Raw genomic sequence first — 57,671 nt, forward strand, 5'->3', positions numbered from 1 at the left:
TCGCAATGACGAAGTGGGTCAATCCAAAGTCATCGGATTCTAGCTTTCGCGGGGATGACGTTTCCCTGTTTTCGCCGGGGATCACCAGCGTCCTTGTCTCAAGGGTATAAACGCCGACCTGATCCGGGGGAAGCAATCCAGGGCGCTTTACGCCTGCTCTGGGTTGCCGCGCGGCTTCGCCGCTCGCAATGACGAGTCCTTCTAAGGCGTGTGGGGATTCATCTTGCGACTGTCCTTTATCGTGTGTCCCCGCGAAGGCGGGGACCCATCTGCGGTGGTTCCGAGATGGAACCGGCCGAAGATGGACCCCCGCCTTCGCGGGGGAACACGGCTTTATACAATATCGCGGCGATAGACTCTGAAGCCCCACAGACCATAGAGCGGCGTGCCATAAACCTGCAACGCCCCTCATCCGTTCGTGTCGAGNAGACACCCATCGGCGTGGCGCAAGGCCGATGATTGTCTCGACTGCGCTCGACACGAACGGGACGATGGGTCAGATTTAAGGCTCGATGCTCTAACGCCTGTCGGCGGTAGCGGAACGGCCGAACAGGCCGAAAGCGCTGAGCAGCATGACCGCCAGAGTGGCGGGAATGTTGACGATACGCAGGACGAGGATCGCCAGAATCATCGGTCCGGCGGGACCATCGAGCAGTTCCGCGACGGCCGCCCAGCCCCATTCCGTGATGCCGAGATTGCCGGGAGTCAGGGCCGCAAGCGCCGACCCCTGAACCACCGCGAAACCCCAGACGGCCGATGTCACCGACAGGCCGGTCCCGATCAACAGCACCGCTGCAACGGAGCGGAGGCCGATGAACAGATATCGCACGATGCTGAGCGACAGGAGGCGCGTCGTCGTTTCGGGCGCATCCAGCCCCTTGTCGCGGGCGAACTGCAAAGTCTGCCGGACCCGGCCCGCCCCCGGCGCACCGGCGGGAATGAATCGGAGCGCGGCCGATAAGGGCGGTATCGACCGGAACATCCAGGGGGAAATCAGCACGGTGAAGGCCAATGCAAGCGCGACGCATGCGATGGCCATGGCCGGCGGCACGCCCAGCAGAAACAGGGCCAGACAGCCAGCGGCGCAAAGGACCAGAACCGCCACATCGAACAGCTGGTCGTAAACGGTGACGCTGGCACCCTGAAGAAAACTTCCTTCGAGATGGAGGCGGGTAACCGCGCCGCGGATCGCTCCGCTCGCCAGGAACGTGGGAACCACCTGTCCGACAAGAGCGGTCAGGGCGGAATAGAAGACGAGCATGGGAAGCGGAAAGGCACCGCTTTCGCCGTTCGCGAAATGCCTTTGCAGCAAACGCCATTTCAGCGCGCCGACGATCGACTGCCCTCCGATCGAGACGACACAGACAAGGAACAATATCGCGCCGTGCTCGCGAACCGGCCTGGCGACGTCATGCCAGCGCAAGTCACCGAAACGCACCGCGAGACCAACGAGAAGAATCGCCAGCAGAACAGTCGCCGCGCTCGCCCCCCAGCGCCGCGCCCGCGATCCTCCCGGTTGCCACGGCGGCGTTATTTGCAAAGCCCGGATGCCTTCACAACAATCGCTTCCCATTTTCGGCAACAGTGCCAATAGAGGGCATATGCCCGAATTGCTGATGATCTCCAGCCATTTCATCGACCATGGCGGCGGTCTCGAGCGGGTTGCGGACGACCTTGCAAGGCGATTGGCAGAGGATGGTCGTTTTGCCGTGACGCTGGCCGCGCACGGCCCCGCTCCATCGGGGCTCGCTTACCGAACGCTGGCATTGCGCGCGAGCAGCATCGTCGAGCGCCTGACCGGCCTGCCCCTCCTGTTCCCTCATCCGGCGGACCTGTTCGCACTGGCGAAGGCGGTGCGGAAGGCCGATGTCGTCGTCCTTCACGACAATCTCTATCTGGCAAATCTGATCGCCCAGTGGGTTGCGCAGCGGCGCGCGATACCGACCATCCTGATCAAGCACAGCGGCTGGGTTCACAGCCCATCGGCCGTCATGCGGACCGCCCAATCCATCGCGAACCGGCTGGTCCTCGGGCCATCGCTGCGCTCGGCGACCCGCTGCGTCGCAGTCACGGCAGCCAAGCGCGACAGCCTGTCGCATCTGGCGAGAGGGCGGAATATCGACGTCATCGAGAATGGCATCGACACCTCTCTCTTTTCCATTCAGGAGGTGGAGCGGGACATCGACGTCCTCTTCGTCGGCCGCTTCGTGGTCAAGAAGGGGATCGGACTGGTCGAACGCCTCGCCGCACAGATGCCCGAATGTCGCTTCCTATGCGCGGGTTTCGGCCCGGCAGCGCCACAACGCACGCGCGCCAATATCCTTGTCGTGGACCGGCCGGACCCGGCCGAGATCGCGCGCCTCTATGCACGCGCACGGGTCGTCGTCGTCCCGGCCCACAGCGAAGGCACGCCCCTCGTCGTTCCCGAAAGCCTGGCCTGCGGCACCCCGGTCATCGCAAGCAGGCAAGCAGCCCATCCAGCGCTGCCCCTCGCAGCCATTTTGCCGATCGACCTCGACTGGCCGGACGCCGTCGTCCGGCAATGGAAGGCGGCGATCGCCGCCGCCCTGGCCGAAAAGGCCGATCCCCATCGCCTTCACAAGGCGGTGACCGACCATTTCAGCCTGATTGCCACGGCCGGACGCTATGCCGCATTGATCGAGGAGGTTGTCGGCGTGCCGTATGCCCTTCCGGAGCGGCGGAGCGCGCGTCCGGAGGATTCAATCGACGATATCGCATCCGGCGCTTCGTAATTTTTGCTCCACAGCCCGATCGGCGCTGTCGTCTCCCGTTGCGCTACGAAGGCCGTAATAGGCAAGAATCGGTTCGAGCGCCTTGCCGTCGATGAACGTGACCGAGGGCCGCTCGGCACAGATCGCCAGCGCCGCCGCGGAGTCGATTTTTTCACGCCACAGGCGCAGCGGGCGCCGGTCCAGATAGGGCGGATTGACGATGAGATCGGTGGCAAAGGGCGCGTCGTTTCCGCCGATGACGACATAGTCGGCGTCCATCCGGTCGATCTGCTTCGAAATGCGCGCCGAAGGGGCATAAAAGGCGTGCGCCATCCACATCTGCACAGGCAGTAGGACCGCGATGCCGGCCAATGTGGTGCGGATCAGCAACGGACGCCAGCGCGGCAGGTGGGCAGGCATCGACTTCCAGCCGAACAGCGCGAGCAGGATGGCATTGCCGATGAGCCCGTGAAGATAACGATAGCCGAAACCATGTCCCTGATAGGGAAGGATGACCGTCATGACGACGACGGTCAGCGCGATGCTGCCGGCCAGTGCCGCCGCCAGCCGGTCCCGGCGCACGGCTCCCAGCCCGGCCATCGCAAGCGGAAGCAGCAGCACAGGCCCCCAGGCGACGAAGCGCAGCAGATTGGACGCCATATCCGCTACCCGGAGGTTATTATCCTTCGCCAGCGCCGCCGTCAGCCGATTCAGATAGTCCGCGGTGCCGCCTCCCCCTGCCGGGGGCGCCATCTGCACGATGGACGCTATCCATGTCGGCCAAAGATACCAGAAATAGCCGATCGCCAGATAGCCGGCGAAATAGAGCGCCGCGCGCCGCCAGCTTCTTTCGAGCAACAGCAACGACAGGACGGGGGCCGCGAAAAGCGGATGCATGATCGGCTGGTGGAGCCCGACGGCGACGAAAGCGACGACGAGCGCCGTTGCGTCCGACCATGTCCGGCGCTGCAGGAACAGCCGCAGCCAGACGAGGTTGAGCGCAAGATGCCCCGGCATGGCGTAGGCCGTCATCCCGTTGGCGAGGATCTGCGCCGAGCCGATGTAGAGCAGCAGGCCGACCACCGCCGGCTCGCGATCCTCCGGCCATATCCGCCGCGCGCAACTCCAGAGCGCCAGCCCGCCGATCAGCGTCATCAGCGGGCCGGTCAGCGCCGGGGTCGCGAATGCCCCGACGATCGCGCGAAGGGCCGCATTCAGGGGCAGATAGTCGGAAACCCAGGCTGCCCGGGGATCCGCCCGGTACATGAAGACGGTATTCAGCACATCGGAATGCGCGCGCCACAATTCAGGCAAAAGAGCTGCCACCCCTCCCCGCCCAAACACCACGGCATCGAACGTCGCCATCTGCTCGTCGCGGCTCATGTCGTAGCCCGACAATATCCAGTAGTGGCCGGCGAAGGCGATCAGCGCCATGCAGCCGGCGGCGGCTATGGCGACACGCAATGATCCTACCATGGGCTCGTGCCGCGCAGGAAGTTGCCAGAAGCAAATTATGAGCAGGAGGCTAGCACCGAACAGGAGCCATCGATCCTGCCGGTGAAGGAAGAACAGGCTGAGGTCGGCATGGGGTTCATATAAGGCGGAGAGTATGAAGGCCAGGAGTGTAACGGCCGCCAGCCACACGAACGCCCGGCGGAAAGGGTCTTTCCCTGCGGCCGTATCGCCACTCGGGTCACCCATGCTGCGCCGCACTGTCCGCATCGCCTGACAGTGCACGATCATGCCTAATTTTATGTTAACCTTGGGCTTCGCACCTGTACCGGGCGGCTTTGCAGCCACCATATGTTTATGATATGTTCCCCGCCAACTTAGGGAGACAGCCATGACCGATTCACCCACTCGCGCCAACGGCGGATGCCATTGCGGCGCAATCCGTTATTCGATGCCGACTGCGGTCGAGCATCATGCCTTGTGTCACTGCAGCGACTGTCGCCGCCACGCGGGGGCGCCGCTGGTCGGCTGGGCGCTCGTCGGACAGGACGCGCTGGAGGTCAGCGGCACGCCTAAAATCTATGCGTCATCGGAGCATGGCCGGCGCCATTTCTGCGGCGACTGCGGCACCGGGCTCTTCTATACCAACGATGCCGTCTTTCCCGGTCAGATCGACGTCCAGACCGCGACGCTCGACGACCCCGACCTGATCCCCGCGCAGGTGCAGATCCAGACCGCCGAGCGCATCGGCTGGATGGCTCGGCTCGACGCGATTCCGGCTTTCGAGCGCTATCCGGGGTAGCGTGGTTTCACGCCGGCCAGCGAGGGACCGACGCGAAAGAAACAATAGGTCGGCTTTGCGCGAAACGCGTTACGATCCATCGGCTGCGACGACCGCACGGACAAGCGCGGCGATGTCGAGCCGCTCGGCGGCATCGTCATAACCCTGGCGGACGATCACCAGTCGGCGCGATGGGATGACGACCATATATTGGCCGCGGTTCCCGAAGGCGCCGAAGGCATCGGCCGGGATGCCCTCCGACGCATCGAGCAGCCAGAAGCCCGCGCCATAGCCGAATGACCCATCGGGCTGCGGTCCTGCGCGCGCCGTCACGAAGCGGCGCCAGTCGGCGGGCAGCAGCCGTTCGCCCCGCCACACGCCGTCGTCTTGATAGAGCAGCCCCAGCCGGGCCAGGTCGCGCGCTGTGGTCGAAACCTGACTCGACAGGATCGCATCGCCGTCCTTGTCGCGCTCGATGAAAGTCCGCGTCATCCCGATCCGATCGAGAAAGGCGGCAGGATCGAAGGGCTCCCCTGCCCTTTCCAGCGCCGCCTTCAGCGACAGGACGGCGAGCAGCGTATCGTTGTTGGCGTAGCGATAGCGCGTCCCCGGCGGGTTCAGCAGCGGCCATTGCGTCGTCCACTGCCGCACCGACGCACCACCCATATAGATGGCGTCGGTGCGGTTGCCCGCGCTGTCGCTGGTCAGCCCGCTCGCCATACGCATGAGCTGTTCGGTGGTGATCGTCGCGCGCGGGTCGCCCGCCGTCCGCCATTCGGCGATGCGCGCCGGCGCCTTCACGTCGAACCGCCCGCGCTCGACGGCGTGGCCGATCAGCGTCGCGGCGATCGACTTGGCGACCGAGAAGGTGCGCTGCGCGGTGTGCACCCCATGCCCCGGCTGATACCATTCGAGGGCAATCCGGCCGTCCTTGACGATCAGCAGCGAACTCGTCCGGCCGCCGAAGCGCGCCCTGTCCGCCGCGACTGCCGAGAAGCGCGCCTCTCCATCGGCGACACGCGCATCACGGTCGCCGAGCGGCCACGGCTGCGCGTCGAGATTCGGTCGCGTGTCGTGCGAAAGCGCTCCCACCGCACCCGGTTCGGCGCCGATCGGCAGCGTCACGCAACCGTCGCGCCCCGTCCATTCGGCGACCCGCGGCGGCATGTCGTCGCGATAGCGCACCGTGACGCGTTTCGCCTTCATATCGATCTCGGCGCGGGTCGCGCGGACATCGGCTTCGATCTCCGGATAGATATGCGTCAATTCATCGCGCTCGATATCGGCGAGCGCCTTGCCCGCTCCGTTCCACAGGGACGAGCAGGTGAAAGCGGCGCGATAGCCCGCCGCCCAGGCGCGATTCAACTCGGCGTTCGTCTCGGCTGCCTGCGTGGGAAGCGGCAGCGCCGCGACAGCCAGCGCGAGCAGCACACGACGCATCGCGTCAGGGCCGCGCACCGAAGCGGACGAACGATTCGGACCGACCTTCCCTATGCGCTGTCCACCGAAAACCATCGTCATTCGCCTTTCCGTTCGCGCCGCCGCTCATCCCACCAGGCGAGCCGTTCGGCGATACGTTTTTCGAAACCGCGGTCGACGGGGCGATAGAAGGTCGCGGCTTCCATGTCGTCGGGCCAATAATTGTCGCCTGAGAAACCCTCGGGCGCGTCATGGTCGTAGCTGTAGCCCGCGCCATAGCCCAAATCCTTCATCAGCTTCGTCGACGCGTTGAGGATGTTCGCGGGCGGCGCCAGACTACCGGTGTCGCGCGCTGCCGTCCACGCGGCCTTCTGCGCGGTATAGGCGGCGTTCGACTTGGGCGCGGTGGCGAGATAGAGGCATGCCTGCACGATCGCGAGTTCGCCCTCGGGCGAACCGAGAAACTGGAAGGCGTCCTTGGCGGCAAGGCATTGCACCAGCGCCTGCGGATCGGCGAGCCCGATGTCCTCGCTCGCCATGCGCGTGAGGCGGCGGAGCAGATAGAGCGGTTCCTCGCCCGCAACGAGCATCCGCGCCAGCCAATAGAGCGCCGCCTGCGGGTCCGACCCGCGCACCGCCTTGTGCAGCGCGGAGATCAGATTGTAGTGGCCGTCGCGATCACGGTCGTAGACCGGCATGCGGCGGTGCAGGAACTGCCCGACCTCGCCCGCGTCGAGCGGCGTCTCGATGGCCGCGGCGAACAGCGTCTCGACCTGGTTGAGCAGAAAGCGGCCGTCGCCATCGGCGCTCGCGATCAGCGCGGCGCGCGCCTCGTCGGTGACGGGAAGGCGGCGCCCCACCTCGGCCTCGGCGCGCGCGACCAGTGTCGCCAGCGCCGCCTCGTCGAGCCGGTGCAGCACCAGCACCTGCGCGCGGCTGAGCAAGGCGGCGTTGAGCGCGAAACTTGGATTTTCGGTCGTCGCGCCGACGAGCACCACCGTGCCGCGCTCGACATAGGGCAGGAAACCGTCCTGCTGGGCGCGGTTGAAGCGATGGATTTCGTCCACGAACAACAGCGTCCGCTTGCCCGCCGTCGCCATCTTCTCGGCATCGGCAAAGGCTTTCTTGAGGTCGGCGACGCCGGAGAACACCGCCGAAAGCGGCGCGAAGCGCATCCCTACCGCCTCGGCGAGCAGCCGCGCGATCGTCGTCTTGCCGGTGCCGGGCGGTCCCCAGAGGATGATCGACGCCAGTTGCCCCGCCGCGACCATCCGCCCGATCGCACCCTCGGGACCCGTCAGATGCTCCTGCCCGACGACATCGGACAGGCTGCGGGGACGCAGCCGCTCGGCGAGCGGAATCGGGCCGGCAGCGCCCGGGTCGCGCTGCTGCTCCGCATCGTCGCCGAACAGGTCCATGGCGCGCTCAGCCCCGTTGCCGCTGCTTTTGCCGGATCAGCCGCAGATAGGTGTCGGCCACCGCCTGGTTGATCGCATCCCATTGATAGGCGGCGCTTTCCGCTAGTCCAGCCGCGCCGTGTCGCGCGCGCAGCGCGGGGTCGCGGCAATAGCGCTCGAGATCGTCGGCAAAGCCGGTGATCGCGCCCGGCGAGACGAGATAGCCGGTCTGGCCGTGCTTGACGATGCTCGCGCTGCCGGTCGCGCGCGCCGCGACGACCGGCAACCCGCACGCCATCGCTTCCAGCGTCACATTGCCAAAGGTCTCGGTGACCGAAGGATTGAACAGCATGTCGCACGATGCGACGGCGCGCGCGAGATTCTCGCCGCCCTGAAAGCCGACGAAGCTGGCGTGCGGCAGGCGCGATTCGAACCAGTCGCCCGCCGGTCCCTCGCCGATCACCACCACATGGTGCGGAACGCCGCGGCGCTGGAGCAGGTCGATCGTGTCAGCGAAGACATCGAGCCCCTTTTCCATCACCAGCCGGCCGAGGAAGGCGACGACCGGCACATCGTCGGCGATGCCCCACGAACGGCGCCACGCTGCGTCGCGGCGGTCGGGCCGGAAGATGTTGCGCTCGACCCCGCGCGTCCAGATGCCGATGTCGTAGTTCATCCGCTGCTCGCGCAGCACCTGCGCAAAGCTTTCCGACGGCGCGATCAGCGCGTCGCAGCGGCGATAGAGCCGCCGCAGCCATGCGACGACCAGCGGTTCGAGGAAGGACAGGTTGTAATAGCGGAAATAGGTCTCGAACCGCGTGTGGACCGAACAGGCGACCGGAATATTGCGCCTCCGCGCCCACGCCGCCGCCTGCCGCGAGACGCGATCTGGGCTGGAGATGTGCAGGATATTGGGCGCGAATTTGGCGATATCCTCGCGAACGCGCGCGGAGAAGGACAGCGGAATGCGATATTCGCTGCGGCCGGGGATCGCCATCGACGGCACGCTGACGAGGTCGCCGGTCGGCGCAAAGTCGGGGTCGTCGACGGTCGGCGAATAGACACGGACCGCCGCGCCCTGCCCCAGCAGATAGCCGACGAGGCGGTTGAGCGCCTTGTTGGCGCCATCGACCGTCATATTGTAGTTGCCGCTGAACAGCGCGATGCGAAGGTCGGAAACGTCCATCGCCCCTGCGCTAATAGCATCGCCGCGCAAAGGCAATCGGACGCGCGGCGTCAGAACTCGTCGCCGCGGTCTCCCGGCGCTTCTAGGTCGACCTCGACCGGCGGATGCAGGCGCAGGTGGTGGACGCGCTTCTCGTCGGCCTCGGTCACCTCAATCCGCCAGCCGCTAGGATGCAGCAGCACCTCGCCGACACCGGGCACATGCCCCGCGAGCACTGCGGACAGGCCGCCGAGCGTGTCGACATCCTCCTCGACATCGGCCAGCCGTGGGTCGATCGCCTCGCCGATGTCGTCGAGTTCGGCGCGCGCGTCGGCTTCCCAACAGCCGTCCTCGCCCGGCGCGAAGAGCGCCATTGGCTCGTCGTCATATTCGTCCTCGATCTCGCCGACGATCTCCTCGACCAGATCCTCGATGGTGACGAGACCCTCGGTTCCCGAATATTCGTCGATGACGATCGCGAGGTGGGTGCGCTGCGCGCGCATGTCGGCGAGCAGGTCGAGCACCCCCATCGACTGCGGGACATAGAGCGGCTGGCGGATCAGGTCGAGCAGCGGCGGCGGGTCGCGTCCCTCGGCGAGCACCGCGAACACGTCCTTGACGTGGATCATCCCGACCACCTCGTCGAGGTTGCCGCGATAGACCGGCAGACGACTGTGCCCCGCATCGACGAACAGCGCGACGACCTCGTCGAAGCCCGCGCTCTCGTCGATCGCGATGATGTCGGCGCGCGGCACCGCGACGTCGTCGACGGTCTGCTCGCCGAAATGCAGCAGGTTGCGCAGCATCTTGCGCTCGATCGGCGACAGATCGCCGACGATGCTGCTGCCGCGGCGTTCGGCGCTTTCCTCCTCGGCCTCGTCGATCGCCTCTTCGATCTGTTCGCGCAGCGAAGGTTCGCTGTTGCCGCCGAACAGCAATGTGCGGATTCCGGCCCACAGGCCGGATCTACTGTCCTCGTCCGATCGGTTGGAAGCCCCAGGCTCGTCGGGCATGTCGCTCGCTTTTTCCGTTAATCCTGCACCGCATATGGATTGGCGATGCCCAGCGATGCAAGGGCTTTCACCTCCAGCGCCTCCATCGCGTCGGCAGCGGGGTCATCGAGATGGTCGTATCCGACGAGATGGAGCGTGCCGTGGACAATCAGGTGCGTCGCATGATCGGCGATCGGCACCGCCTTTTCCACCGCCTCGCGCACGCAGGTCTCGCGCGCCAGCACGATGTCGCCGAGCAGTATCTCGCCGTCGTCGCTGTTGCTGAGCGTGTCGAGCAGGTCGGCCTGTACCTGCGGAAAGGACAGCACGTTGGTCGGCCGATCCTTGCCGCGAAAATCGCGGTTGAGCGCCTGCACCTCGGCATCGTCGGTCAGCCGCACCGCGACCTCGACGAGCGGCGCGGCGTCGGCAAGCCCCGCCCAGGGCGTCAGCGCCAGCGCCGCCGCGACCGCTTCCGCCGCGCGGGCGTCCCAGTCGAGCGGATCGGGCCAGGGCGTGGCCTGGTGAGTCTCAACGCTCAGCATGACAGGCGCCGGAACGCGGCGGAAGGAAAGAAGGCGATCATGCCCGCCACGCTATCGCCGCGGCGCCTCGCGGGACAGCGAAAAAATCCCTCGCCGCCCCTCATTGCGGCCCCTGCGGCGGCGGCTGGGCCGGCTGGGCCTGCACCTCGGCGGGCCGGTCGCCGCCGATGGGCAGCTTGAGGTCGATGCGCGTGCCGTTGATCTCCGTGCTGATCACGGCATTTCCCTTTTCGAGCCCGACGCTGGTCCGGTCGGACACCGGAATCGCGGGAATCTCCGGCACGTCGAGCGGCTGGACGGGGCCGCCGGGATCGGTCGCACGGGCGGGAGGCGCGGACCGCGGCGCATTGTGTCCGCGCGCCCGCACCATGAAGTCGTGCCAGATGCGCGCGGGCAGCCCCCCGCCAGTCACCCCGCTAAGCGGCGAATTGTCGTCGTTGCCGATCCACACGCCGACCACCAGCCCGTTCGCATAGCCGACGAACAGCGCATCGCGGCTGTCCTGCGTCGTGCCGGTCTTGCCGTAATTGGCCTGCGGCAGTCGCGCCGCGCGCCCGGTGCCGCGGTTGACCGCGGCGCGCAGCATCCGTTCGATATCGCCGTGGACGCGCCGGCCGAAATGATGCGGCCCCAAGAAAAGCGATTCGAACCAGCCGGGCTCCGCTTCCTTAAAGGCGTGCGGAACGACCGGATAGCTGTCCGCCGCGACCGCGGCATAGGCGGCGGTGAGTTCGAGCAGCGTCATGCTCGACGTGCCGAGCGCCAGACTGGGATCGCCCTTCGCGAGCGGCGCGGTGACGCCTAGGTCGCGCGCCATGCGGATCACCTTGTCGTCGCCGACCTGTTGCAGCAGTCGCACCGCGGCGACGTTGCTCGACCGCGCGAATGCCTCTTCGAGCGTGATCTTGTCCGAATAGGCGCCGCCGGCATTCTTCGGCTGATAGGCGCCGGTGGCGATCGGCGAATTGGCGATGGTGTCGTCGGGCCGCCAGCCATCCTTCAGCGCGGCCAGATAGACGAACAGCTTGAAGGTTGATCCCGGCTGGCGCCGCGCCTGCGTCACGCGGTTGAAGGGCGACGCAGCATAGTCGCGCCCGCCGACCATCGCGACGACTTCGCCGTTCGGCCGCATCGCGACCAGCGCGACCTGCGCCTTGCCGGGTACCGCACGGCCGGCGACGCGGCGCGCCACCGCCTGGAGCCGCGCGTCGAGCGTGGTGCGGATCGTGCGCCGCGCATAGCCGACGTCGGACAGCTTGCGCGCCTCGGGCAAGGCCCAGTCGGCGAAATAGGTGCCGGTCGGCAGGTCGTCGCGTGTCCGCACGTCGATGCGCGGGGGCGGATCGCCCGCGCCTCGACGGTGGACAGCGCGCCGGTATGGACCATCGCACCGACGACCAACCGCATCCGTTTTTCGGCGAGATCGGGGTTCTTCGTCGGCGCGAGCCGCGACGGCGCCTGCACCAGCCCCGCCAGCATCGCCGCCTGCGCCGGGGTCAGCTTCTCGGGCTGACGGGAGAAATAGTGGAGCGAGGCAGCACGCAGTCCATAGCGATTGTCGCCGAAATAGGCGTTCGACAGATAGCGTTCGAGAATTTCGTCCTTGGTCAGCCACGCTTCGAGCCAGAAGGCGATCAGCGCCTCGCGCGCTTTGCGTCCCAGCGTGCGCTTCGGGGTCAGGAAGGTGAATTTGGCGAGCTGCTGTGTGATGGTGCTGCCGCCCTGCCGCCGCCCGCCCGAAACATTGGCCCAGACGGCGCGCGCGATGCTGCGCGGATCGACGCCCCAATGGCTGTAAAAGCGCCGATCCTCGATCGCCAGGAAGGCGGCGGGAACATGCGCCGGCAGTTTCGCGACCTCGACCGGCGTGTCGACCACCGCCCCCATGCGCGCGATCGGCGTGCCATCGGCGGCGAGCAGCGTGATTTCGGGCGGCGCAATCGGCTCGAGCGATTTCGACAGCGGCGCGGTCAATGCGAGCCACCCGATCAGCAGGATGAAAGCGGCGCACAGCACCGCAAAGGCCCGTCCTGACCGCCGCAGCCATTTGCGCGCCCGCGTCTCGGCGGGCGGCGGAAAGGCGGCATTCGGATCGGGAAACGACGCGCCCGCCGCGGGCACGGCGGCGGCTTCGATGGCGACGGGTTTACGGGACCAGAGCATGCTTTCGCCTGCGTATTACACTGACAACACAGGAGAGGCAAACGCGTTCCGCCGCGATTCCGGCCCGTGATCGGGAAGGATCGGGATGGCTTCAGGCCGATCCCACGTCTTTTCCCTTCGTCATTCCCGCGAAGGCGGGAACCCAGTGAAAGGTCAGCTGACACACGCCCTGGATCCCCGCTTTCGCGGGGATGACAAGATAGGAATATCTGGAATCCATCCCGAAGCCGCCGCGCATTCCTACAATATCCGGCTATGATAGCCCGTTTGCGATGCGCCGCGTCGATCGCCTCCTCTCCTCCCTTCCGCAACGCGACCTTTCCCGCCCAGACGGTCAAAAAGAGGGGGGCGTAGTGTGACTTTCATACACTTTGAAATAAAATGTCGCGGGTAATCTGACCATTTCGACGAGCGCGGAATCCGTCGACTCTCCCCTAATTCACCATCCGCTCATAACCTTCCCAATAGGGCGCGCGCAGGTCCTTGCGCAGGATCTTGCCGCTGGCGTTGCGCGGCAGCGCCTCGATCACGTCGATGCTGCGCGGGGCCTTGAACGCGGCGATGCGCTCGCGCGCCCAGGCGATGACGTCGGCCTCGTCGATCGTCATTCCCGGCTTCGGCACGCAGACGGCCTTGACCGTCTCTCCCCATTTGGCGTCGGGCACGCCGATCACCGCGACCTCCTGCACCGCGGGATGGCCGTAGATCGCGCTTTCCACTTCGGCCGGATAGACGTTTTCGCCGCCCGAGATGATCATATCCTTCACCCGGTCGTGGATATAGAGATAGCCGTCCGCGTCCATATATCCGGCGTCGCCAGTGTGGATCCAGCCATCGTCGGTCATCGTCTTCGCGGTCGCCTCGGGCAGGTTCCAGTAGCCGAGCATGTTGTTCGAAGATCGGGTGACGACCTCTCCCACCTCGCCGGTCGACACGTCGCGGCCGTCGGCGCCGACGATGCGGATTTCGACCCCGGGCAGCGGCTTGCCCGCCGATCGCATCCGTTCATTGCCTTCGGGATCGTGATCCTCCGGTGGCAGCATGCAGATCGTCCCGGTCGTCTCGGTCATACCATAGGCCTGGATGAACTCGGCGCCGAACATCCGGATGCATTGGCGCAGCAGTTCGAGCGGGATCGGCGCGGCGCCGTACAGGATATATTTGAGCCGACTGTAATCGACGCTAGCGCACCGCGGATGCATCAGCAGCATCTGCAACGCGGCGGGCACGATGAAGAAGCGCGTCACGCCGTGCTGCTCGACCGCGTCGAACACGCCTTCGGGATTGAATTCGGCAAGGATCACGCCGGGCAGCCCTGCGGCGAGCGCCATGATGCCGAGCCCGGTGCCGCCGATATGCGCGCACGGCATGGCGACAAGCACCGCCTCGTCATCCTCCCACTTGGTGTAGGGAAGGTCGAGATCGGCCGAATTCTTGCGCAGCGCAAAGAGGTTGCGGTTCGACAGCACCGCGCCCTTGGGATGGCCGGTGGTACCCGAGGTATAGAGTTGCAGCACCGCATCGTCGGGACCCGACGGCATGAAGGCCCCACGCGGCGTCGCGTCGATCAGCGCGCGAGTCGCGTCGGCGCCGCCGATCCGCGGGCCATGGTCAAGCTTGCCGGCGAGTTGGTCGGCCACCGCATCGAACCCCGGACCGGTGAAAACGATCTTCGCCTTCGTATCATTGACGATGAACGCCCATTCGGTGGGCGACAGGCGCCAGCCGATCGGCGCCATCACGATGCCGGCGCGCGCCGCGCCGAAAAAGAGGGTAAAATACAGATCGCTGTTCTTGCCGATCCACGCGATGCGATCGCCCTTTTGCAGCCCCGCCTCGGCGAGCGCCGTCGCGACCCGCGCGGTACGCTCTTCCAGTTCGGCATAGGAGAAGACGCGATCTTCCTCGCGCATCGCGATCCGGTCGGGCCGGTCGGCGGCCCAATGCGTGATGAATTCGTCGAACGTCACCAGGTCCGTAATATCGACCATCGGTTCTCTCTCCTCGAATCGCGTTGCTTTTTGCAATCGAGGGCAAGGCTAGCGGCTCTGCGCGCAAGGGAAAAGCGCGCAGATGTGACAGGGTGAGTCAGCGGCGGCAGAACAGCAGCATCAGGTTGTTCGCCGGCATCGCGCGGCGCGCAGCCAGGCTGAAGCCCGCCTGCTCCGCCGCCGCCGCGACCGACGCCGTGTCGCGCAGACCCCAGGCAGGGTTGCGGGCGCGAAGGCTGGCATCGAACGCGCGGTTGCTCTCGGCCGTCGGCACGTCGGCCTCGACATAGGGGCCATAGAGGATCAGCGGCGCGCCCGGCGACAGCAGCCGCGCCGCGCCCGCGAACAGGCCCAGCGTCGCCTCCCACGGGCTGATATGCACCATGTTGATGCATAGAATCGCGGCGGCGCGAGCGACTGGCCAATCGGGCGTGGCGGCATCGAGCTGCAGCGGCAGCAGGATGTTCGCGGCCGCCGCCTCCCCGCTCCACGCGACTATCGAGGTCAACGCGTCGGGATCGGGGTCGCTTGGCTGCCATGTCAGCGCCGGAAAGGCGACGGCGAAATGGACGGCATGCTCGCCCGATCCGCTCGCGATTTCGAGCACCGTGCCAGTTGCGGGAAGCCAGTCGGCAAGCACCGCGGCAATCGCTTCGCGGTTGCGCAGCGTCGCGGGGGCGTGGCGTTTCTCGCCGCCGCCTCTATCGGCCGACAGCCAGGGCTTCGGCGTCACTGCGACCGAATCCGCGCTCCGGCCCGCGCGCGGCGTTCGCGCCAGACCAGCCACAGGAACAGGCCGACCGGTCCCGCGAGCAGCGTCAGCAGCAGGAAAGGAAACTGGACGATGCGGCCGAAACCCTTGCCGTCGGCGTCGCGGGCGATCCACAGCCCGGCGAACAGGTCGAACGCCAGATAATGCACCCACCCCAGCGTCGCCCCACCCGGCGTCTCGAACAGCTTCATCACCCCGGCCAGCGAGGTGAAGTCGCCGCCGCCCGTCCCGCCCGAATCGATCCCGCCGCTCAGGAACCCGCCGATCAGCACGACATAGAGCAGGCAGAGCAGCGCCACCCCCGCATAGAGGATCAGCGACAGGATCCACGGGCTGCGCGGCGCGAAGGCCAGCACCAGCCACCCGGCTATCGCCCAGTAATTGGCCAGCAGAAACAGGCTGTCCCAGCTCATCGCGATCCTCCTCCCGCTTCGGTCATCACCCCTCCCAGCGCAGCACCGGCTTGCGCGCCGCGAGCGTCTCGTCGAGCCGGGCGCGCGGAGCGAAATGCGGGGCCGACTTGAGCGCCGGATCGCCGTTCTTCGCACGCAGCGCAATGCTGCGCAGCGCGCCGATGAACTGGTCGAGCACCGTCTTGCTCTCGGTCTCGGTCGGCTCGATCAGCATCGCGCCGTGAACGACGAGCGGGAAATAGACCGTCATCGGATGATAGCCCTCGTCGATCAGCCCCTTGGCGATATCGAGCGTCGAGAAGCCTTCGGCCAGTCCCTTGTCGCTGAACAGCGCCTCGTGCATGCACGGGCCCGACGCCGCAAAAGGCGCTTCGAGGACATCTTCGAGGCTGCGCAGGACGTAATTTGCGTTGATCACCGCATCTTCGGACACCTGCTTGAGCCCATCGGCGCCGTGGCTGAGGATATAGGCGAGGGCGCGGGTGAACATGCCCATCTGGCCGTGGAAGGCGGTCATGCGGCCGAAGCTGTCGGGATGCGCCTCGCCCGCATTTTCCTCCTCGATCAGGCGAAAGCGGTCGCCGTCCTTCGTCACGAAGGGCAGCGGGGCGAAGGGCGCCAGCGCCGCCGACAGCACCACCGGCCCCGACCCCGGCCCGCCGCCGCCGTGCGGGGTCGAGAAGGTCTTGTGGAGGTTGATGTGCATTGCATCGACCCCCAGGTCGCCGGGCCGCACGCGACCGACGATCGCGTTGAAATTCGCGCCGTCGCAATAGACATAGCCCCCGGCGGCGTGAACCGCGTCGGAAATGGCCTTCAGGTCGCGCTCGAACAGCCCGCAGGTGTTCGGATTGGTGATCATCACCCCGGCGACGTCGGGACCCAGCCGCGCCTCGAGCGCCGCCAGATCGACGCGACCCTCCGCGTTCGCCGGAATATCCTCGACCGTGAAGCCCGCAAAGGCGGCGGTCGCGGGATTGGTGCCGTGCGCGCTTTCGGGGACGAGCAGAACGCGCCGGTCCTCGCCGCGCGCCGCGAGCGCCGCCTTGATGCACAGGACACCGCACAGTTCGCCGTGCGCGCCCGCCTTGGGCGACATGGCGACCGCGTGCATACCCGTCAGCGTCACCAGCCATTCGGCGAGTTCGTGGATCACCGCATAGGCGCCCTGCACCGTTTCTTGCGGCTGGAGCGGGTGGACGTCGGCGAAGCCGGGCATCCGCGCGACCTTTTCATTGAGGCGCGGATTGTGCTTCATCGTGCAGCTTCCGAGCGGGAAGAGGCCGAGGTCGATCGCATAATTCTGGCGCGACAGGCGCGTATAATGGCGCACCGTCTCGGATTCGCTGAGCCCCGGCAGGCCGATCGGCGCCGAACGCGCGAGCGGGCCGAGGTCGGCCGCGCCGGTATTTTCGTCGAAGTCGACGCCGGTGGTTTCGGTCGAACCGATTTCGAACAGCAGCGGTTCTTCGAGCATCAGCGCGCGGTTGCCGGTGAAGGTCGTGCTGTCGTCGGCGCCGCCCGCGTTCATTTCGGGGCGCCAGCCGCTCTGATTCAAAGCCATGATCTTAAATCCCGTTCAGGCTGAGCTTGTCGAAGCCCTGCTCTTTTCTTGCGGCGGTCAGGAAAAAGGACGGCCCTTCGACAAGCTCAGGGCAAACGGAGAGCGGGAAAGTCATGCCAGCACCTCCTTCAGCGCCGCGGCAAAGGCGGCAATATCGTCCTCGGTCACGGTTTCGGTCACGGCGACCGCCAGCCCGTTCGCCAGCGCATCATTGTCGGGATAGAGGCGGCCGAGCGACACGCCGCCGAGGATGCCCTTTTCGGCAAGCCGATGGATCACGGGCCGCGCCTCGGTCGGCAGGACGAGGGTGAATTCGTTGAAGAAGGCCGCGTTGAGCAGCGACACCCCCGGCACCTTCGCCAGTTCGGTCGCAGCCGCCTTCGCGCGCTGGTGGTTGATCGCTGCGAGCCTGCGCAACCCCGCCTCGCCGAGCAAGGTCATGTGAATGCTGAACGCCAGCGCGCAAAGACCGGAATTGGTGCAGATGTTGCTCGTCGCCTTTTCGCGGCGGATATGCTGCTCGCGCGTCGAGAGCGTCAGCACGAAACCGCGCTTGCCGTTCGCATCGACCGTCTCGCCGCACAGGCGTCCCGGCATCTGGCGGACATATTTGCTCTTGCAGGCGAACAGGCCGACATAGGGCCCGCCGAACTGGAGCCCGACGCCGATCGCCTGCCCCTCGCCGACGACGATGTCGGCGCCCATCTCGCCCGGCGCCTTGATCAGCCCCAGCGCGACGGGTTCGGTCACGACGGCGATCAGCAGCGCGCCCGCGGCCTGACACGCCTCCGCCAGCGCGCTCATGTCGTCGATGCGGCCGAGGATATCGGGATATTGGACGACGACGCAGCTCGTATCCCCGTCGACAGCACCGGCGAGCGCCGCCCAGTCGGTTCCGGGTTCGAGGGTCGGGTCACCGTCGACGAGCGTATCGCCCGTATAGGTCGCCATGGTGCGCGCGACGCTGCGGTAATGGGGGTGCAGGCCGGTCGAGAGCAACGCCTTGCCCCGCCGCGTGATCCGCCGCGCCATCACGATCGCTTCCCAGCAGGCGGTCGAGCCGTCGTACATCGATGCATTGGCTACGTCGGTGCCGAACAGCCGCGCGACCTGGCTCTGGAATTCGAACAGCATCTGCAGCGTGCCCTGCGCAATCTCGGGCTGATAGGGCGTATAGGCGGTCAGGAACTCGCCGCGCTGGATCAGATGGTCGACGCTTGCCGGGACGTGGTGGCGATAGGCGCCGGCGCCGAGGAAGAAGGGTCCATCGCCCGCGACGCGGCTCTGGCGCGACAGCGCGGCCATTTGGCGCTCGACCGCCAGTTCGCTCGCATGCATCGGCAGGCCGGGGATCGGACCGGAAAGCCGCGCCTCGGCGGGTACGTCGGCGAACAGATCATCGATCGACGCGGCGCCGACTGCGGCAAGCATTTCCTTGCGGTCGTCGGGAGTGAGCGGAAGGTAGCGCATTTCACTGTCTCCCCCCTCCTGCAAGCGGGAGGGGCTGGGGGTGGGCATAGCCGCAGAGGTGATCCCATCGTTCGGGCCCACCCCGCTGCGACTAGCGAGCAAGCTCGCAAGTCTCGCTGCCCCTCCCGCAAGCGGGAGGGGGCGATTCCGATCTAAAGACTATCGCAGAAGGTCTTGTATTCCTTGGCGTCCATCAACCCGTCGAGCTGGCTCTTGTCGCCGAGCGTCATGCGGAAGAACCAGCCTTCGCCCTCGGGGTCGGTATTGACCAGTGCCGGGTCCTCCTCGAGTTGGCCATTGCCTTCGGTGACGGTGCCGTCGACGGGGGCATAGACGTCGCTTGCCGCCTTCACCGATTCGACGACCGCGGCGTCGCCGCCCTTGGTCAGTTCGGCGCCCGCATCGGGCACCTCGACGAAGACGATATCGCCGAGTTGGCCCTGCGCGAAATCGGTGATGCCGACCGTCGCGACATCGCCGTCGACGTCGATCCATTCATGTTCCTCGGTGAAATAACGCGGCATCGATCAGGCTCCCTGCTTGCGGACATAGTTATGCGGAACGAAGGGGGTCGCGGCGACGACGACGGGCACGCGCTTTCCGCGCACCTCCGCCGCGAGCGCGGTACCGGGTTCGGCGAGGCCTGTCGGGACATAGGCCATCGCGATCGGCGCGCCGACGCTGGGGGCAAAGCCGCCCGAGGTCACGATGCCGACCTCGACATTGCCGTCGAACAGCTTCGCGCCTTCGCGCACCGGCAGCTTTCCATCGACCGTCAGGCCGACGCGCTTGCGCGGCGCGCCATCGGCCAGATGGCCGAGGATGCGCGCGGCACCGGGGAAATTGGCCTCCTCGCGGCGGCGTTTGCTGATCGCGAAGGCCAGATCGCCCTCGATCGGATCGGTCGCCGGGTCGAGATCGTGGCCATAGAGCGGCAGCCCCGCCTCCAGCCGCAGCGAATCGCGCGCGCCGAGGCCGATCGGCTTCACTTCCTCCATCGCGCACAGCGCGTCGGCGAAGGGCGTGAGCGCCTCGTTCGGCAGCGCGATTTCGAAGCCGTCTTCGCCGGTATAGCCCGAACGGCTGAGCGCAATCGCGTGCCCCTGCCACGTCGCCCGCGCCGTCTGCATGAAGACGAGCTCCGTCACTTCCGGCACCAGCCGCGCGAGCGCCGTCGCGGCCTTTGGTCCCTGCAAGGCGAGCAGGCCATAATCCTCGTTGTGGTTGAGCGTCACGGCGTCGGGGAGATTCTCGCGCAGATAGGCAATGTCATCCCATTTGACCGCGCCGTTGACGACGATGCCCAGCCGGTCGCCCTCGTTGGTGATCATCAGGTCGTCGAGGATGCCGCCATCCTCCGCCAGCAGCAGCGAATAGCGCATGCGGCCGGGCTTGAGCCCCGCGATGTCGCCGGGGACGAGCGCTTCGAGCGCGACGACGACGCCCTCGCCCTCCAGACTGATCTGGCCCATGTGGCTGACGTCGAACAGGCCGGCGTGCTCGCGCGTCCACAGATGTTCGGCCATGATGCCTTCATACTGGATCGGCATCCAGTAGCCGGCGAATTCGACCATTCGCGCACCCTTCGCGCGGTGCCAGGCGTCGAGCGGCAGCGTCGCGGTTTCCACCGCTTCCTCGGCCGGCAATTCGGTGTCGGTCATAACAGTCTCCCGCGTTGACATGGCGAACGCACGGCCCGGTGCCGCGGTTTCCGCCATGCCCCCTCTGTCACGGGAACCTGAGAGTTTTCCTCCATGCGATCATGGAGTTACCCCTTCGGTGGTCGGGCGCGAGCCGCGACGCTTTCCAGAGTGTCCAGTCCGGCTGCGCGGTCCCTTGACCTGAGAGTTTCCGGGGCGGTTGCTCCTTCGGTGGCGGTGCAGTCGCCTGCCCCGCGCTCTCCCGCGCGGCCGGTCGAATCCCCTGCGGGGAGCCGACAGACGCGCGAGCCTTGGCTGCGCGCCCGCGCGGAGTCAATCGAAGAACGACGCATGATTCCGCACCCTCGTCACCCCGGATCAAATCGGCCCATATGCCCTTCCCGGCAAGCAAGGTTCGTGCCCCTGTCGAAGCCGGGGTCAGATGAGGTTGCGCGGCCCCGCGTGGACCCCGGCTTTCGCCGGGGAACGGCTCGTTCGAAAAGGGGTGACGAGGAAGAGAGGCGCGTCAGATCAAAGCCCGGATCGCGTCGTTTTCATGGACATGCACGCCGGACTCCCCCTGCCCCGAAAGCCGCACGATCGCACGCGCGACAGTCGCCGCGGGGATCGAGCGATAGCGGCGCAGCATGCCATGGAGCAGCGCGTTGGTGAAAGGCGCGGCCATCATAGCGATCCCCTCGCCGAGCCGTGGCGCCCCTTCGCGTGTGCCCGTCAGCAGGCCGGGGCGAAGAATATCGAGACGCACGAAATCGAGCGCGCGCAAGTCCGCCTCCATCTCACCCTTGGTGCGCAGGTAGAAATTGCGACTCTTCGCCGAGGCGCCGACCGAGCTGACGACGATCATCTGGCGGGCGCCGCCCAGCCGCGCACCGCGCGCCGCGGCGAGCACCAGGTCGTGATCGACCGCGCGAAACGCCGCCTGCGATCCTGCCTGCCGGATCGTCGTGCCGAGGCAGCAGATCAGGGTCGCCGGCCGTTCGGCGGCGATGATATCGGCCCAGCGTTCCAGCGGCGCGACGAGCGCGTGCCCATCCGGCGCCCCATCGACCGCGCGCCGCGCGAGGATGGTCAGCGGGCGGTCGTCCATCGCCGCGACCACCCCACGTCCGACGAGACCGGTCGCACCGATCAGCAAGATGTCAGGGGATGCCATGGCCGAAGCTTAGCGGCGCGGGCGCGGTTGGCAATGCGGCGGGTGTATGTTTCGCGCAGAGACGCAGAGGCCGCGGAGATGAGGTGGAAGAGGATTCACGCGGAGGCGCGGAGGCGTGGAGAGATTTTGCGCCCTCCCCCTCCCCATGTCGTTCCCGCGAAAGCGGGGATCCAGTTGCGACGCTGGCGATCCAACGCTGCCGCGCCGTTTATTCTTTTCGCTGGATTCCCGCTTTCGCGGGAATGACAAAGGGGAGTGGCGCCGAGCGAGGATGAGGAAGCGGAAGATGCGTTTACGCACCCTCTCTTCTTTCTCCGCGCCCTCGCGTGAGCCAGAACTCTGCGTGCTCCGCGCCTCTACGCGAATCTCATCCCAACGCCGCGCCGGTCAGGCGTGCGCCAGCGCCTCGGGCACCGCGTCCCGGCCGAAAATCTCCGCAAAGCGGTCGATGGCGAAGCGGTCGGTCATCCCGGCGATATAGTCACCGATATGACGCACCGTCGCACCGTCGCCTTCGGGCAGGCGCGATCCCCAATCCTCCCCCATCAGGCGCGGATCGGCCGCATAGGCTTCGAATAGCCGCGACACGACCTCCTTCGCTCCCGCTGCCGCCGCGATCTGCGAGGGGTGATGGTAGAGGTTCGCATACATGAAGCGCTTGAGGTCGCGTTCCTGCCGCGCCAGATCGTCCGAGAAATCGCCGAGGGTCCGGCCCGCGGCGCGGACCTCGGCGACGCTCGCGACACCGGAGGCAGTGACATTGGCCCCGGTCGCGGCGATCACGTCGTTGACCATCACCCCGATCTGGTCGCGCACCAGCTCACGCAGCAGCCGGTCGCGCGGCGCGCCGGGAAAGCGCTTCTCGACCGCACGATAATTGGCGGCCACGAAGGGCTGCGCCATCAACTGGTCGAGCGTCAGCAGACCGGCGCGCAGCCCGTCGTCGATGTCGTGATTGTCATAGGCGATGTCGTCGGCCACCGCGGCGACCTGCGCCTCCAGGCTGGCATGGCTGGACAGGTCGAGCGGGAATTCGGCATCGATCTCGGCCAGCGCCCATCCCGGATGGCGCACCGGGCCGTTGTGCTTGGCCAGTCCCTCGAGCGTTTCCCACGTCAGGTTGAGCCCGTCGAAGCGCGGATAGGGGCATTCGATCCGCGCCAGCGTGCGCAGCGTGTGGCCGTTGTGGTCGAACCCGCCGTGCGCCCGCATCGCATCCTTCAGCGCGGCCTCCCCCGCATGGCCGAAAGGCGGATGCCCGATATCGTGCGCGAGGCACAGCGCCTCGGTCAGATCCTCGTTGAGGCCGAGCGCGCGCGCGATGCCGCGACCGATCTGCGCCACCTCTATGCTGTGGGTCAGGCGGACGCGGTAATGATCGCCGTCGGGGGCGACGAACACCTGCGTCTTGTGGCGCAGGCGGCGGAAGGCGATCGAGTGGATGACGCGGTCGCGGTCGCGCTGAAAGGCGTCGCGCGGGCCGCGCACGCCGTGCCCCGGCTCCGCATGTAGGCGGCCGCGCGTGCGCGCAGGGTCGCTCGCGCACATCGCCAGCGTCATTTCACGGGATCGACGGTCTCGCCCGCCTCGCTGTTGAACAGGAAGCCGTCGCCGCCCGCCTTCTTGTAGTCGGCGAGCCAGTCCTGCGCCGCCTTCTTGCTAGCGAAGGGACCGACGAGCAGGCGGCGCGTCCGGCCCCATTCGGCGGTGGCGCCCGCCTTGCCCTTGAAGAGATCGGCGTTCTTCTTCGCGAAACGGTTGTAGTCGAAGGCCAGCGCCTTTTCGTTGGCGCCGGTGGCGATCTGGACCCACAGGCGTGCGGGGTTCGCCTTTTTCTTCGCCGCTTCCTCCTTCGCCTTGGCGTCGGCTTCGGCCTTTGCCTTGGCAGCCGCCTCTTCCTTCTCGCGCTTCGCGGCCTCGGCGGCCTCGGCCTTGCGTTTCTCCGCCTGGAGCATCGCGAGCGTGTCGGCACCGATCGCATTGTCGGGCCGCGCCAGTTCCTCGGGCGGAATCTCGATCGAACCGATGATGGCGGCGAGCGATGCGAGCGGCGCCGCGGCGGTCGGCTTCGCCACGGCCGCGGCGGGATCGGGCGGCGGCGCGGCGGCGATGGCGGGCGCGGCCGATGGCGAAGACGGAACGGCGGCGCCCGGCGACGGCGCACCGCTGCCACCGACCGAGAAGCCGGGGCCGACCGGCCCCGACGCATGGTTGACCGCGACGCCGATCGGCGCTGTGCTGTTCGTGGGCGGCGGAACGGACTGCGCGGGAGCGGGCGACGGAGCCTGCTGTGTGGACGGGAGCGCGGGCTTGCGTTCCGCTGGGGTCGGGGTCGATGCCGCGGAGGTAGCCGGCGGCGTGGCTCGCGGCTGCGGCCGGGTGTCGGGAGACGTCGTGGCGAGCGCCGGAACCCGCCGCGCGGGCGAAGGGGCGGCAGCACTGGCACGCCCGCGTTCGGACCGCTGGCCGCTGGCCGGGCGCCGCGCATCGACAGGCGCCGAAACGGGCGCAGGCGTCGGCGCGGGGGTCGCCGCCGCCATCTGCACCGGCTTGCGGCGCGGACCGAGTTCGCCCGAAGGGAAGCGGCCGAAATGCGCCGCCGCCGCCTGCTGCGCAGGGTTGAGCCGGTCGAGTTGGGTTAGGTAGGGGAGGATGTTTTGCGCGAGTTGTGGCGGCATCGTCGCGTTGACGATGTCGGTCGCTTCCTTGTCGCGGCCGTTCATTGCGAGGATCATCGCGCGGACCCGCCAGGCGCCGCGGTCCTGCGCGCGCAGTTGCGGCGTCAGCATCTCCACCGCCCGGTCGGGATCGCCGCTGATCCCCAGCGACAGCGCATAGCGGCGCGTGACCTCTTCATTCGGGCCGAGCGACAGCGCGAGTTGATAGTCGCGCTGCGCCGCATCCTGCTGGCCGAGCAGGTCGCGCGCGAGCCCGCGATCAGCGAGGAACAGGCGTTCGGGCGCGCCCAGCAACTGCGCCTCCCCGAAATAGTCGAGCGCGCGGGTCGGATTCTCCATGCGGACCATCGTCGATCCGAGCGCCGCCTTCACCGCCCCGTCGCGCGGATTCGCCTTTTCCGCGCGGACGAGAAAGCCGAGCGCGGCGCGATAATCCTCGAGATCGATCGAGGCGCGGCCGGCATCGAGCAGCGCACCGGGATCGGACCCGTTCGCCGCAATGCGGGGGATCGCCGACGACAGCAGGGTGCGCGCCGCGGTCCGCTTCTCCATCGCCGCTTTGGTCGCCGCGTCGGGCTGGCTCGCCTGCAACGCCATGGCCGGCCCCGCCGCCGCCGTTCCCAACAGCAGCAGCGTGGCGAAAGCCGTGGCGCGGCGGCGTGCACGTCCCGACCCGGAAGGTGCTCCAGCCGTCAATTTCGATCGCCACATGGGCAAAGTCATCCCGATCTACGGTCCGCCCCTGCCCGTCGCAGCGGCCGCTCGATAAACCCCGTTACTGGTTGTTCTGCCGCCCCAGGAAGCGCGGGATATCGACCCCGTCCTCCTTCTTCGCGGCATCGGCATCGGATGATGCCACGCCGCGCGACAGGCGCGACATGCGCTCGAACAGCGTTCCGCCGCCGATCGGACGCGCCGGGCTTTCGCCCGCCGGTGCGGCGTCGGGTGCGGGCGCCGCCGGGGCGGGCCGATAATCCGCCTCAGGCGTCGCGGCGGGTTCGCCGAGCACCAGTTCGCCGGTGGTGTCGTCATAGGTCGCGGCAACCTGCGAAAGCTCCATCGGCTCTTCCTCGGCCGGCGCGGGCGCAGAGGCCGGCGCGGTTTCGGCCGCCGGTGCATCGCTGATCGAAAAGCCGGGCTGCGGATCGCTGTCGGCATCGACCGCCGGTTCCGCGGCGGGCGCTTCCTCGACGGGGCGTTCCTCGACCAGCGGCTCGATCGCTTCCTCCGCCACCGGCGCGGGCGCCGCGGCGCGGCCCGGCTGGAAGGAGAAGCTGCGTGCCGCGAGCGCGGGCGCCGCCGCACTGTCGCCGGTCCCGTCGATGCCGGTCGCGACGACCGACACGCGGATCTTGCCTTCGAGCGCTTCGTTGAAGGCGCTGCCCCAGATGATGTTGGCGTCGGGATCGACCAGCTCGCGGATATGGTTCGCGGCCTCGTCGACTTCCATCAGGCGCATGTCCTCGCCGCCGACGATCGACACGATCACGCCCTTCGCGCCCGCCATCGACACGCCGTCGAGCAGCGGGTTGGCGATCGCCTTCTGCGCCGCCTCCAGCGCGCGGCCGTCGCCTTCGGCCTCGCCGGTGCCCATCATCGCCTTGCCCATCTCGCGCATCACGCTGCGCACGTCGGCGAAGTCGAGGTTGATCAGGCCGGGCATGACCATCAGGTCGGTGATGCCGCGCACGCCCTGCTGGAGCACCTCGTCCGCCATCGAGAAGGCTTCCTTGAAGGTCGTGTTGGGGTTCGCGACCAGGAAGAGATTCTGGTTGGGGATGACGATCAGCGTGTCGACATGTTCCTGCAGCTCGGCGATGCCCGCCTCTGCCGACCGCATGCGGCGCTGACCTTCGAAGGTGAAGGGCTTGGTGACGACGCCGACGGTCAGGATGCCGCGGTCGCGCGCCGCCTTCGCGATCACCGGCGCGGCGCCGGTGCCGGTGCCGCCGCCCATGCCCGCCGCGACGAAGCACATGTGCGCGCCGTTCAGCGCCTCTTCGACCTGGCTGATGCTTTCCTCTGCCGCCGCGCGGCCGACCTCGGGCCGCGAGCCCGCGCCCAGTCCCTGCGTGATCTGGGTGCCGAGCTGGATGCGCCGTTCGGCCGGCGAGGCGTTGAGCGCCTGCGCGTCGGTGTTGGCGACGATGAAATCGACCCCCTCGACCCGCGCCGCGATCATGTTGGCGATGGCATTGCCCCCTGCGCCGCCGACGCCGATCACGGCGATCCGCGGCTTCAGCTCGTCGACCTGCGGCGGGCCAATATCGATGCTCATCAAACAATCTCCCTGCAGCGGCGAACCCCTGCCGCCAGCCTCACCATGCGACCCAACGGGCGGTGGTCCCGCCGCCCGGATTCAAGGATGCGGACCCGTCTATGCCATGTTCGAGGTTTACCACAGACAGGGCCGCACTTAAGTCCCCGCATTGCACTATTGTGACGCCGGAATCACCCAAAAAATTAACCTTTCACGTTCGCTGCGATCAAAAGCTGCTTTTGAGCGCAGCCATCAACCGCTGGAGGATGCCGGCGCCCTTCGGGCGATAGATATCCTGCGCCATCATCGGCAGGTCGCGCAGGTCGACGGGGTCCGACGCGGCATAGAGAACCAGACCCGCCAGCGTCGCGAAAGCCGGTCCCGAGTGGGCATCGGGCAGGCCGTGCAAGCCGCGCGGCCGTCCGATGCGCGCGGCGCGGCCGAGCGCGCTCTGGGTATAGTCGGCGATGCCCTTGAGGTCGGCGCCGCCGCCGACCAGCACGACCTGCCGGCCCACCGGGCCGACGAAATGCAGGTCCTTGAGCGTCCGGCCGATCTCCCCCATCATCGTGTCAAGCCGCTGGCGGATCACCGCGACGAGCTGCGCGCGGGTGATGCGCGGCGATTCGCCGCCCGCGGGGGCGCCGGGATCGAGTTCGATCACCTCGTTATTGTCGCGCGGGCTGGCGGACGCGGAGCCGTAGAAGCTCTGGAGCCGCTGCGCCTGGCTGCGGCGGATGCCGAAGGCGGAGGCGATGTCGTCGGTGATGTCGCTGGCGCCGAAGGGCAGCGACGCCATCTCGACGAGCATCCCCCCGGCATAGAGCGACACGGTCGTCACCGACGCGCCGAGTTCGACGAGCGCGACGCCGAGGTCGCGTTCCTCGTCCGACAGGCAGGCGAGCCCGGCCGCGATCGGCGCGGCGACCACGGCGTTGACGTCGAGATGCGCCTGCCGCACCGCGACCTCCAGATTCCGCACCGGCGCGCCGTCGGCCATGATGATGTGGATGTCGACCCCCAGCCGGTCGGCGTGGAGCCCGATCGGGTTCTTGACCCCGGCGAGCCCGTCGAGCGTGTAGAGCGCGGGCTGCGCGTGCAGGATCATCCGCCCTTCCGGGTCGATGCCGGCGCGGCCCGCGGCGAGCAGGTCGTCGACATCCTCCTGTTCGATGCGGTGGCCGCCGAGTTCGCTCTCGATCGGCGCGACGTCGCTGATCAGGCAGCCGGCGGAGAAGGATACCCACACATCGTCGATGTTGAGTCCCGCGATGCGCTCGGCCTGCTCGATCGCCTCGCGCACGACATGCTCGGTCTGCTCCATGTCGGCGACATAGCCGCGCTGGACGCCGCGGCTCTCGCGCTGTCCGGTGCCGAGGACGTGCAGCTGGCCGTCGGCGGTCTGTCCCGCGATCAGCGCGCAGACCTTCCACGACCCGACATCGAGCGCGGTGATGATCTTTTCGATGCGCGGCGGCGCCATCGTCCTACCCCTCGTTCGCGGTGCTCGCCGCGACGGCATCGGCGGCCGCGCGCGCGGCGTCGAGCTTCGCGGGCGCCACCTGCCCCTCGTGCGGCAGGCGTAGCACGAAACGGCTGGGATCGCGCATGTCGAAGCGCAGGATGCCGCGGCCGAGCAGCCGGTTGGCGCCGTCCATATGCGCGAATTTGGCGAGCGCGCGCTTCGCCTCCGTCTCGCCTTCGGGCAGCGACAGCGTCTCGCCGCTGCGGAACCGCAGGTCCCAGCGGCGGTTGCCGACCCAGGTCGCGCCCGCCAGCAGTTCCTTGAGGCTGCTCGCCTCTGCCAGCAGCCGGTCGAGGTCCTGCGCGCGGCGGTTGGCGCTGGGGCCGATGACCAGCGGCAGGTCGGGCATGGTCGCGACCGAAACGGGTTCGAGGACGACGCCCTTTTCGTCGATCAGCGACAGGCGGCCCGCATTCTGCCAGATCGCGGCGGGGGAGCGCTCGACGATATCGACGACCAGCGTATCGGGCAGCCGCCGCGACACGCGCGCATCCTTGATCCAGCCATATTGCATCAGGTCGTGGCGCACCCCCTCCAGATCGACCGCCGCCATCGAGCGATCCTTCTGTGCGAGCGCGATGTCATAGACTTTCAGCCGGTCGATGCGGTCGGCGCCGACGACCTCGACCTTGCGCACCTGGAACCCCGCGCGGCCGACCGCCTGCGCCCATTCCTCCTGCACCTTTGCCGTGACCCCCGTCGCATGGGCGGCAAGTCCGGCGACCGCGAACAGGCTGAGGCCGATCGTCCAGTTGGCGATCCGCTGAAGCGTCGCGGGCCGCACCGGCAGCGCGTTGATGATCGCGTCGAGGCGCGAGGTCTGGACCCGCCTGCGCTTGCGCGGCGCCCGGACCGGGCGGCGCGGCGGGGCCTTGGCGCGCTTGATCCGCGTGCTGCTCACAGGGCGTCCTCCACGATGCGTTCGACCAGCTCGGCATAGTCGATGCCGATCGCCCGCGCCTGTTCGGGCACGAGGCTGAGCGGCGTCATGCCGGGCTGGGTGTTGACCTCGAGCAGATAGATGCCCGCCAGGCCATGTTCGTCGTCCCAGCGGAAATCCGAGCGCGACGCCCCCTTGCAGCCGAGGATGCGATGCGCCTGGAGTGCCAGGTCCTTCATCCGCTGCGCCACCTCTTCGGGCACGTCGGCGGGGCAGACATGCTGGGTCAGGCCGTCGGTATATTTGGCGTCATAATCGTAGAAGCCCGATTTCACGCGCAGTTCGGTGACGCCGAGCGCTTCGTCGCGCAGCACCGCGACGGTCAGTTCGCGCCCCTTGATGAAAGGTTCGGCCAGCAGCCGGTCGAACGCCTGCCACGGCCCCACGGCGTCGCGCGCGATCGGGTTGCCGTAATTGCTGTCGTCCCTGACGATGGCGACCCCGACCGACGAGCCTTCGTTGACGGGCTTCAGCACATAGGGACGCGGCAGCGGGTCGATGGAAAAGAGGCTTTCGCTGTCGACCATGGTCCCCGCCGGCATCGGAACGCCATGCGGCACCAGCGCCTGTTTCGTCAATTCCTTGTCGATCGCGATCACCGAGGTGACGAGGCCGCTGTGGGTGTATTTCAGGCCCATCAGGTCGAGCATGCCCTGCACCGTCCCGTCCTCGCCCGGCACGCCGTGGAGCGCGTTGAACACGACGTCGGGATTCGCCTCTGCCAGCCGCTGCGCGACGTCGCGGCCCATGTCGATGCGCGTCACCCGGTGCCCGCGCGATTCGAGCGCGTCGGCGATGCCCTTGCCGCTCATCAGCGACACCTCGCGCTCGGCGGACCAGCCGCCCATCAGCACGGCGACATGCCAGGGGCCACGAGTCATCGGAAAGTCCTCCCCGCTTGCGGGGAGGTGGCAGGCGCGAAGCGGCTGACGGAGGGAGCTATCGCGGCCCGCCGACGCTGTTTGAGGACGCCAGCCCCCTCCACCGCTTTGCGGTCCCCCTCCCCGCAAGCGGGGAGGATTTTGATTGCCACGCTCACGTCTCCACTCCCACGCGCTGAATCTCCCATTGCAGGTCTATGCCGCTGTTCGCCTTCACCCGGCGGCGCACCTCTTCGCCCAGCGCCTCGATGTCGGCGCTGGTCGCGGTGCCGGTGTTGATGAGGAAATTGGTGTGCTTTTCGCTGACCTGCGCGCCGCCGACCGTGAGCCCGCGGCAGCCGGCCGCGTCGACGAGCTGCCACGCCTTGTGCCCCTCGGGATTCTTGAAGGTCGAGCCGCCGGTGCGCGAACGCAGCGGCTGCGACGCCTCGCGGCTCGCCGATATGCGGTCCATCTCGGCCTGGATCGCCCGCGGGTCGCCGGGGCGGCCGCGAAAGGTCGCGCCGATCACCACCGCGCCCGCGGGCAAGGCGCTGTGGCGATAGCTGTAGCCGAGGTCGGCGAGCGGCAGGGTGCGGCGCTCGCCGGAGCGCAGCACGACCTCGGCCTCGACCAATATGTCCTTGACCTCGCTGCCGTATGCGCCGCCGTTCATGCGCACGAAGCCGCCGACGGTGCCGGGGATCGAGCGCAGGAATTCGAGCCCCGCGATGCCGGCGTCGCGCGCGGTCGAGGAGACGAGGATGCCCGAGGCGCCGCCGCCGCAGCGCAGCGTCGTCGCATCGACCGCCGCGACCGTCGCGAACGCCTTGCCCAGCCGCACGACGACGCCGGGGAAGCCGCCGTCGCGGACGATCAGGTTCGAGCCGAGTCCGAGCGCCATGACGGGGATCGCGGGGTCGAGATCCCGCAGGAAGGCGGACAGGTCGTCGGCATCCTTCGGCTCGAACAGCCAGCCGGCGGGACCGCCCGCCTTGAACCAGACGAGCGGCGCCAGCGGGGCATCGGGGGTGAGCTTGCCGCGGACATTCCCAAATGCCGTTTGCCCTGAGCCTGTCGAAGGGCCGATCTTCCCTTTTTCCTCCGCACGAGAAAAGGACTGTCCTTCGACAGGCTCAGGACGAACGGCTTTGGGATCGGACGTCATGCCTGCCCCTCCACCGCCGCCGCCAGTCCTGCCGCGATCTTCGTGATGTCGCCCGCGCCGAGGCAGATGATCCGGTCGCCGGCGCCGATCTGCCCCGCCGCGATCGCCCCGGCGACCGTCGCGGCGAGCGCCGCGGCGTCGGGGACGAAGGCGACGTCGCGGTGGCCGCGGTCGCGCAGCCCCTCGACGAGCGCCGCCGACGTCACCCCCTCGATCGGCGCTTCGCCCGCCGCGTAGACCGGCAGCGCATAGACGATGTCGGCGTCGTTGAACGCCTGCTGGAACTCGTCCATATGGTCGCGAAGACGTGTAAATCGGTGCGGCTGGACCACCGCGACGACGCGCCCCATCCCCGCGCCCTCGCGCGCGGCGGCGAGCACGGCGCGGATCTCGACCGGGTGGTGGCCGTAATCGTCGATCACCGTCACGGCGCCGCCGTCAGCGGCGATCTCACCGACGCGGGTGAAGCGGCGCTTGACCCCCGCGAACCCCTCGAAGCCCGACACGATGCGCGCATCGGGCACGCCCATGTGCAGCGCCACCGCGACCGCCGCGAGCGCGTTCTGGACATTGTGGCGGCCCGCCATCGGCAGGTGGATGCCCTCGATCGTCCGGCTGCCCCCGTCGCGGTCCCGCACCACGACGTCGAAGCGGTTGCCGTCGGGTCCCGGCGTCACATTGGTGCCGCGCACGTCGGCCTGCGCGGAGAAGCCGTAGGTGACGATGCGGCGGTCGCGGATGCGCGGGATGATCGCCTGCACCTCCGGATGGTCGAGGCAGAGCATCGCGGCGCCGTAGAAGGGCACATTCTCGATGAACTCGACGAAAGCCGCCTTGATCGCGTCGAAGCTGCCGTAGTGGTCGAGATGTTCGGGGTCGATGTTGGTGACGACCGCGATCGTCCCGTCGAGGCGCAGGAAGCTGCCGTCGCTCTCGTCGGCCTCGACCACCATCCAGTCGGACGCGCCGAGCCGTGCGTTCGAGCCATAGCTGTTGATGATGCCGCCGTTGATGACCGTCGGGTCGATCCCGCCCGCATCGAGCAGCGCGGCGACGAGACTGGTGGTCGTCGTCTTGCCGTGCGTCCCGGCGATGGCGACGGTCGATTTGAGCCGCATCAGTTCGGCAAGCATCTCGGCGCGGCGGACGATCGGCACGCGCTGCGCGAGCGCCGCCTCGACCTCCGGATTGCCGCGCTGGACCGCGGTCGAGGTGACGACGACCGCGACCCCCTCGACATTTTCGGGGGCGTGGCCGATCGCCACCTTGATCCCGCGCTTGCGCAGCCCCTCGACGACATAGGATTCGGCGATGTCGCTGCCCTGCACCTGATAGCCGAGGTTGTGCATCACCTCGGCGATCCCCGACATGCCGATGCCGCCGATGCCGATGAAGTGGATGATGCCGATATCGGTCGCGACGCCGCGCATCAGTTCGCCTCCCGCGCCGCGGCGACGCCGCTTGCCGGTGCGCGCTGGGCGCTGGCGCCGACGCGGATCACGTCCATCAGCGGCGGCGGCGCGAAGGATTCGACGAGGTCGGCGAGGTCACGCGTCGCGTCAGGCAGGCCGCAGCCCACCGCATGTTCGGCCGCCGCTTCGAGCGCGCCGGGTTCGAGCGCCATGCGCTGGATATGCTTGGCGACCGCGGCGGGGGTGAAATCCTGCTGCGCGAAGGCGATAGCGCCCCCCGCCTCGACCAGGTCGACGACGTTCCAGCGCTGGTGATCGTCCATCGCGTGCGGATAGGGGACGAAGATCGCCGGGCGGCCCGCGCAGGCCAGTTCGGCGACGGTCGAGGCGCCGGCGCGGCCGATGAACAGATGCGCCCAGCGCAGCCGTTCGGGCAGGTCGGCGATATAGGGCGCGCATTCGGCCGCGACGCCGAGTTCGGCATAGCGGGCGCGCACGCCCTCGATATCCGCCTCGCGCGCCTGCTGCACGACCTGGAGCCGTTCGAGCAACGCGGGGGGCAGCATCGCGATCGCGGCGGGCACGACCTCGCTCAGCACCGTGGCGCCGAGGCTGCCGCCGACGACGAGCAGGCGGACGATGCCGTCCTCGGGCAGCGGCGGGAAGCCTTCCTCGCGGATCGCGACGATCTCCTCGCGTACCGGATTGCCGGTGAGGTGGCGCTTCATCGCCTGCTTTTCGGGGAAGCGGTGGATGTTGCGGTAGGCGACGGCCACCGCGTCGACGCGCGGCGCCATCAGCCGGTTGACGCGGCCGAGCACCGCATTCTGTTCGTGGATCACGCGCGGCCGCCGCGTCGCCCCCGCGGCGAGCAGGCTGGGCAGCGAGGGATAGCCGCCGAAGCCGACGACGACGGCCGGGTCGAATTCGCCGATCAGTTCGATCGCCTGCCGGCGCCCCTTGCGGATCGCCAGCGCCGCCTTGACCCAGCCGACGGGGCCGCCGTGGACGCGGCCGGCGGGCAGCACATGCGTTTCGAGTTTGGCGGGCGCGCCCGGAATCCTGAGGCCGCGGTCGTCGCTGACCAGCGCCACGCGGTGCCCGCGCGCGATCAGTTCGCCCGCGCCGGCGGCGAGGAGGAAGTGGCGGGTCGCGGTCATCGGCGGGCGATCATTTCTTGTTCCAGTTGCGGGTCAGGGACACCCGCGCGGCATAGGGGTTCCGCCGGGTCAGCGACAAGAGCAAACCCATGCCGATCGACAGCGCGATGAAGGAGGAACCGCCATAGCTGATGAAGGGCAGCGTCATCCCCTTCGACGGGAAAAGCTGGGTGTTCACCGCCATGTTGATCGTCGCCTGCCCCCCGAACTGCGCGATCAGGCCGGCGACGGCGAGGATCAGGAAGCTGTCCTCTTCGTCGAGCAGGCGGACGAGGACGCGGACGATGATCGCGAGATAGAGGACGACGATGGCAAGGCACGCGATCAACCCGAATTCCTCGCCGATCACCGAGAAGATATAGTCGGTGTGCGCCTCTGGCAGCTTGAACTTGGCGAGCCCGGCGCCGGGGCCGGTGCCGATCAGCCCGCCGGCGGTGATCGTCGCATGCGCCTTGTCCTCCTGAAAGCTGTCGCCTTCGCCGAACAGCCAGCTGTTGATGCGCTGGGTCGCGACCGAATAGGTGAAATAGGCGACGACCAGCCCTGCGAGCCCGCCGGTGGCGAGCAGCACGATGATCCGCATCGAAAGCCCCGCGACCATCACCAGCACCAGCCAGGTACCGATGAAGATGATCGTCTGCCCCAGGTCGGGCTGTCCCATCAGCAGCACCCCGATGATGCCGGTCAGGACGAAGGAGAGCGGCACGACCGGCAGGCTTTGGTCGTGGAGCCGCAGCGACAGGATCCACGCGAGCGACACCGCGAAGAAGGGCTTGAGGAATTCCGATGGTTGCAGCCGGAACATGCCGCTGCCGAGCCAGCGCTGCGCCCCGTTCACCGAGGCGCCGATCAGAGGCACCAGGAACAGCAGGATCAGGAAGGTCAGCGTGCCGTAGATGGCGAAGCGCCGCGCCTGCGGCTTGGGCAGCATCGACACCGCGAGCATCACCGGCACGCCGACGATCACCCACATCAGCTGGCGGTAGAAATAATAGAGCGGATCGAGGCTGGCGGTCGTCGTCGACAGTTTCTGCGCCGCGACCGGCGAAGCGGCGGCGACGGCGACCAGCCCGACCGCGACCAGCATCGAGACGAGGAGCAGCAGCACCCGGTCGATTTCCCAGAACCACAGGCCGAGCGGCGTGCGGTCGGCGCGGCTGAGCCGCGGCCCGCGGCGCTTCGCCGTCCGGGTCGTCGCCGCGATGACGGGTCGTTCGGTGGCGTTCATGCTGTCCGGCTCCCCACTCATGCCCTGGCCAACACCGGGCGGGCACCTGCCCCGTCCGTTCGCGTCGAGCGAAGTCGAGACGTCCATCGGCCGTGCACGACTTCGCGGCGTCTCGACTTCGCTCGACACGAACGGAGATGAAAGGCCGTCATTCGCCAAGCGCCAAAACGGCCGCGCGGAACGCGTCGCCGCGCTGCTCATAATCCCCGAACTGGTCGAAGGAGGCGCAGGCGGGCGACAGCAGCACGACGTCGCCCGGCCGGACGGCGGCGGCGGCCTGCGCGACGGCGGTCGCGAGGTCGCCCGACCGTTCGACCGCGATGGCGTCGCCGATCTCGACCGCGAACGGGTCCATCGCCTCGCCGATCAGATAGGCGCGCCTGACGTTGCCGAACCACGGGCGGCAGGCGGCGAGCCCGTCGCCCTTCGCCCGCCCCCCGGCAATCCAGTGCAGACGCTGGTCCGGCGCCGGCGGAAAGGCCGCCAGCGCCGGTGCAGCGGAAGCCGCGTTGGTCGCCTTGCTGTCGTTGTACCAGCGGGCGCCACGGGCTTCGCCGACCCATTCCATGCGATGCGGGAGCGCGGTGTAGGTCGCGAGCCCACGCTCGATCTGTTCGTCGTTCAGCCCCAGCACGCGGCACACCGCGATCGCGCAGACGGCGTTCTGTGCGTTGTGCGGTCCCTGCAGCGCGGGCCAGCGCGCCTGGTCGGCGGGGTCGATATCCTTTGCCGACACGCGGTGGAGCCGATGCGCGACGCGCCCCGCGATCATCCGCGACGGATCGTCGTCGACCGCGATCACCGCGACCTGATCGGGGGTCTGGAGCGCGAAGAGGCGCGCCTTCGAGGCGGCATAGCTTTCGAAACCGTCGTAGCGGTCGAGATGGTCGGGCGTGATGTTGGACAGCACGGCCACGTCGCAGGCGAGGCTGCTCGTCAGGTCGATCTGATAGCTCGACAGTTCCAGCACATAGACGCCGACGCCGTTTTCATTTGGCGACAACGGATCGCGCGTCAGGATCGGCAGGCCGATGTTGCCGCCCATCAGCGCCGGGATCGCCGCCGTCTGGAGCATATGGGTAATCAGCGCGGTGACGGTCGACTTGCCGTTGGTGCCGGTGATGCCGACGACCTTGTGCGGGGGCAGATCGGCGCGCGCCTCCGCGAACAGTTCGACGTCGCCGATGACCGGCACGTGCGCCGCGCGCGCATGGTCGGCGATCGGATGGCGGTTGAGCGGCACCCCCGGCGAGACCACGACGCCCGCGAAACCGGCGAGGTCGATCGCCAGCGGATCGCCGATGTCGGCGCCGAGCGCCATCGCCGCGTCGCGCGCGTCGGCGCGGTCGTCCCACGCGGTGACGCCCGCGCCGCCGGCGATCAGCGCCTCGACCGTGGCGAGGCCCGAGCGCGCCAGCCCGAGCACCGCATAACGGCGGCCGGCGAAGGCGCGCGCGGCGATCATCGCAGCTTGAGCGTCGCGAGCCCCGCGAGCGCGAGGACGATCGAGACGATCCAGAAGCGGATGACCACGGTCGATTCGGGCCATCCCAATTGCTCGAAATGATGGTGAATCGGCGCCATGCGGAAGACGCGCCGCCCGGTGCGTTTGTACCAGAAGACCTGGATGATCACCGACAGCGCCTCGGCCACGAACAGCCCGCCGACGAGGACCAGCACCAGTTCGTGCTGCGCGGTGACGGCCATCGTCGCGAGCGCCCCGCCCAGCGCGAGGCTGCCGGTGTCACCCATAAACACCGCCGCCGGCGGCGCATTGAACCACAGGAAAGCCAGGCAAGCGCCGATGATGGCCGCGGCGAAGATCGCGAGCTCGCCCGCCCCCGGCACGTGCGGTATGCCGAGGTAGCCCGCGAACTTCGCATTGCCCGACAGATAGACGATGACGAGGAAGGTCAGGCTGGCGATCATCACCGGAAAGGTCGCGAGCCCATCGAGCCCGTCGGTCAGGTTCACCGCATTGCCGAAGCCGACGATCAGCACCATCGCGAAGACATAGAAGAAGGGCCCGAGCGGGATGGTGACGTCGCTGAAGAAGGGCAGATAGAGGTCGGTGCCGGTGCGCGACACGATCAGCAGCACCGCGACCGCCGCGATGCCGAATTCGATCGCCAGCCGCACGCGCCCCGGAATGCCGCGATGGCTCGACTTGGTCACCTTGTCGAGGTCGTCGAGGAAGCCGACGAGCGCGAAGCCGCCGGTGACGAACAGGCAGGCCCAGACGAAGCGGTTCGACAGGTCCATCCACAATAGCGCCGAAACCATCAGCGAAATCAGGATCATCAGCCCGCCCATCGTCGGCGTGCCGCGTTTCGCCAGATGGCTTTGCGGGCCGTCGTCGCGGATCGGCTGTCCCTTCCCCTGCCGCATGCGCAGCATCAGGATGAAGCGCGGCCCGATCCACAGCCCGATGATCAGCGCGGTCGCGACGGCGGCGCCCGAGCGGAAGCTCAGGTAGCGGATGAGGTTGAGAGCCCCGGGAAAGCCAAGCCATTCCGCCAGCCAGTATAACATCAATAGTCCCCGTTGGTCAGCGCCGTGACGACATGCGACAGGCCGACGCTGTTCGATCCCTTGACCAGCACGACGTCGCCGGCGCGGATCACGTCCTTCAGCCGCGCGGTCGCGTCCGCGTGGGCGGGCACATGCTCGAAATCGACGCGCCTCTCAAGCGCTTTGGCGAGCGGCGCCATCTCTTCGCCGACGAGCAGGGCGAACTGCACTCCCGCCGCGACGAGCGGAGCGGCCAGCCCTTCGTGATAGGCGGCGCCATCGGGGCCGAGTTCCTTCATGCTCCCCAATATCGCCACCTTGCGCCCGGCGGATTCGTCGCCGAGCAGGCCGATGGTCGCCGCCATCGAAGCGGGGTTGGCGTTATAGCTTTCGTCGATGACCCGAATCTCGCCGCCGGGCACCGCGACGCGGTGGCGTGCGCCGCGTCCCGCGAGCCCGCCCATCTCGGCAAAGGCGAGCCCCGCCGCGGGCAGATCGCCGCCGACCGCCTTGACCGCCGCGAGCACCGCCAGCGCGTTCGACACCCAATGCGCCCCCGCCTGCGCGATGGTGAAGCAGAGCAGCGCATCCTGCACCTGCGCCGTGACCAGCGAGCCGCCCTGTCCGTCGGGCAGCCAGTCGACCGCGCGCACGTCCGCGCCCTCGCCGAAACCGAAGCTGACGATGTGCGCGGCATGCTGCTCCGCCTTCGCGCGCAGCCGCGCATGATGCGGGCTGTCGAAGGGGATGATCGCGGTGCCGCCGGGTTCGAGCCCCTCGAAAATCTCGCCCTTGGCGTCGGCGATCGCCGCTTCGCTGCCGAAATATTCCATATGCGCCGGGGCGATGGTGGTGACGATCGCGACGTGCGGGCGGACCATGCGGGTCAGCGCCGCAAGTTCGCCTTCATGGTTCATGCCCATCTCGAAGATGCCGAAGTCGGCGGCCCCCGGCATGCGCGCGAGGCTGAGCGGCACGCCGACATGGTTGTTGTAGCTCTTGACCGAGCGATGCGCCTTGCCGGGGCGGAAGCGGTCGAGCGCCGCGAACAGCGCCTCCTTCGTCCCCGTCTTGCCCGCCGATCCGGTGACGCCGACGATCCGGGCATGGCTGCGCGCACGCGCCGCGATGCCCAGCGCATTCAGTGCCGCCGCGCTGTCGGCGACGCGGACGTGCGGATGGTCGATGGCGGTTTCGCAGACGATGCCCGCGGCGCCGGCGACGATCGCCTTGTCGATGAACTTGTGGCCGTCGGTCGCCTCGCCCTTCATCGCGATGAACAGGTCGCCCTTTGTCACCTCGCGCGAATCGAAGGCGACGCCGTGCACGGTGAAGTCGGCGCTGGCGGTGCCGCCGGTGGCTGCGGCGATGGCGCGCGCGGTCCACAGCGGGGTCATGCCGCCGCCTCCCGCGCGACGGCGACGTCGTCGAAGGGGATGACGCGCGCCGCGGCGCCGCTGCCGACGATCTGCCCCTGCTCGTGCCCCTTGCCCGCGATGCAGACGATGTCGTCGGCGCGCGCCTCGGCGATCGCGGCGGCGATCGCGGCGCGGCGGTCGCCGATCACGCGCGCATCGGGCGCGCCTGCCGCAATCGCGGCGCGGATGGCGGCGGGGTCCTCGCCGCGCGGATTGTCGTCGGTGACGATCAGCACGTCGGCCCCGGCGGCCGCCACCCGGCCCATCTCGGGCCGCTTGTCGCGGTCGCGGTCGCCGCCGGCGCCGAAAACGAGGATCAGCCGCCCGCTCGCATGCGGGCGCAGCGCGTCGAGCGCCGCCGCGATCGCGTCGGGCGTGTGGGCATAATCGACATAGACCGGTGCGCCCGCGCGAGTGATCGCCGCGCGTTCGAGGCGGCCGCGCACCGGCTGGAGACGGGCGAGATTGGCCAGCGTCTGCTGGACGTCGCCGCCGGTCGCGATGACGAGCCCCGCCGCGACCAGCGCATTGGCGGCCTGATAGGCGCCGATCAGCGGCAGCGTGACCTTCTGCGCGAGCGGCCCCGCGGCGATCGTCAGCGACTGGCCGAGCTGGGTCGGCTCGCGCGCGACGAGCCGCAGCGTCTCGCCCTCGCGCCCGACCGTCAGAATCCGCAGGCCGCGCTGCTTCGCCTCATACTCCGCGGCCGCCGACCACAGATCGTCGGCCCAGATCACCGCGACGCCGTCCGGATCGACCACCTCGCGGAACAGCCGCATCTTCGCGGCCAGATAGGCATCCATGTCGCCATGATAATCGAGATGGTCGTGGCTGAGGTTGGTGAAGGCGGCCGCCTTCACCGGCACCCCTTCGGTGCGATACTGGTCGAGGCCGTGGCTCGACGCCTCGAACGCGGCGTGCGTCACGCCTTCCGCGGCGAGCCCCGCCATGTTCGACAGGAAGGTCACGATGTCGGGCGTCGTCAGCCCGGTCGAGGCGCTGTCGTTCGAGGTGGTGATGCCCAGCGTGCCGATCGAGGCGGCGTGGAAGCCCGCCATGCGCCAGAGCTGGCGCGTCATCTCGACCGTCGAGGTCTTGCCGTTGGTGCCGGTGACCGCGACGCAGGTCGCCGGAAAGCGGTGGAAGAAGCGCGCCGCGATGTGCGCGAAGGCGCGCCTTGGGTTGGGGTCGGCGATGTGCACCGCGCCCGCCACCGTCGCCCCCGGCCGCGCGACCACGGCGATCGCGCCGGCCGCGATGGCGGCGGGGATGAAATCCTCACCGTTGAACCGTTCGCCGGCGAAGGCGCCGAAGATCGTGCCCGGCGCGACCTTGCGGTGGTCGATGGCGAGCCCGGTGACGACCGGGTCGGCACCCGAGGGGCCCGGCGGGTCGAGGAGCGCCGAGAGACGCATCAGTCCGCCTTCCCGCCCTTCCAGAGCAGCGGCGTCAGTTCGGACACGTCGACGTCGCGGCTTTCGTCGGGGAAGACGCCGAGCATCGGCCCCGCGCGCATCACCACTTTCCGGACCACCGGCGCGGCGGTCCAGCCGGCGGTGCGCTGCCCCGAGCTGAAGGCGTTGCCCTTCGGCTCGTCGATCATCGCGAGGACGACGTAGCGCGGATTGTCCATCGGGAAGGCGGCGGCGAAGGTCGAGACGAGCGAATGGCGGCGATACCCGCCCGCGCCCGGCTTTTCGGCGCTGCCCGTCTTGCCGCCGACGCGGAAGCCGGGCGCGTCGGCCTGGCGCCCGGTGCCGTCGGACACGATCAGGCGGAGAAGCTGGCGCATCCGTGCGCTGGTCGACGCCTTGAACACGCGGCGCCCCTGCGGCGGCGCCTTGTCGCCCAGCTTGAGGATTGTCGCCGGGCGCCAGATGCCACCGTTGACGAGCGCCGCATAGGCGCTGGCGAGGTGCAGCGGAGTCACCGCGATGCCGTGGCCGTAGCTGGTCGTCATCGTCGTCAGCCGGCCCCAGTCGCGCGGCCACAGCGGAAACGCCCGTTCCTTGATGTCGATCCCCGGCCGCTTGTCGAACTCGAGATTGCGGAACAGTTCCTCCATCTTCTCGCGGCCGAGCTGGTCGGCGATCTGCGCGGTGACGACGTTCGAGCTGTGGATCAGCGTTTCGGGCACGTTGAGCCAGCGGCCCATGCTGTGCGAATCGCGGATGCGGAATCCGGCGATCGCGAGCGGCCGGGTCGCGTCGTAGCGCTTCGCCATGCTGGTCACCACGCCATTGTCGATCGCCGCCCCGATCGACAGCGGCTTGAAGGTGGAACCGAGCTCGTAGAGGTTATAGGTCACCGCGTTGCGCCGCGCGCCGCCGTTGTCGGGCGCCAGCTTGTTCGGATTATAGGTGGGCAGCGAGGTCATGGCCAGCACTTCGCCCGTGTGGACGTCGAGGATCAGCCCGGCGCCGCCGATCGCCTCCAGATTGGCGACGGCGTTCGACAGCTCGCTTTCGAGTACGCCCTGCACGCGCGCGTCGATCGACAGCGCGAGCGGATCGCCGCGCGTCGCCTTGTCGGTCAGCCGTTCCTCGAACGCGCCCTCGACCCCGGTGACGCCCTGCCCGTCGGCGTTGGTGAAGCCCAGCACGTGCGCGGCGAGCGAAAGCTGCGGATAGAGCCGCTCCTTCTCGCGCGGGAAGTCGAACCCGACATCGCCGATCGCGTTGACCGCGGCGACCTGATCGGGCAGCGCGCGGCGGCGGATATAGGTGGGACGCGGCCCGTTCAGCTTTGCGAGCAGGTCCTCGCGCGGCATGTCTGGAAAGATCCGGTGCAGCTCGTCGGCCAGATAGGGCCGGCTGTTGAGCAGCTTCGACGGCACGACACGGATCGAATAGCCGTCGATCGTCCGCGCCAGCGGCACGCCGTTGCGGTCGACGATGTCGGCGCGCGCGGGCACGAAGGTCGCCGATCCGTTGCGGTGCCCGGCGGAAGTGTCGAACAGCGCGAAATAGACGAGCCGCACCGACACAAGGAAAAAGGCCGCCATGAACAGCAGCATCAGCATCATCAGACGCTGCTGCGCGGTCAGCAATATCTGCTGCCGCACCCCCGCGGTCCGTACCCGGGTCGGTCGGACGACCAGCGTGTTCATTGCGGCGTCTTGCCTCCCGCCGCTTCGCGGGCCGCCTGACGCTTGAGGTCGGCGAGCGTCGATTCGGTGAGGAGCTGGTCCTCGATCATCTTGAGCTGTTCACGCCGCCGCGTCGGCGCCATGTGTGGCAGCGCGTCGCTGCGCACCGCGCTGTCCGCCTGCGCGAGCACGACGGGCTTTTCGGCGGCGGGCCGCGCGGCGGCCGGCGGGGCGGGCGCGGCTTCGGGCGTGCCGACCGGGCTGACCATCGCCATCAGCACCGGCGCGACCTCGTTCGCGCCGCGCGCGCGCGGCAGGCGGTCGATCGAGGCGAGCTGCGTCTCGCTCGACAGATATTGCGACGCCGAGGGCGCCGAATAGCCGAAGGTGTCGGCGTTCCACTGTTCGAGCTGGCGCATCGACGCGCGCACCGCCAGTTCGGATTCGAGATAGCGGATATTGTCGCGCGTCCGGTCGATCTGCTTTTCGATGCGCGACAGTTCGCTGCGCGTCGCCGCGACCTTGAGCGACACGGGGTAGAGCATCATCGCGAAGACCAGCACCAGCAGGACCAGGCCGATCCCCTGAAGCTTGCGGGCCGCCATCAGCATGACATCGCCTCCTTCGTCATCGTCGCGGGCCAGGCGGGCGCCGCCGTCCGCACCGCGCTGCGCAGCGTCGCCGAACGCGCGCGCGGATTGCGCGCCTCTTCGGCCTTGCCCGGGCGCAGCTTGCGCGCGGGCGGGTGGAAAGTGGCGGCCCGCGCCGAAGGAAGAAGCGCGGGCCGGTGGCGCGAACCGCCGGCGTCGCCGCCGCTGCGTTCGCGCAGGAAATTCTTCACGATGCGATCCTCGGTGCTGTGAAAGCTGACCACCGCAAGACGGCCGCCGGGACGCAGCACGCGTTCCGCCGCCTCCAGCCCCGCGACCAGTTCGTCGAGTTCGCCGTTGATGTGGATGCGGATCGCCTGAAAGCTTTTCGTCGCCGGGTCCTTCGGCGCGCCCGGCGGATGCCGCAGCGCCTTGCGGATCACCGCCGCGAGTTCGCCGGTGCGCGACAGCGGCCGCGCGGCGACGATCGCGCGCGCGACGCGGCGCGACTGGCGCTCGTCGCCATAATGATAGAGGACGTCGGCGATCTCGCTCTCGTCGGCGCGGTTCAGCCACTCGGCGGCGCTTTCGCCCTCCTGCGCCATGCGCATGTCGAGCGGGCCGTCGGCCTGAAAGGAAAAGCCGCGCGTTTCGCGGTCGAGCTGCATCGACGACACGCCGATGTCGAAGGCGATGCCGTCGATCGCATCGATCCCGCGCGCCGCGAGCAGGCGGTCGATCTCGCCGAAACGGCCGTGAATCAGCGTCAGCCGGCCGCCGGCCTCGTCGACCAGCGCCTGCCCCTCCGCGATCGCATCGGGGTCGCGGTCGCAGGCGATCACCTCCGCCCCCGCCGCGAGCATCGCGCGGGTATAGCCGCCGGCGCCGAAGGTCGCATCGACGTGCCGCTCGCCCGGACCGATGGCGAGCGCGGCGACGACCTCGTCGCGCAGCACCGGATCGTGGCGAGGATCGCGGGGAAGCCCGGTCACTTGCGCGCCCTCCCCTTCGTTTCGGCCCAGGCGGCCGCGAGCCGCTTGAGCACCGGATCGGCCTCGGCGCATTCGGCAAGCGTCGGCAGCCACCAGATTTCGAAGCGGCGACCCGATCCGACGAAGGCGGTCGCCCCCGCCTCTCCGACGCGGTCGCGCGCGGTGAAGTTGGGGAGGAAGCGCCCGCTGTCGTCGAGCGTATAGGCCTCGGTATAGCTGAAGCGCTTCTTGAACGCCTCGTCCTCGTCGAAGTCGAGATTGCGGGCGAGCGCGGTGTCGCGATCGCGCTCGATCTCGTCGGAGAGGCGGTCGTACTGGTCCTGCCCATAGGCGACCAGGCAGGGCAGCTTTTCATGGAAGCCGACCCAGAGCACGCGCTGACCGTCCGCATTGAGGGGCACATTGTTGCGGAACTGCGAAGGGACGGCGATCCGCCCCTTGCCATCGATCGCGGCGAAGTTGGTGCCCGAGTATCGTCCGGGCGTTACAACCGCCATCGCTGCAGCCCCTGTTTCTCGCGCCTCCGGGCAAAACTTCCCTGATCCCGAAATCGCAAGGATTCCGGGTCGAATGACTCAGGCGGAGATTGCCCCTCTCCGATTCCTGCCTATCAAGAGTCGTTCGGGGTGGAAAGGGGTATTTTAGGGTGAAACCGGGTATTCACGCCCCAAATTGGCGATTCCGAGGTAAATCGAGCGCCAGAACGGGCGCGCGGACGCCCGAAAGCGCTTCCGGCGACAGATCATGGATCGAAACGGATTGGCCATTATCCCTGTTCGGCAGCCAATTGATCCCCGGCGAAAGCCCGGTCCACGCGTGGCAGCGCTTCGCAATCTGGACCCCGGCTTTCGCCGGGGAGCCGTATCGGGATTCAACGCGCCCTAACCGGCCGCCGGCCGTATCCACAGCGGGCGGAGCCAGCCTTGCGCGTCGTCCCGTCCGGCAAGCCGCGCCGCGATCCATTCGATCGTGTCGGCTTTGCGCAGATGCGCGGCCCAGGGCGGGACCGGCTGCCACAGCGGCGCGAACAGCAGGTCGGCGTCGCCGACCAGCCATGCCTGCCCCCGTCCGATCGGACAGGCGGCGACGCGCGCGTCCGCAAAGCTGCGGCATCCGGGCGGCAGGCGCGCGAAGCGCCCGGCGCTGAACAGGCGCAGCCGCGCGCCGTCGACATCGACCGGCCGCGCCGCGCGGTCGCCCGGCGGCGCGGCGTCCAGCGTCACGCCCCAATGATCGAGCAGCGGCGTGAGCAGGCTCGTGACCGGCGGATTGCGCGGGTCGCCGAGCGGATGCGCGGGCGGCCATCCCGACAGCGCGTCGGCGAGCACGACCGCCCGGCCTCCCCCGCGCACGAAGGCGTCGATCGCCACCAGTTCGCGCGGCGCGAGCGCGCGCGGGTGCGCGAGCAGCAGCGCGCCGCCCGGCGGCGGCGGATGGTCGACAAGACTGTCGACGAGGCGGACCGGCAGCGCCGCCTCGATCGCACGGAGCGCCGGATCGTCCTGCGACCCGTCGGCGATCATCGCCGCGATGCTGCCGCCACCGGTCCAGCGCAAGGGCAGCCCGGTCAGCATCGTCGCAGGCGCCGCCGTGTGGAAGGCCGGGCGATAGAGCGGTGCAAGCGCGGCGTGGCCGGCGGCAAACCAGCCGACAGCGAGCAGGAGCAGCGCGGCGACCCGAAGGCCGGCATGCCGGCGCCAGCGGATGATTGCGCCGCACAGCCACGCGGCGGCGGCGCCCCCGACGGCGACCAGCGCGACCCCTCCCCCATCGACCGCGCGCGCCAGCAGAAGGGTGAGCAGACACTGGATCGCCGCGAGCGACAGCAGCGCAATCAGGACGCCGCGCCGTCGCGCGGGGGCCGCATAGTTACGGCGCCACCAAGCTAGCAGCGCCAGCGGCGGCACGAGCAGCGGCAGCGCGAGCGCGGGGTCGATCCGGCCGAGCATGGCCTGCCCGCCGGCGAACCAGGCGAGCGCCGCGGCAAGCGCCGCGACCGCGAGCGCCGGCCACAGCGACCCGCGGGCCGATGCCGTCACCGCTTCGACTGGCGAGCGCGGGCGAGTTCGGGATCGGGTTCGAGGTCGGGCACGGTCGCCACCGACGGCGGTGCCTGCGGCACCTTGATCGCGGCCCCCGCATTATCCTCCTTCGACACCGGCTGGACCCCCAGGTCCTCGAGCGGCGCACTGCCGCTGCCAGCCTCTGCGCCGGGCAGGCGGACCGCGGTGGCGGTCGCGACGTCCTTGGCCGCATTCTCACGCGCCCGGTCGCCGATCACGCCCGCCAGCCCGACGAGCAGCAGCACGGTGACGACCCCCGCGATCCCGATCTGCAGCCGGCGCATCGTGTCATGGACCGGCACCGCGTCGGCGGGCGCCGACGCCGGTCCGCTCGCGACCGGGGACCGGATCTCCGGCCGGGTCACGCCGCCGCCTCCGCGAGCCCTTTGCTCGCGAGCCATTCGGGGTTGTAGAGCGTCGAGAGATAGCGAAAGCCGCTGTCGCACAGGATCGTCGCGATCCGCTTGCCGGGGCCCAGTTCGCGCGCCAGCGCCATCGCGCCCGCGACGTTGATCCCCGACGAAAGGCCGAGGCACAGCCCCTCTTCGGCGAGCAGGCGGCGCACCACCGCCAGCCCCTCCGCATCGGAAATGCGGAACTGCGTGTCGATCGGCGCGCCGTCGAGGTTGCCGGTGATGCGGTTCTGGCCGATCCCTTCGGCGACGCTCGACCCCTCGGGCTTCAGTTCGCCGCACTTGTAGTAATTATAGAGTCCGGCGCCGTGCGGATCGGTCAGCGCGATGGTGATCGCCGCGTCCTTGGCCTTCAGTCCCAGCCCCGTTCCGGCGATCGTCCCGCCGGTCCCCGCGGCGCAGGTGAAACCGTCGACGCGGCCGTCCATCTGCCGCCAGATCTCCTCCGCCGTGCCGAAGATATGCGCCTTGCGGTTGGCGATATTGTCGAACTGGTTGGCCCAGATCGCATTGTCGGTCTCTTCAGCGATGCGGCGCGAGGTGTGGACGAAATGGCCGGGATTGGCGAAGGGCGCGGGCGGCACGAGCACCAGTTCGGCGCCGAGCGCGCGGATCGTCGCCATCTTCTCGGCGCTCTGGTTGTCGGGCATGACGATGATCGTCTTGTAGCCGAGCGCGTTGCCGACGAGCGCGAGGCCGATGCCGGTGTTGCCCGCGGTCCCCTCGACGATCGTGCCGCCGGGTTTCAGGCTGCCGTTCGCCTCGGCGTCGCGGATGATATAGAGCGCCGCGCGGTCCTTCACCGATCCGCCGGGGTTCGCATATTCGCACTTGCCCCAGATTTCGCAGCCCGTTTCCTCGCTGGGCCCCTTCAGCAGCACCAGCGGGGTGTTGCCGATCAGGTCCAGGCTATTTTCAGCGATGGTCATGCCCCCGATCTAGGACGACGACCCATGCGCCGCAAGACAGCTTCGCTTGGCCGGCCCATCGGCTGGCTTTGTCGACCAACGGGGCATCGGGTCCGACCAACGACAGTGCGCAGCCGTCCGAAGACTTGCCTTGGTGATATTATATCATTACTGCGACGACGCTATCGCTTCGAAACAGCAACGGGAATCCTCCATGCGTCTGTCATCCTCCGCCGCCGGCCTCACCCTCGCGCTCGTCCTTTCGGCTCCGGCCTTCGCGCAGGACCGCACCGCGAGAGGCGTTGGCGACGACCTGCACACCGACCAGCCGATCGTCGTGACCGCCCCCTATGTCCGCAGCCTCGACATCCTCGGCAACGTCTCGGTGCTCGAAGGCGACGAGCTGGCCCGCGACATCCGCGGACAGATCGGCGACAGCCTGACCCGCCAGCCCGGGGTGTCGGCCACCAGCTTCTCCCCCGGCGCCTCGCGGCCGGTGCTGCGCGGCTTTTCGGGCGAGCGCGTGCGCGTGCTGACCGACGGCATCGGCTCGATCGACGTGTCGAACACCTCGGCCGACCATGCGGTGACGATCGACCCGCTGACCGTCGAGCGCATCGAGATATTGCGCGGCCCCGCGGTGCTGCTGTTCGGCAGCCAGGCGATCGGCGGCGCGGTCAACCTGTTCGACCGCCGCATCCCGCGCAAGGTTCCGGCGGACCATGTCCATATCGACGCGATCGGCGGCTATGCGACCGCGGCCGACGACCGCAACCTCGGCGGCTCGATCGACGTCGCGCTGAGCCCGCAGGTCGTCGCGCACCTCGACGGAAGCTGGCGCAAGACCGACGACATGCGCGTCGGCGGCTATGTCAACGCACCGGGGCTGCGCGGCCAGCTGCTCCACCTCGCCGAGCATGCGATCGAGGACGGCCACGTCGACGAGGCGGCGGAGCTGACCGCACAGGCGAACCGGCGCGGACGGATCGCCAACACCGCGAGCGAGACGTGGACGGCGGCGGGCGGCCTGTCGCTGATCAACGACGGCGGGCAGCTCGGCATCTCGGTCAGCTATTTCGACACCGGCTATGGCGTCCCCGAACGGCCCGACACCGCGCACGACCACGGGGACCACGACGACCACGATCATGACGACGACGATCACGGGCACGAACATGGCGAAGGCCCGGTGACGATCGGCATGAAGCAATGGCGCGCCGACCTGCGCGGCGAGGTCGAGCTGGGCGACGGCTTCTTCGACAAGCTGCGCCTGCGCGGCGGCTATGCCGATTACCAGCATACCGAATATGAAGGCGACGAGGTCGGCACGGTCTTTTACAACAAGGGGGTCGAGGGACGGCTCGAACTGGCGCAGAACGATCGCGGCGGCTGGCGCGGAGCGAGCGGGGTGCAGTTCAGCCACCGCGATTTCGACGCGGTGGGCGCCGAAGCCTTCGTCCCGCGCAACCTGACCGACCAATATGCGCTGTTCACGCTTCAGGAATGGACGGCGGGGCCGCTCGGCCTCGAGGCGGCGGCGCGCTTCGAAAGCACCAGCGTCCGCGCGCCGGCGCTGGGCATCACGCGCGCCTTCGACACCTTCTCGGGCGCGCTCGGCGCCAATTACGACCTGACCGAGGCGGTAAAGCTGGGCGTGTCGGTGGCCCGCGCGGTGCGCGCGCCGTCGGCGGAAGAGCTGTTCTCGAACGGTCCGCACATCGCCACCCAGTCGTTCGAGCTTGGCGACGTCAACCTCAAGCGCGAGGCGAGCTGGGGCGCCGAAGCCTCGCTCAAGCTGCGCAGCGATCCGGTGAATTTCAGCCTTTCGGTCTATTCGAACTGGTTCGACGATTTCATCTATTCGGATGCGACCGGCGCCGAGGAGGATGGCCTTCCCGTTTTCCGCTATTTCCAGCGCGACGCGCGCGTCTGGGGTTTCGAGGCGGAGGCGAGCGCGCGACTGGCGCAGATCAGCGGCTTCGCCATCGTCGGCGACGTCACCGCCGACATGACGCGCGCGAAGATCAAGGGCGGCCCATATGTGCCGCGCATCCCGCCGCTGCGCATCCTGGGCGGGATCGAGGCGCAGGGCGACCGCGTCGATGCGCGCGCCGAGGTCGAATGGACCGACGACCAGACCCGCATCGCGGCCTTCGAGACGCCGACCAAGGGCTTCACGCTGGTCAACGCGTCGATCAGCTGGCGCCCGCTCCCCGAGGCGCGGCATCTGATGCTGTCGCTGGCGGCGAACAATATCTTCGACGTCGACGCGCGGCGCCACGCGAGCTTCACCAAGGATTTCGTGCCCCTCGCCGGCCGCGACATCCGCCTCACCGCACGGGCGAGTTTCTAGGGCCCGCTTCGATCCGGTCGAAACGGAGCCCGGGAACGGAGCCTAGGAGGAAATATCCTCGATCGACCGGTCCTGCGTTTCCGGCCCGAACCACCAGACGAGCAGGGCCGCGGCGGAGAAGCACAGGGCGCAAGCGATGAACGCGCCGGTATAGTCCCATTTCAGGATCAGGGCCGAGATGAGCAAGGGGCCCGAAACGGCCGCGATGCGCCCCACGGTCGAGGCGGTTCCCAGCCCGGTGGAGCGCGCGCGGGTCGGAAACAGTTCGGGCGTATAGGCGTAGATCGCCGTGGCGACCGAAACGAGGAAGAAGTGCATCGCCGCTCCGGCCGCGACGACGAGGACATATGTGGACGCCTGTCCATAGAGGAACGCGGCCACCGCGACGCACAACAGCGCGATGATGATGACGATCTTGCGCCCGAACCGCTCCATCGCCTGTCCCGTTATCCAGCCCGCCGGTATGCCCGCCATCGTGATGAGAACTCCTGTCCCGATGGATGCGGTAATGCTCATCCCACGGTCGACGAGGAATTTTCCGACCCAGACGCTGATCCCGTAATAGGCCAGCAGGAACAGGAACCAGAGCGACCAGGCAAACAAGGTTCGTTGCGCATAGCCGGGCGCGAACAGGGTGCGGAATCCGCCGTGTCCGGTTATGGCACTCGCGACTTTTCCGTCCGATTTCGGCGATGGAAGCGGCTTTCCATATGCATCCGCAACGGCAGCTTCGAAGCGCCGCATGGCGCGCTCCGCCTCGTCGTGGCGGCCCGAAGCCTCGTACCAGCGCGGGGATTCCGGCAAGTTCCGGCGGATATACAGCGCGGCCAGCGCGACGACGAACATGACGACGAACATCGCCCGCCACCCCAGCGAAGTGCCGATGAGCGAAATCACGCCAAATGATGCCAGCGTGAAGAGGACGACCGAACTTTGCGACGCGACGTGCATCCATCCGCTGATGCTAGCGCGGCGATTGGCGGGCATGATCTCGGCGACCAGCGCGAACACCGCGGGCAGTTCGGCGCCGAGCCCCAGACCCGTGACGAACCGGAAAAAGCTGAAGGACCAGATATCCCAGGAAAAGGCTGTCAGCAGGCTCGCCGTCCCCCAGATCAACATGCTGTGGATCAGGATTTTCCTGCGCCCGAAACGGTCGGACAGATATCCGGCGGCCGTGGCGCCGACGCCGACGCCTGCGAAAACCGACCCGCCGGCAATACCCGCCTGCTGGACCGTCAGACCAAGATCGAGCGTGATAGCCGAGAGCAGGTAGGACAGCATGACGAGATCGACGGCGTCGGCGGCAAAGCATGTCGCGAGAATGACCGCGAGCCACCGTTGATAGCCGGTAAATGGCAGGCGCTCGAAACGCTCCGACAGCGAATATGCAGTCGGCCGGTCGGGCCGGGCAAGATGGCCGACGCCATGATGATCGGGGTTCTCATGCTTGTTTTTCATATGGCTGCCACTCCCATGTGGGCCGCGATCCTGAGGGCGTACCCGTTTGATTTGCTTGTTCGAGGCGTCGAATTGACGAAAATCCCGGGTTCATCCGGACACGGCGAGCCGCTTCGCTGCGCCGCAAGGCCGCGCGGGCCGGGTTTGCAGCCGTTCGGTATCAGTGCGGGATTCGACCGGCTTCGCTCCCCTTTGGTTGAAGCATGAAAATTTTATAGATACGGTTTTATTTCTGTCAAGTTCGGTTTATCCGGACAGTATCGACAATCTGGACGGGGACGGCGCATGCCACGAATCGCCATCGGAGGCTTTGGTCACGAAACGAACAGCTTCGTTTCGCATCGCGCGGATTATGCGTATTTCGCGGACCATCGCGACCGTCCCCCGCTGGTCCGGGGCAGCGCCATCTTCGACTGGCTGCGCGACGGCGTGTTCCCCATCACCACCTTCATCGAGGCCATGCGCGACGAGCATGCGCTGATACCGCTCGCATGGGCGCATGGCGGCGCGGGGGGACCGGTCACCGATGACGCGTTCGAACGCATCACCGGCGAACTGGTCGGACGCCTCTCCGAAGCCATGCCGGTCGATGCCGTCTATCTCGACCTCCATGGCGCGATGGCATCCATTCCCTTCGAGGATGCCGAAGGGGAATTGTTACGGCGCGTTCGGGCCGTCGTCGGCGACAGACCGATCGTCGTCAGCCTCGACTATCATGCCAATATCACGCCGGAGATGGTCGAGCATTGCGACGGCATGGTCGTGTTCCTGACCTATCCGCACGTCGATCGCCGGGAAACGGGGGAGCGCGCGGCAAAACTGCTTTCGAGCCTGCTGGGCAAGCCGCGTCCGGCGGGGCGCGCCATCCGGCATATGCCGTTTCTCATTCCAACGACCTCGCAATGCACGCTGGTCGAACCCTCGCGCAGTATTGTCGCGGAATCGCGATTGCTCGACGGCGATGTGCTGAGCCTTTGCTATGCCGCCGGATTTCCGCCTTCGGACCTGTTCTGGTGCGGCCCGACCGTGGTGGCCTATGCTGACAGCCAGACCGAAGCCGATCGCGTTGCCGACGCCCTGACGGAACTGATCGTGTCGCGCGAGGCGGATTTCGATGCGACATTGCTGACGCCCGCCGAAGGCGTGGCGCGTGCGATCGCGATATCCCGGACGGCCTCCCGACCCGTTGTACTGGCCGACGTGCAGGACAATCCGGGAGGCGGAGGCAGCGCCGACACGACGGGAATTCTTCGTGCGCTGCTAGAGGCCGGGGCGAGCAACGCGGTGGTCGGAATCCTCTGTGACGCCGACGCCGCAGCGGCGGCGCATGCGGCCGGAGAGGGATGCGAGATCGAAATAAGCTTGGGCGGGCATGTCAGGGTGGACGGCGTGGAGCCGGTCCGCGCCTGCTATAAGGTGAAGGCGTTGGGCACCGGCCGGTTTCGCACCAGCGGCGCCGTGGCTGGCGGGCTCGATGTCGATCTGGGACCGATGGCCCTGCTGACGGTCGGTGGTACGGAGATCGTGGTCTCGTCGAAGCGGATGCAGGCGATGGACCTCGAACCGTTTCGCCATCTGGGGGTCGAGCCGGCCGAACGGGATATCGTCGTGGTGAAGAGCGCGGTCCATTTCCGGGCGGAGTTCGGCCCGATCGCCGAACAGGTGCTCCTCATCAAGGCGCCGGGCGCCTTCGCCGACGATCCTGAAGATTATCCCTACGAACGCCTGCGCAAGACGGTGCGCCTGCGTCCGTGCGGGTGACGTCGAACGCTATCAGTGCCTGCGGCCAAGCTGATGAAAGGCGATGCGGCTGGGCTGGTCAGTACCCCGCCGCGCGATAGGGACCGTGGCCCTTGCGATAGACCAGAAACTTGCGCTCGAAACGGCAGACCTCGTCGCCGTGCTGGTTGTGGGCGCGGGTCCGGACATGCAGGATCCCCTGGTCCGGACGCGATGCCGATTCGCGCTTGCCCAGAATTTCGGATTCCAGAAGGATCGTATCCTCGGCATAGACCGGCTGGAGAACGACATCGGTCAGGCTCAGATTGGCGACGACCTTGCCGAAGGTCTTGGTCGTCATCGCCATCATGCTCAGCAGGTAGGTTTCGGCGACCTGCATTTTTTCCCCGCGCACCGCGCGGGCATAGTTGCGATCGACGAGGTGCGGGGTAAGGTCCAGCGATTGCAGCGCATGCTTGTGGCAATCGCCCTCTTCGAACGTCCGGCCCGGCCGATGTTCGAAAACCTGGCCGACCTCGAAATCCTCGAAGTCGACGCCGTAGCATTCAATATATGTATCCTCGGCCTGTCGGCGCAGGAAATTGAATGATTCCTTCATCCTGTCCAGCTTTCTAATAGTTATTTTCCGAAAACGGGAGAGATTCCTTCCTGTATATCAGGCTATCATATTGCATTTCGCAGAAGACAATGTCCTTCTGATTGATCCCATATGTCATGACAGTCACTTTTCCGCATCGGGCATCATCATATTGCGAAGTGTCCATGATCCGGCTTTCACTGTACAAGGTATCGCCGGCGAAGATCGGTGCTTTCATCGTGATATGATCCCAGCGGATGATCGCCTTGCGCCTGTTGAAAGTTTTCCACGTCATCCCGATCAACCGCTGGATCATGGCAGTCGTGACCATCAGCGGCGAAGAAAACTCGGTTTGCGCGGCATATCGCGCGTCGTAATGCAACATGGCCTGGTTCAACGTGTCCATGCAGTCGTCGATATTGTCCTGCTGGGTAATCGTATAACCCGGACGATGCCGGAAATGCTGGCCTGCCCGGAAGTCTTCGAAATCGAGGCCGAAGCGTTCCCGGTACCGGTCTTTTCCGACAGGAACATAGGCCGGGAACATCATGTCCCCCGTCTCGCTTTCTCTCGTCATCAGATCACCCCCGACAGTTCGAGGTCGCGTATGGCGTTCTCGTCAAAGCCGATGTCGCGAAGAAGGCTGCTGGTATGCTCTCCCAGCGCCGGCGACATTTTCAGGTCGAGGCGGTCGGCCCCGAAATTCATCGGGCTGCCCAGGATCTTGAAATCCCTCCCCCCGTCTCGAGCTATGGTCCGTATCCGGCCGGATTCAGTGACGAAGGGATTCTCCATCGCCTGCCTTACGTCGTAAACGGGCGCGACCGGGACTTTTCCATCAAAAACAGATATCCATTCGAACGTCGTTTTCCGGCTGAAGACATCATCCAGAACGGCGGTCAGCTCGTCCCGAACATCATATCGTTTCGAGAATGTCTCGTAACGCGGATCGTCCGCAAGATCGCCTCGCCCAATCTTCTCGCACAATATCCTCCAGAATTTCTCCTTGTTGCACATGACATAAATCCATCCGTCCTTCGTCCTGTACAATTGGCAGGGCGTCAGCGAGGCATGGGCCGACCGCGGCAATCGCTGTTGATTGTGGCCGGAATTCAATTGCCAATGCGCGATGTAGTTGAGGTTGTAGAGCGCCACGTCGAACAGGTTAATGTCGACGTCGCGGCCCCGTCCCGTCTGCCTGGCTTCCAGCAGGGCGGCCACCGTGGCGCAGGCGAGCGCCAGTCCCGACATGAAATCGACGATCGAGAGCCCGAACCGCGTCGGCGGCGTATCTGGCTCTCCCGTCAGCGAGAAGAAGCCGGCCTCGGCCTGCATCATATAGTCGTATCCGGGCCAGCCCGCCCGCTCGCCGGTGCGGCCGTAGGCGCTGATATGTCCGCAGACCAGTTTGGGATTGAAAGCCTTCAGATGATCGTAGGTAAGGCCGAGTTTCTCCGGAACATCGCCGCGCAGATTGCCGACGATCGCGTCCGCATTCTCGACCAGGCGGTGCAGGATCTGCCTGCCGCGATCCTGCGTCAGGTCGATGGTCATGCTCTTCTTGTTGTGATTGAGACCCTGATAGAAAATGCTTGCCGAGCATTCCGGCATGTCGTCCAGAAAGAAGGGACCGACCGAGCGCGAAATATCTCCGCCATCGCGCGGATTTTCGATCTTGATGACTTCCGCGCCCATGTCGACGAGATACTGGGTGCCGATCGGCCCGGCGCCATATTGCTCTACGGCCAGAATGCGGACGCCGTTTAACGGAAGCATGATGAGATTCTCCAGGAATGAGCGTGAGATGCCGGGGGCCTCATGGGGCGGGCCGACGGGACGATGGCGCCCGCGTCATCAATCGGGAGGGCGGCGAGCGACGCTTTCATGAGCAGACGCGGCGATCATCCGCTTCCCGTTGCAACAAGGTCGAATGGAACCACGCATAAACCCTCGCCAAAGCATCCTGACACACCGCGCGCAGAGGCGACCTTCTTTGGCTTGTGATGGGTAAGCCTTTGAAAATCACCGGGGTTGGGCCCTTCACCATGCCGGTCCCTTATTATGTTTTCAATTAAATCCGGTTCTATTAATTGTCAAGCACCAAGAGCAGCGTCCATAGGCCGCCGCATAGGCGCTCAACTTCGGGTAAATCCTGTGATATGGGGCGGTCGCAACGGGGCCGGAAGCGCCCCTCAAAACCTTGGAAAATCATGGCTCAGAAACCGAACCAGCGAATTGCACAGAAGGGCGTGCCGCTTTACCAGCAGATCGCATCATGGCTGCGCGAAGATATCGACAGCGAGCTGTATCCGGTCGGGTCGCTCCTGCCGCCGGTTCCCGAACTCGCGAAAGCGTTCGGCGTCGGCAAGCATACCGTCGGCAAGGCATTGGAGCAGTTGAAGAACGGAGGCGTGATATCGATCCGCCGCCGCGGCGGCACGCGGGTCGAGGCGACCATGGCGACGACCAGTCCCTATGTCGTCCAGGCGTTCGATTCCATCACGCAATACTCCAACATGGCAAAGCTGAAGATCACCGACAAGAATCTGATCGTGGCGCGAAAGGATGTGGCGGAGATGCTGCAGTGCCCGTCCGCCCAGGAATGGCTGCATATCGAAGGATATCGGTCGAGCAACACGTCGGAAGAAGTCGTCGGCTATACCCAGGTTTTCATCAACCGCGCCTTTCCCAAGATTTACGAGCGCGTTAATAAAAACACGCTCATCATCTTCAAAATGTTTCAGGAAATATACGACGAGAGCATCGTCGAAGTTCGTCAGGAGATGCGCGCCATCGTCATTCGCGATAAGGCAGCGAAGGTTCTGAAGGTTCCCGAAGGCACGATCGGCATGCGCTACATAACGCGCTTCTACAGCGCGAAGGGCGAGCAGCTGGAAGTGACGGTCAACATCCACCCGCTGGATAAGCTGAACTTCGCGCAGCATATCGTTTATCCGCGCCCCATCAACGACGCTTCCGGATCACCCGACGCCGGGTGATGCGCGCGCCAACAAGCGTTGGGCCCATGCGATGACCGGGCGGTCGACCATGTGGCCATCGACGCGGACGACCGCCCCGCCCCGACCTTCCGCGGCAAGGACGATTTTCCTCGCGCGTTCGACATCGCGGTCGTCGGGGCGGAAGGCTTCGTGAACGGCAGCGACCTGAGATGGGTGGATGACGACCCTGCCGTCGAACCCCATCCCCGGGAGCCGGCGGCTTTCCTCGGCGAGGCCGTCCATGTCCGCGATGGCGAGCCACGCGCCATCGAGTGCGAGGATGCCTGCGCGCGCGGCGGCCTGAACGATCCGGCCGCGGGCATAATGCAGGGCGTCCCAGTGCATTCCGCTGCCCGTTTCGGCGGAATAGTCGGCCGATCCGAAGCAGATTGCGGCAACATGCGGCGCCATGGCGATTTCGGATGCGTTTTCCAGGCCTTCCGCCGTCTCGACAATCGCGATGATCGGGCAATGCAGGTCGATCTCGTCCATCAGCGCAGCGAGCGAACGGACGTCGTTGGAACAACATGTCTTGGGCAGCAATATGACATCCGGCCGCACGGCGTGGGTTGCCAGGTGCAGAATATCCCTCGACCCGTCGAGGGTCGAAAGGCTGTTGATCCGCAAGGCGCGACAAACCTCCGGCTTGGCGGCGATGGTGAAAAACCCCGCGACGGCAGACCGTGCCTCCGCCTTGCTCGCGCGCGCAACCGCATCTTCCAGATCCACGCAAACGATGTCGGCACCGCTGCCCAGAGCCTTTGCATAGCGATCCGGACGATCGGCCGGCACGAACAGCATCGTGCGGGCGACAAGGACGGAAGAGCTCTCCACAGGCGCGCCTTCGTCCTTCACTTCATGTAATCGAGCGGCGGATTACGATCCCCGACAAGTGGGGTGTACCGATATCCGGCGCCACGGCGTTCGACGAACTCGGCCTTCACTTCGGCCACAAGTTCGGGGGACAGCATCAGGTCGACCGTCGTCAGCGCCATAGCCTTGGCGGCGACATGCATGCCCTTCAACCCAATCGACATGTTGCTGGCGGCCGTGGCCTGCCACGAATGGCCCGACGTGCCGGGCACATAGGTCGCGGTTCTGATCCAGTTGGTCGGCACCGTCCACGACACGTCGCCGACGTCCGATGATCCCGTCCAGATGTCGGTGGGATTCAACTCGACGGGCTGGATCTCCCGCGCCCGATCAATCTTCGGTACAGGCTGCTGGAAACTCTGGATCAGCGTTTGGGCAAAGGCCATTTCCTGCGCATCATAGATCACCCCGCCCACCCGTTGCAGATTGTCATGAGAAATCTGCGACAGCCTGGTGTTGGGCAGATAGCCGTAATGGCCCGTCAGCACTTCGTGGTCTACGGTCGTGCCGGTGCCAAGGGCGGCGCCCTCCGACGCCTTGACGATGCGATCCCAAAGCCTTTGGGCTTCCTGCGCGTCAGGGTCGCGCACGAAATAATAGACCTCCGCGAAATCGGGCACGATATTCGGGGCCGGGTTCGTCCCGGTTATCGCATAGTGGATGCGCGACTTTTCACCGATATGTTCGCGCATCATATTGGCCATCACATTCATCACCTCGACCCCATCGAGCGCCGACCGCCCCTTGTCCGGCGCGGCAGAGGCGTGCGTGGCGTAACCGTGGA

At 67.4% G+C, this 57,671-nt stretch carries 47 protein-coding genes, 1 pseudogene and 2 riboswitches (1 of these 50 running past the window's edge); of the genes and pseudogenes, 5 read left to right on the plus strand and 43 right to left on the minus strand.

Annotated features, from left to right (window positions below; genetic code table 11):
* Nucleotides 1-517: 517 nt before the first annotated feature.
* Complete coding sequence (locus ABS88_RS15975) at nt 518-1,636, minus strand: lysylphosphatidylglycerol synthase domain-containing protein (RefSeq protein WP_104960311.1); 1,119 nt, start codon at nt 1,634-1,636, stop codon at nt 518-520.
* Here ABS88_RS15975 and ABS88_RS15980 point away from each other — a divergent pair.
* Nucleotides 1,617-2,753, plus strand: a complete 1,137-nt coding sequence (locus ABS88_RS15980; RefSeq protein ID WP_234002659.1) for a glycosyltransferase family 4 protein — start codon at nt 1,617-1,619, stop codon at nt 2,751-2,753. The two genes, ABS88_RS15975 and ABS88_RS15980, sit on opposite strands and share 20 nt — an antisense overlap.
* On the opposite strand, the gene ABS88_RS15985 is transcribed toward ABS88_RS15980, so the two are convergent.
* The gene (locus tag ABS88_RS15985; protein ID WP_212597513.1) at nt 2,721-4,535 is read right to left on the minus strand and encodes a hypothetical protein; all 1,815 of its coding nucleotides are present in this window, start codon (nt 4,533-4,535) and stop codon (nt 2,721-2,723) included. The genes ABS88_RS15980 and ABS88_RS15985 overlap by 33 nt on opposite strands.
* A gap of 40 nt (nt 4,536-4,575) precedes the next feature.
* On the opposite strand from ABS88_RS15985, the gene ABS88_RS15990 reads away from it, so the two are divergent.
* Nucleotides 4,576-4,986, plus strand: coding sequence for a GFA family protein (locus ABS88_RS15990; RefSeq protein WP_104959457.1), 411 nt, complete (start codon nt 4,576-4,578; stop codon nt 4,984-4,986).
* 69 nt (nt 4,987-5,055) lie between these two features.
* Here ABS88_RS15990 and ABS88_RS15995 read toward each other — a convergent pair whose 3' ends face one another.
* From ABS88_RS15995 to ABS88_RS16165, 35 genes and pseudogenes are all read right to left on the minus strand, one after another.
* On the minus strand, nt 5,056-6,486 hold the full coding sequence (locus ABS88_RS15995) for a serine hydrolase domain-containing protein (protein WP_234002597.1): 1,431 nt from the start codon (nt 6,484-6,486) through the stop codon (nt 5,056-5,058).
* On the minus strand, nt 6,483-7,802 hold the full coding sequence (locus ABS88_RS16000; protein ID WP_076074634.1) for a replication-associated recombination protein A: 1,320 nt from the start codon (nt 7,800-7,802) through the stop codon (nt 6,483-6,485). The genes ABS88_RS15995 and ABS88_RS16000 overlap by 4 nt, the downstream gene beginning before the upstream one ends.
* A gap of 7 nt (nt 7,803-7,809) precedes the next feature.
* Nucleotides 7,810-8,967 carry a glycosyltransferase family 4 protein gene (locus ABS88_RS16005; RefSeq protein ID WP_067105848.1) on the minus strand — a complete coding sequence of 386 codons (1,158 nt, stop codon included), beginning with the start codon at nt 8,965-8,967 and terminating at the stop codon, nt 7,810-7,812.
* Between the two features lie 50 nt (nt 8,968-9,017).
* On the minus strand, nt 9,018-9,959 hold the full coding sequence (locus ABS88_RS16010) for a hemolysin family protein (protein ID WP_067105846.1): 942 nt from the start codon (nt 9,957-9,959) through the stop codon (nt 9,018-9,020).
* A gap of 17 nt (nt 9,960-9,976) precedes the next feature.
* Nucleotides 9,977-10,483, minus strand: a complete 507-nt coding sequence (gene ybeY / locus ABS88_RS16015) for an rRNA maturation RNase YbeY (protein ID WP_067105844.1) — start codon at nt 10,481-10,483, stop codon at nt 9,977-9,979.
* 100 nt (nt 10,484-10,583) lie between these two features.
* Nucleotides 10,584-12,646: pseudogene (locus ABS88_RS16020) on the minus strand (transglycosylase domain-containing protein).
* A 434-nt stretch (nt 12,647-13,080) separates the two neighbouring features.
* The gene (locus ABS88_RS16025) at nt 13,081-14,637 is read right to left on the minus strand and encodes a fatty acid--CoA ligase (protein ID WP_104959456.1); all 1,557 of its coding nucleotides are present in this window, start codon (nt 14,635-14,637) and stop codon (nt 13,081-13,083) included.
* Between the two features lie 97 nt (nt 14,638-14,734).
* Nucleotides 14,735-15,370 (minus strand): DUF938 domain-containing protein, encoded by a 636-nt coding sequence (locus tag ABS88_RS16030; RefSeq protein WP_104959455.1) that lies wholly within the window; start codon nt 15,368-15,370, stop codon nt 14,735-14,737.
* The gene (locus tag ABS88_RS16035; protein WP_104959454.1) at nt 15,367-15,822 is read right to left on the minus strand and encodes an ABA4-like family protein; all 456 of its coding nucleotides are present in this window, start codon (nt 15,820-15,822) and stop codon (nt 15,367-15,369) included. The genes ABS88_RS16030 and ABS88_RS16035 overlap by 4 nt, the downstream gene beginning before the upstream one ends.
* Nucleotides 15,823-15,847: 25 nt before the next feature.
* Complete coding sequence (gcvPB, locus tag ABS88_RS16040; protein ID WP_234002658.1) at nt 15,848-17,353, minus strand: aminomethyl-transferring glycine dehydrogenase subunit GcvPB; 1,506 nt, start codon at nt 17,351-17,353, stop codon at nt 15,848-15,850.
* 144 nt (nt 17,354-17,497) lie between these two features.
* A complete protein-coding gene (gene gcvPA, locus ABS88_RS16045) occupies nt 17,498-18,856 on the minus strand; it encodes an aminomethyl-transferring glycine dehydrogenase subunit GcvPA (RefSeq protein ID WP_076074624.1) in 1,359 nt (452 codons plus the stop codon).
* Nucleotides 18,857-19,008: 152 nt separating this feature from the next.
* A complete protein-coding gene (gene gcvH, locus ABS88_RS16050) occupies nt 19,009-19,380 on the minus strand; it encodes a glycine cleavage system protein GcvH (protein ID WP_067105834.1) in 372 nt (123 codons plus the stop codon).
* A gap of 3 nt (nt 19,381-19,383) precedes the next feature.
* A complete protein-coding gene (gene gcvT / locus ABS88_RS16055; RefSeq protein ID WP_076074621.1) occupies nt 19,384-20,517 on the minus strand; it encodes a glycine cleavage system aminomethyltransferase GcvT in 1,134 nt (377 codons plus the stop codon).
* A 54-nt stretch (nt 20,518-20,571) separates the two neighbouring features.
* A riboswitch (glycine riboswitch) is annotated at nt 20,572-20,675 on the minus strand.
* A riboswitch (glycine riboswitch) is annotated at nt 20,676-20,771 on the minus strand.
* Between the two features lie 251 nt (nt 20,772-21,022).
* Nucleotides 21,023-21,670: a Rossmann-fold NAD(P)-binding domain-containing protein gene (locus ABS88_RS16060; protein WP_076074618.1), complete on the minus strand. Its 648-nt coding sequence runs from the start codon at nt 21,668-21,670 to the stop codon at nt 21,023-21,025.
* 387 nt (nt 21,671-22,057) lie between these two features.
* Nucleotides 22,058-23,230: a deoxyguanosinetriphosphate triphosphohydrolase gene (locus ABS88_RS16065; RefSeq protein ID WP_076074613.1), complete on the minus strand. Its 1,173-nt coding sequence runs from the start codon at nt 23,228-23,230 to the stop codon at nt 22,058-22,060.
* Nucleotides 23,227-25,044 (minus strand): SPOR domain-containing protein, encoded by a 1,818-nt coding sequence (locus tag ABS88_RS16070; protein WP_244857934.1) that lies wholly within the window; start codon nt 25,042-25,044, stop codon nt 23,227-23,229. The genes ABS88_RS16065 and ABS88_RS16070 overlap by 4 nt, the downstream gene beginning before the upstream one ends.
* Before the next feature lie 79 nt (nt 25,045-25,123).
* Nucleotides 25,124-26,626, minus strand: a complete 1,503-nt coding sequence (gene ftsZ, locus ABS88_RS16075; protein WP_286750132.1) for a cell division protein FtsZ — start codon at nt 26,624-26,626, stop codon at nt 25,124-25,126.
* 208 nt (nt 26,627-26,834) lie between these two features.
* Nucleotides 26,835-28,091, minus strand: a complete 1,257-nt coding sequence (ftsA, locus tag ABS88_RS16080; RefSeq protein WP_067113103.1) for a cell division protein FtsA — start codon at nt 28,089-28,091, stop codon at nt 26,835-26,837.
* Nucleotides 28,092-28,095: 4 nt separating this feature from the next.
* On the minus strand, nt 28,096-29,034 hold the full coding sequence (locus tag ABS88_RS16085; RefSeq protein ID WP_067113106.1) for a cell division protein FtsQ/DivIB: 939 nt from the start codon (nt 29,032-29,034) through the stop codon (nt 28,096-28,098).
* Complete coding sequence (locus ABS88_RS16090) at nt 29,031-29,954, minus strand: D-alanine--D-alanine ligase (protein ID WP_076074605.1); 924 nt, start codon at nt 29,952-29,954, stop codon at nt 29,031-29,033. The genes ABS88_RS16085 and ABS88_RS16090 overlap by 4 nt, the downstream gene beginning before the upstream one ends.
* A gap of 154 nt (nt 29,955-30,108) precedes the next feature.
* Nucleotides 30,109-31,101 (minus strand): UDP-N-acetylmuramate dehydrogenase, encoded by a 993-nt coding sequence (gene murB, locus ABS88_RS16095; protein WP_234002595.1) that lies wholly within the window; start codon nt 31,099-31,101, stop codon nt 30,109-30,111.
* Nucleotides 31,098-32,531 carry a UDP-N-acetylmuramate--L-alanine ligase gene (gene murC / locus ABS88_RS16100; RefSeq protein WP_104959452.1) on the minus strand — a complete coding sequence of 478 codons (1,434 nt, stop codon included), beginning with the start codon at nt 32,529-32,531 and terminating at the stop codon, nt 31,098-31,100. The genes murB and murC overlap by 4 nt, the downstream gene beginning before the upstream one ends.
* Nucleotides 32,531-33,673 (minus strand): UDP-N-acetylglucosamine--N-acetylmuramyl-(pentapeptide) pyrophosphoryl-undecaprenol N-acetylglucosamine transferase, encoded by a 1,143-nt coding sequence (locus ABS88_RS16105; protein WP_286750133.1) that lies wholly within the window; start codon nt 33,671-33,673, stop codon nt 32,531-32,533. The genes murC and ABS88_RS16105 overlap by 1 nt, the downstream gene beginning before the upstream one ends.
* Nucleotides 33,674-33,683: 10 nt before the next feature.
* Nucleotides 33,684-34,901: an FtsW/RodA/SpoVE family cell cycle protein gene (locus ABS88_RS16110; RefSeq protein WP_104959451.1), complete on the minus strand. Its 1,218-nt coding sequence runs from the start codon at nt 34,899-34,901 to the stop codon at nt 33,684-33,686.
* 148 nt (nt 34,902-35,049) lie between these two features.
* A complete protein-coding gene (gene murD / locus ABS88_RS16115; protein ID WP_067105565.1) occupies nt 35,050-36,366 on the minus strand; it encodes a UDP-N-acetylmuramoyl-L-alanine--D-glutamate ligase in 1,317 nt (438 codons plus the stop codon).
* The gene (mraY, locus tag ABS88_RS16120) at nt 36,363-37,433 is read right to left on the minus strand and encodes a phospho-N-acetylmuramoyl-pentapeptide-transferase (protein WP_104959450.1); all 1,071 of its coding nucleotides are present in this window, start codon (nt 37,431-37,433) and stop codon (nt 36,363-36,365) included. The genes murD and mraY overlap by 4 nt, the downstream gene beginning before the upstream one ends.
* Nucleotides 37,433-38,809 (minus strand): UDP-N-acetylmuramoyl-tripeptide--D-alanyl-D-alanine ligase, encoded by a 1,377-nt coding sequence (locus ABS88_RS16125; protein WP_286750134.1) that lies wholly within the window; start codon nt 38,807-38,809, stop codon nt 37,433-37,435. The genes mraY and ABS88_RS16125 overlap by 1 nt, the downstream gene beginning before the upstream one ends.
* Nucleotides 38,806-40,245: a UDP-N-acetylmuramoyl-L-alanyl-D-glutamate--2,6-diaminopimelate ligase gene (locus ABS88_RS16130; protein WP_076074591.1), complete on the minus strand. Its 1,440-nt coding sequence runs from the start codon at nt 40,243-40,245 to the stop codon at nt 38,806-38,808. The genes ABS88_RS16125 and ABS88_RS16130 overlap by 4 nt, the downstream gene beginning before the upstream one ends.
* Nucleotides 40,245-41,939, minus strand: a complete 1,695-nt coding sequence (locus tag ABS88_RS16135; protein WP_067105573.1) for a peptidoglycan D,D-transpeptidase FtsI family protein — start codon at nt 41,937-41,939, stop codon at nt 40,245-40,247. Before ABS88_RS16135 ends, ABS88_RS16130 begins: the two co-directional genes overlap by 1 nt.
* On the minus strand, nt 41,936-42,529 hold the full coding sequence (locus tag ABS88_RS16140) for a hypothetical protein (protein ID WP_067105575.1): 594 nt from the start codon (nt 42,527-42,529) through the stop codon (nt 41,936-41,938). The genes ABS88_RS16135 and ABS88_RS16140 overlap by 4 nt, the downstream gene beginning before the upstream one ends.
* Entirely contained in the window at nt 42,523-43,500 is a 978-nt protein-coding gene (gene rsmH, locus ABS88_RS16145; protein WP_067105578.1) for a 16S rRNA (cytosine(1402)-N(4))-methyltransferase RsmH, read from the minus strand. The genes ABS88_RS16140 and rsmH overlap by 7 nt, the downstream gene beginning before the upstream one ends.
* Complete coding sequence (locus ABS88_RS16150) at nt 43,497-43,997, minus strand: division/cell wall cluster transcriptional repressor MraZ (RefSeq protein ID WP_067105580.1); 501 nt, start codon at nt 43,995-43,997, stop codon at nt 43,497-43,499. Before ABS88_RS16150 ends, rsmH begins: the two co-directional genes overlap by 4 nt.
* A gap of 384 nt (nt 43,998-44,381) precedes the next feature.
* Complete coding sequence (locus ABS88_RS16155) at nt 44,382-45,539, minus strand: Gldg family protein (RefSeq protein WP_244857936.1); 1,158 nt, start codon at nt 45,537-45,539, stop codon at nt 44,382-44,384.
* On the minus strand, nt 45,536-45,928 hold the full coding sequence (locus tag ABS88_RS16160) for a hypothetical protein (RefSeq protein WP_234002593.1): 393 nt from the start codon (nt 45,926-45,928) through the stop codon (nt 45,536-45,538). Before ABS88_RS16160 ends, ABS88_RS16155 begins: the two co-directional genes overlap by 4 nt.
* The gene (locus tag ABS88_RS16165; protein WP_067105585.1) at nt 45,925-46,905 is read right to left on the minus strand and encodes a cysteine synthase A; all 981 of its coding nucleotides are present in this window, start codon (nt 46,903-46,905) and stop codon (nt 45,925-45,927) included. The genes ABS88_RS16160 and ABS88_RS16165 overlap by 4 nt, the downstream gene beginning before the upstream one ends.
* A 193-nt stretch (nt 46,906-47,098) precedes the next feature.
* On the opposite strand from ABS88_RS16165, the gene ABS88_RS16170 reads away from it, so the two are divergent.
* Complete coding sequence (locus ABS88_RS16170) at nt 47,099-49,237, plus strand: TonB-dependent receptor (RefSeq protein ID WP_212597514.1); 2,139 nt, start codon at nt 47,099-47,101, stop codon at nt 49,235-49,237.
* A gap of 42 nt (nt 49,238-49,279) precedes the next feature.
* Here ABS88_RS16170 and ABS88_RS16175 read toward each other — a convergent pair whose 3' ends face one another.
* Nucleotides 49,280-50,698, minus strand: a complete 1,419-nt coding sequence (locus tag ABS88_RS16175; RefSeq protein ID WP_286750135.1) for an MFS transporter — start codon at nt 50,696-50,698, stop codon at nt 49,280-49,282.
* 285 nt (nt 50,699-50,983) lie between these two features.
* Here ABS88_RS16175 and ABS88_RS16180 point away from each other — a divergent pair, with 285 nt between their 5' ends.
* Complete coding sequence (locus ABS88_RS16180; RefSeq protein WP_076074585.1) at nt 50,984-52,459, plus strand: M81 family metallopeptidase; 1,476 nt, start codon at nt 50,984-50,986, stop codon at nt 52,457-52,459.
* Nucleotides 52,460-52,517: 58 nt separating this feature from the next.
* Here the strand turns inward: ABS88_RS16180 and ABS88_RS16185 are convergent, their stop codons facing one another.
* From ABS88_RS16185 to ABS88_RS16195, 3 genes are read right to left on the minus strand one after another with little or no spacing between them, the layout of a single operon-like run.
* Entirely contained in the window at nt 52,518-53,036 is a 519-nt protein-coding gene (locus ABS88_RS16185) for a MaoC family dehydratase (RefSeq protein WP_076074583.1), read from the minus strand.
* A gap of 13 nt (nt 53,037-53,049) precedes the next feature.
* Entirely contained in the window at nt 53,050-53,592 is a 543-nt protein-coding gene (locus ABS88_RS16190) for a hotdog family protein (RefSeq protein ID WP_083675036.1), read from the minus strand.
* A complete protein-coding gene (locus tag ABS88_RS16195) occupies nt 53,592-54,791 on the minus strand; it encodes a CaiB/BaiF CoA transferase family protein (protein ID WP_076074582.1) in 1,200 nt (399 codons plus the stop codon). The genes ABS88_RS16190 and ABS88_RS16195 overlap by 1 nt, the downstream gene beginning before the upstream one ends.
* Nucleotides 54,792-55,225: 434 nt before the next feature.
* On the opposite strand from ABS88_RS16195, the gene ABS88_RS16200 reads away from it, so the two are divergent.
* On the plus strand, nt 55,226-56,014 hold the full coding sequence (locus ABS88_RS16200) for a GntR family transcriptional regulator (RefSeq protein ID WP_083675035.1): 789 nt from the start codon (nt 55,226-55,228) through the stop codon (nt 56,012-56,014).
* Here ABS88_RS16200 and ABS88_RS16205 read toward each other — a convergent pair.
* Together ABS88_RS16205 and ABS88_RS16210 are read right to left on the minus strand one after the other, a co-directional pair.
* Nucleotides 55,997-56,869 carry an HpcH/HpaI aldolase/citrate lyase family protein gene (locus ABS88_RS16205; protein ID WP_158682098.1) on the minus strand — a complete coding sequence of 291 codons (873 nt, stop codon included), beginning with the start codon at nt 56,867-56,869 and terminating at the stop codon, nt 55,997-55,999. The two genes, ABS88_RS16200 and ABS88_RS16205, sit on opposite strands and share 18 nt — an antisense overlap.
* Nucleotides 56,866-57,671 carry the 3' portion of an amidohydrolase gene (locus tag ABS88_RS16210; RefSeq protein WP_286750136.1) on the minus strand. Its footprint extends 622 nt past the window's final position, so 806 of the gene's 1,428 nt are visible here — the last part of the coding sequence; the start codon falls outside the window, past its right edge; the stop codon is at nt 56,866-56,868. Before ABS88_RS16210 ends, ABS88_RS16205 begins: the two co-directional genes overlap by 4 nt.

This window comes from Sphingopyxis sp. SCN 67-31 (assembly GCF_001725095.1).

Coding starts and splice junctions, on each gene's coding strand:
- ABS88_RS16090 (WP_076074605.1), bottom strand. CDS start 29,954: ATGACTCGTGGCCCCTGGCATGTCGCCGTGCTGATGGGCGGCTGGTCC.
- ABS88_RS16060 (WP_076074618.1), bottom strand. CDS start 21,670: ATGGCATCCCCTGACATCTTGCTGATCGGTGCGACCGGTCTCGTCGGA.
- murD (WP_067105565.1), bottom strand. CDS start 36,366: ATGATCGCCGCGCGCGCCTTCGCCGGCCGCCGTTATGCGGTGCTCGGG.
- ABS88_RS16000 (WP_076074634.1), bottom strand. CDS start 7,802: ATGGACCTGTTCGGCGACGATGCGGAGCAGCAGCGCGACCCGGGCGCT.
- ABS88_RS16150 (WP_067105580.1), bottom strand. CDS start 43,997: ATGGCGGTTGTAACGCCCGGACGATACTCGGGCACCAACTTCGCCGCG.
- ABS88_RS16065 (WP_076074613.1), bottom strand. CDS start 23,230: ATGACGCTGGCGATGTGCGCGAGCGACCCTGCGCGCACGCGCGGCCGC.
- ABS88_RS16190 (WP_083675036.1), bottom strand. CDS start 53,592: ATGACGAGAGAAAGCGAGACGGGGGACATGATGTTCCCGGCCTATGTT.
- gcvPB (WP_234002658.1), bottom strand. CDS start 17,353: ATGAACGCGGGCGGCGCCGACGACAGCACGACCTTCACCGGCAACCGC.
- ABS88_RS16110 (WP_104959451.1), bottom strand. CDS start 34,901: ATGAACGCCACCGAACGACCCGTCATCGCGGCGACGACCCGGACGGCG.
- ABS88_RS16005 (WP_067105848.1), bottom strand. CDS start 8,967: ATGGACGTTTCCGACCTTCGCATCGCGCTGTTCAGCGGCAACTACAAT.
- ABS88_RS15975 (WP_104960311.1), bottom strand. CDS start 1,636: ATGAAATGGCTGGAGATCATCAGCAATTCGGGCATATGCCCTCTATTG.
- ftsA (WP_067113103.1), bottom strand. CDS start 28,091: ATGGCGCCGCCGCGCATCGAAAAGATCATCACCGCGCTCGATGTCGGG.
- mraY (WP_104959450.1), bottom strand. CDS start 37,433: ATGTTATACTGGCTGGCGGAATGGCTTGGCTTTCCCGGGGCTCTCAAC.
- ybeY (WP_067105844.1), bottom strand. CDS start 10,483: ATGCTGAGCGTTGAGACTCACCAGGCCACGCCCTGGCCCGATCCGCTC.
- ftsZ (WP_286750132.1), bottom strand. CDS start 26,626: ATGAGCATCGATATTGGCCCGCCGCAGGTCGACGAGCTGAAGCCGCGG.
- ABS88_RS16165 (WP_067105585.1), bottom strand. CDS start 46,905: ATGACCATCGCTGAAAATAGCCTGGACCTGATCGGCAACACCCCGCTG.
- ABS88_RS15985 (WP_212597513.1), bottom strand. CDS start 4,535: ATGGTGGCTGCAAAGCCGCCCGGTACAGGTGCGAAGCCCAAGGTTAAC.
- ABS88_RS16180 (WP_076074585.1), top strand. CDS start 50,984: ATGCCACGAATCGCCATCGGAGGCTTTGGTCACGAAACGAACAGCTTC.
- ABS88_RS16125 (WP_286750134.1), bottom strand. CDS start 38,809: ATGACCCCGCTGTGGACCGCGCGCGCCATCGCCGCAGCCACCGGCGGC.
- gcvT (WP_076074621.1), bottom strand. CDS start 20,517: ATGACCGACACCGAATTGCCGGCCGAGGAAGCGGTGGAAACCGCGACG.
- murB (WP_234002595.1), bottom strand. CDS start 31,101: ATGACGTCCGATCCCAAAGCCGTTCGTCCTGAGCCTGTCGAAGGACAG.
- ABS88_RS16195 (WP_076074582.1), bottom strand. CDS start 54,791: ATGCTTCCGTTAAACGGCGTCCGCATTCTGGCCGTAGAGCAATATGGC.
- ABS88_RS16170 (WP_212597514.1), top strand. CDS start 47,099: ATGCGTCTGTCATCCTCCGCCGCCGGCCTCACCCTCGCGCTCGTCCTT.
- ABS88_RS16130 (WP_076074591.1), bottom strand. CDS start 40,245: ATGCGTCTCTCGGCGCTCCTCGACCCGCCGGGCCCCTCGGGTGCCGAC.
- ABS88_RS16175 (WP_286750135.1), bottom strand. CDS start 50,698: ATGAAAAACAAGCATGAGAACCCCGATCATCATGGCGTCGGCCATCTT.
- ABS88_RS15990 (WP_104959457.1), top strand. CDS start 4,576: ATGACCGATTCACCCACTCGCGCCAACGGCGGATGCCATTGCGGCGCA.
- ABS88_RS15995 (WP_234002597.1), bottom strand. CDS start 6,486: ATGACGATGGTTTTCGGTGGACAGCGCATAGGGAAGGTCGGTCCGAAT.
- ABS88_RS16035 (WP_104959454.1), bottom strand. CDS start 15,822: ATGAGCTGGGACAGCCTGTTTCTGCTGGCCAATTACTGGGCGATAGCC.
- ABS88_RS16135 (WP_067105573.1), bottom strand. CDS start 41,939: ATGAACACGCTGGTCGTCCGACCGACCCGGGTACGGACCGCGGGGGTG.
- ABS88_RS16200 (WP_083675035.1), top strand. CDS start 55,226: ATGGCTCAGAAACCGAACCAGCGAATTGCACAGAAGGGCGTGCCGCTT.
- ABS88_RS16140 (WP_067105575.1), bottom strand. CDS start 42,529: ATGCTGATGGCGGCCCGCAAGCTTCAGGGGATCGGCCTGGTCCTGCTG.
- ABS88_RS15980 (WP_234002659.1), top strand. CDS start 1,617: ATGATCTCCAGCCATTTCATCGACCATGGCGGCGGTCTCGAGCGGGTT.
- gcvPA (WP_076074624.1), bottom strand. CDS start 18,856: ATGCGCTACCTTCCGCTCACTCCCGACGACCGCAAGGAAATGCTTGCC.
- ABS88_RS16185 (WP_076074583.1), bottom strand. CDS start 53,036: ATGAAGGAATCATTCAATTTCCTGCGCCGACAGGCCGAGGATACATAT.
- ABS88_RS16105 (WP_286750133.1), bottom strand. CDS start 33,673: ATGACCGCGACCCGCCACTTCCTCCTCGCCGCCGGCGCGGGCGAACTG.
- gcvH (WP_067105834.1), bottom strand. CDS start 19,380: ATGCCGCGTTATTTCACCGAGGAACATGAATGGATCGACGTCGACGGC.
- ABS88_RS16025 (WP_104959456.1), bottom strand. CDS start 14,637: ATGGTCGATATTACGGACCTGGTGACGTTCGACGAATTCATCACGCAT.
- murC (WP_104959452.1), bottom strand. CDS start 32,531: ATGCGCGGCGTCGCGACCGATATCGGCATCATCCACTTCATCGGCATC.
- ABS88_RS16010 (WP_067105846.1), bottom strand. CDS start 9,959: ATGCCCGACGAGCCTGGGGCTTCCAACCGATCGGACGAGGACAGTAGA.